The following is a 56,626-nucleotide window of genomic DNA, read 5'->3' on the forward strand; positions in this document are numbered from 1 at the left end:
CACCAAACGGTGTTCATCAGTAATACGACGGGACCAGTAGCCGCGCAAATCCCCTTTTAACGCTTCGGGCTTGCCCTTGCCGGTGCGCGGGGTGCGCAAGCACTCCTGTAATAAGTCGTTTAGCTTGCGGAGCACTGCCTTATCGGTTTCCTGCCAATACAAGTAATGCTCCCACGCTTTCGGGGTCCAACTCAGAATCATTCTGCCGAAAGCAAGTCGTGGTTGACGACTTCCCCACGCCGGGCTTGCGCAATGGATTCCATCAACTCGCGGGCATTGGCCGGGTTGCTGAGCAAGTATTCGGTGGTATCCTGCTTAGCAGCCTTGCCGCGAATCGGCGTGAGCTTTACAGACGTTACACGCCGGAGGAATTCCAGCACGAATTCCGCTTCCTGGTCTGGTATTTCGAGGGTGTATTTCATACTATCCAAAACTACAAAGATTCCGCATAGTTCCTGACGCCTGCCTGAAGCTACACAAGAAGCTCTAGTTTCTTCAGCGGCGGGGGCAGTGGGCGGGGGTGGTGGGGGCCGTTGGAGAGAAGCTGTGGTATCGTTCCAGCGGCGGGGGCAGCGGGCGGGAGTGGTGGGGCCGGGCTACTTTATATTAACCGATTGGTCTTCGGCCTGCTGCTCAATAGTCCAATCCTCTAAGGCAAGGCCTAACATATCGGCAAAATGCCGCGTGTTGCGCGTGACCAACGTTAGCCCATGTGCCAGCGCCGTGCTTCCGATGAGCATGTCAAACTCGCCTTGCAGTCGGCCGATGCGCTTCAATTGCGCCTTTTGCGTAGCGTAAGTTTCCAAAGCGGCTGAAAGCGCCAGCCGACGGGGCTTGGGAAACAGCAGCAGGAACTTGTTCAGGTTCTGCCGGTTGCTGGCCTGCCGGTCAGGGGCACTGTTGGCGATGCCGTAGAGTAATTCGGCAATCGTCAACTCGCTGATGAAGCAATTACGCAGCCCCACTTGCTCCACCTTGTTGTCAAGGTCAAAGTCGCCCTTCATCAAGTAGATGCAGATGTTGGTATCCAGTAGGTAGCGGCTCATAAGTCCACTTCGCGCGGCTGGTCCTGGCGGTCGGCGTAGATGCGGCGCACCATTTCTTCGCCGCTTTCCTCCGATTTCCACGCGCCGAATAGCTCATGTAGCAATCGGTTTTGCTCTGCTTCGGTCAATTCTTCGCCTGCTTCGTTTCTCTCCGGCAGTGCTGTTTCGCCCGGCAGGTTTCGCTTGCCCCGGAACTTGGCAACCAAACCATCGGGGATGCTTTGCAGCCAGTGAAGCGCGGCAGCGGCCAGCTCGTCAGGAACCTCTAATTCTAGTGCAAATTTCATGTTACTAAGCTACGAAGAAGCTTTTGTTTCTCTCAGCGGCGGGGGCGGCGGGCGGGGTGTCGCGCGGAATGGCAGCTACTTCAAAAGCTTCGGTTTCTGCCGCAACGGGCGCGTGGGGCGGAGCAGGTGAGCGACACAGAAGCCTCCGTTTCTTCAGCAACGGGACCCCGCTCCACCTAGCTAATGCGACGGGAAGTTTTGACTCAGGCAGCAACCCCAAACGCGCTGATGAACGCTAGCATTTGATGGTTTCGATGCCCGCAAGTTCAAAGGTGAGGTTCACCGAACGGCCTCCCAGCGGGCGGGTGCGATGCCGGGTATTTGCGGGAATGGCAAATAATTGACCCGCTGCTACTTCTACCGTTTCTTCATCCAAGTCGATGCACAAAGTGCCTTCCACTACCAGAAACACCTCGTCGCTATTGGGGTGGTAATGCCAATAAAACGGCTCAGTCATCACACTGAGCCTTACCACGTGGTCATTCACCAGTGCAAGCGGGCTGTTCCTGTAGCTTTCTACTCCCTGCGCTTCCTGCTGCAGATTGATTACGGTGAGAGGCGGTGTCGTCATATTGAAAGCGTGGTACGCTACTGACGCGATTTCTGAGCCGGTGGTTTCGTTTAATGTGGCATTGTGGTGCAGGGCAGACTACTTCCTGAAAGGCAGAGACGCCTGCACAAAAAAGCCCCGGCAGTTAGTTACCGGGGCTTTTTTGTGCAGGTGCCAGGCAGTTAGCTCGCCCGCGGTTGGGCAGGGCTATTTCAATTTGATGCCTTGTGCTTCCATCTGCTTTTCAGCGGCGTTTTGGTTGGCCAGGTATTCGGCGTGCTGCTCGGGCGTGCGCTGGGTGCCCAGGCTGGCCAGGTGCTCGCGCAGCTTGTCGGCGGGCATGTCGGTGCCGTAGGACGGGGTGCCCGGCTGCTGGCGCCACGACTCGTGCAAGCTGCCGTCGTCCACGGCGTCGAAGCCCAGCTCTTCGACCAACGCCATCACCGTCTGCTTGGCGGCGGCATCGTCGCCGGCCACGGGCAATGAGATGCGGCCGGGCGTGCCGGCGGGCAGGCCCTTGTTCTGAAGGTGGTCGGCGTAGATGTTGTTGAACACCTTCACCACCGGGCGGCCCAGGTGCTGCTGCACCCATTCGCTCTCGGTGAGGTCGCCGGTTTCCAACTCCGGAATTTGGCCGTCGCGCAACAGGGGGTAGTAGTTACTGGTGTCGATGACGGGAACATCGGCGAGCACACCCTCGAACAAGTCCTGGGGCAGGTCGGGGATGTTTTTCAGCGGGATGGTGACCACAATGATTTCACCGTGGCGGGCCGCCTCCTTGGCCGTGACGGGGGTGGCGCCGGTTTTTTGGGCCACGTCGCCCAGCGTTTCGGGGCCGCGGGAGTTGGCAATTTTAACCGAGTGGCCGAGGCTGACGAGCCGCACGGCCAGGGCGCTGCCGATGTGGCCGGCGCCAATAATTCCAATGTTCATGAGCAGTAGGGTTAGCGGATGTTTCGTGAGCCGCTGCGCTACGAAGCGGCCCGGGCTAAGACCACCCGCCCGTACGGATTGTTTTGCGGCCTGCCCGATGAAGGCCGGCGACGGCTGAGCGAAAGGGCCCGAACCGGCCGGTTAGTTGCCCGGCCCCTGGCCGTTGCCGCCGTCGCCGGCCTTCTGGTCGTCGTTGCGGATGCTGCGCTTGGGGCGGCTGGGCTTATTTTCCAGCTTGCCGAAGCGGTAGCCGAAGGCCACGCGCACGCCGCGGTTGTACACGTATGTGGTGTTGGTGGAGGCAGACTGGCCGGTGTCGAAGTCGTTGGTCAGCTTCACGTAGGAGCTAAAGGGGTTGTCGGCGTTCAGGGTCAGGTCGCCCTTGCCTTTCCACAGGTCTTTGCGCAGGCCCAGGGCGTAGGCCTGCCACGGCGAGCTGCTGCCCTGCAGCTGAATGCGCGGCGAGTTAAGCATGGCAAACGCCTGGAAGCTAAAGCCCTTGCCCAGCTTGTAGCCCGTGTTCACGTTGGCCGAGTACACCACGCCGCGGTTGCTGGTGTGCAGCGTTTTGCTATCCAGATACACGTAGAACGCGCTGATGTTGCCGCTGAGGTCCCACTTGGGCAGGGGCTTGGCCGAGCCGAACAGGTTGAGGCCGTAGGTTTGGTTGCGGGCCACGTTGCCGTAGGTGGCCAGCACCCGGCCGCTGGGGTCGGTGGCGTACACCCGCTCGATGGCGTTGTTGGTCTGGCGCGAAAAAACCGACACGTTGATGCTGGTGCCCTTGGCAAAGGTGTTCCAGTTCAGCTCGTAGTTGTCCGTGAATTCGGCGTCGAGCTCGGGGTTGCCTTCGGTGATGTTGCGCGGGTCCGACTCGTTGCGGTAGGGGTTGAGGTAGAAGATGCTGGGCCGCTGGATGCGGCGCGAGTAGGTGGCCCGCAGCGAAGAGCCCGGCTGCTTGAGGTTGCGCGTGAGGGCCACGTTGGGCAGCACGTTGGTGTAGGTGAGGCGGAATTCGTCGTCCTGGTTCTGGAAGTTGCCGCGCAGGTCGGTGCGCTCCACGCGGGCGCCCAGGCGGGCGGTGTAGTTCTTGCCCAGGCTGAGGCCATAGGTGGCGTAGCCGGCCAGCACGTCTTGGTCGTAGTCGAATTTGTTGGTCAGGCCGGGCTCGATGCCGAACACGCCCGTGCTCAGGTTGGTCCGCAGCACCTCGTAGTCGCTGTACACCGTGCGCTGAATCATCTTGGCGCCCACTTCCACCGTCTGCTTCTCGCCAAAGGGGTGCACGTAGTCGGTTTGCAGGGTGGTTTCGAGGTTGCGGGCCAGGTTGGGGCTCTGCTCGCGGTACTGCGGGTTGTTGAAATCGGGGTTCAGCAGCGGGTACTGCGTCAGGTCGTAGTCGGCTTGTCGGCGGTTGCGGCTGTGCTGGGCCAGCACCGTCCACTCGCGGCGGCTCTTGGCCCCGAAGCTGCGCGTGTAGGAGCCCAGCAGGTCGTAGCTGCGCACGGCGTTGTCCATCGTCTGCTGGCGGGTGTAGTTGCCAAACAGCGGGCCGATGCTGGTGGGCTGGCCCTCGTCGAGGGTGTAGCGGTTGTTGATGTCGAGGTCGAAGCTGTTCGAGAAAATGGCCGAATTGAGGCTCAGGCTCAGCGCGTGGTTGGGCGCCGGCTCATATTCCAGCCCGATGCGGCCCTGGCCGCCCCCGCCCTGCCCCGTGCCGTCGTTGCGCTGCATCAGGCGGCCCGTGGTCAGCACCGACTGGCCGTTCACCACGCTGCGCACACCCCTATCGATGCGGTCCACTTCCTGGTCGCCGGGCGCGTAGAAGGCAAAGGCGTTCAGGCCCGCCGTCAGGCCGAGCTTGCCTTTGCGGGCGTTCAGGGTGAAGTTGCCGTTGGAGTTGCGCGTGCCCAGAGCCAGGCCCGCGCTGCCGTTCACCCCCTGTAGGTTGTTTTCCTTCAACACGATGTTGATGATGCCGGCCGAGCCTTCGCCGTCGTACTTGGCCGAGGGCGAGGTGATGACTTCCACCGACTTAATCTGGTCGCCGGGCAGCTGCTTGAGGGCCGTGGCGATGTCGCCCGATATCACCGCCGAGGGCTTGCCGTTGATGAGGATGCGCACGTTGCCGGAGCCGCGCAGCTGCAGGTTGCCGTCGGGGTCCACGCTCACCATGGGGGCTTTGCGCAGCACGTCGGCGGCGGTGCCGCCCTTGTTGGTGTTGTCGGTGGCGGCGTTGTACACCAGGCGGTCGGGCTTGCTTTCCACCACGGGCCGCTCGCCGGTCACGGTCACGTCGCTCAGCTGCTGGGCGCTGGCTTTCAGCTCAATAGCGCCCAGGTCGAGGCTCATTTTGCCTTCGGCCAGGGTCACGGGCTGCGTGCTGGCCCCGTAGCCGATGAAGCTGAGCTGCAGCCGGTACTCGCCGGCGGCCAGGCCGCGCAACGTGAAACGGCCTTTGTCGTCGGCCACGGTGCCGTCCACGGGCTTGTCGCCGGTGGCAGGCAGCAGGGCCACGGTGGCAAATTCAACCGGCTTTTTAGTGGCGCCGTCCAGCACCACGCCGCTGAGGCGGCCGGTGCCACGCGCGGCCGGCAGCGCCACCAGCTGAGTGGCTGGCTTGGGCGCGCCGGGCGCGCCCGTGGGAATACCGCTTGGGCCGCCCGCGGGCTTCGGAGCCGCGGCGGCGGCCGGGGCCTGGGCGGCCGCTTCCTGGGCAAGCACACCGGCCAGGGCCAGCATTGGCAGTAAGGGAGTTTTCATCGAATTGCAGAAAAAGGTGAGTGAAAAGCTGCTGAAATTCAGCAAAGAGTGACAGAGCGAAGGGGCCGCACGGAGCAACCAGCAAGGAGTTGCCGGCGGTTTCCAATAGTTGTATCGCGGCCCCTCACCGTTGCATTACGCAGAAAGTATTTTTTCCTATGCAATGAGGTTCTGACTGTCTGGGGTGCGGCCAGGCGGTGGCGCGTCGTTCCGGCGGCGTCGTTCAAAGACGAGACGCAAGTATGCGTCTCTACCCGTTCTGCGCAGCTCAAACAGCCTCTACGCCAGCTGTTGGCCCGAATGAGCATTGGCAGCATCGGCTCGGCGAAACAACCAGCCGGCGGCGGCCCATATCCCGGCAAAAACCGCATTGGCGCCCAGCACATTCACGAGGCCCACCTGGGGTTCGGCGGCCGCGCCGGCGGGCGTCCAGACGAACAGCGCCACCACGGTCACGGCCACGTACGTCAGCGCCGCGCCAAACATGGCGTTGGACATGCCCAGCGGCCGGAAGCGCGCCACAAACGCCCCGATAAGCGCCACCGCCAGCACCCCGAGGTACAGCACGTTGGCAGGGTTGTCCTCGCTCCCCACGAGCCCCACCGCCAGGTTGGCCCACACCAGCAGCAGCCCGGCCGCCACTCCCACTGCCACCCCCAGGCGGTACGCGGCGCTATTGGCCTGCCGCGCCACCAGCACAAACGTGAGGCCCGCGCCAAACAGCAGCCCCCCCGCCACCACAAAATCGAACCCGGTCCAATTCACCTCCGTGCTGAACCGCATGGCTGTGAAAGGCACGAGCAACAGAAGCGCTGTAGCAACGGCTACGCAAAGAATGTTTTTGGTAAGTGACATGACAATAATAGTTTAAGGTTAGTTAGAAATACAAATGCCTTTGAAATCATCTTGGTGGAGCACGCGCTGGCACCGGCACGCGCCTCGGGGAGGCTCCCTCCTGCCGGGCTCTTCGCGCCTGGCCTGGAGTTGCGCATTGATTGCACCACAAAGTAAATAAAAGAACTTTGCACTTCAAAGCAATACGGAAAAAGTTTATTCCGGTTTGCGGCTGGAGCCTGTTTATGGCAGCCCCAGTAGCGGGAAGGCTACGCCAATTGAATAGTCCGCTTCACGCCTAGCTGCTCCAGAAAATGCGCATCGTGCGACACCACCAGCAGGGTGCCCTGGTAGTCCTGCAGGGCGGCCGTCAGCATTTCCAGGTTCTGCAGGTCGAGGTTGTTGGTGGGCTCGTCAAGCACGATGAGGTCGGGCGCGTGGCTGCCTATCATCAGGCAGCACAACAGCAGCCGCATTTTTTCGCCACCGCTTAGCGTGCGGCACGGCTTGTCCCAGGCGTCCTTCCCAAACAGAAAGCGCGCCAGCCGCACCTTGACTTCGTGCTCCTGCAGACCTGTGGCGTTGAACTGCTGAGCCTGCTCGTACACCGTCAGCGCGTTGTCAATGAGCGAGTAGTCCTGGTCGATGAACACGGCCCGGCTGCCGGCCCGGTGCACGGTGCCGCGCGTGGGCTCCAGCGTGCCCAACAGCAGCCGGAGCAGCGTGGTTTTGCCCGAGCCGTTCGGGCCTTGCAGCGCCAGCCGCTCGCCGCTCACAATCTGGAAGTCGAGGGGCGCGGGCCACAGCAGGCGCGGGCCCGCGCCGTAGTTGAGGCCGTGCGCGGCAAAAAGCACCTTGCCCTTGGGCAGGGCCGACTGGTCGAAGCCGAGCTTCATCTGGTCAACGTCGGGCAGCTCCTTGCGCAACTCGCTCAATTCCTGCGCCAGCGCGCTCACTTTCCCGGCGTGCACGCCTTTCAGGCGGGAGGCGCTTTGCTCGGCGCCGTTGCGCATCATGCCCAGCACAATGGCGGGCAGGCCGGCTTTGTCCTGGCTTTTCCGGCCGCGGGCGTCCTGCTTCTGCTTTCTGTCCAGGGCCTCGCGCTCGGTTTCGCGGGCTTTGCGCAGGGCAGCGGTGCGGCTGTCGACTTCGTGCTGGCGGGCGGCGCTTTCCTGCTGCTTCTGCGCGGCGTAGAAGTCGTAGTTGCCGCCGTAGGTCGTGATTCCGCGCCGGCTCAGCTCGCACACGGTGCCGAGCAGGTTCAGCAGCTGCCGGTCGTGGCTCACCACTACCAGGGTGGCCGGGCTGGCCTGAATGAAGTCGTAGAGCAGGCGCCGGCCGGTGGCGTCCAAGTGGTTGCTGGGCTCGTCGAGCAGCACAATCCCGGGCCGGTGAATGGCCGTGCCGGTCAGGAAAACCCGGGTTTTCTGCCCGCCGCTGAGGCTGGCCATGGGCTGGTCCAGGCTCACGTCGGCCAGGCCCCAGTGCAGCAGGGCGGCTTGGCTGCGCTCCTCAATGCCCCAGTCGTCGTCCAGCACGGCGAGGTGGGCTTCGGTGGCCCGGCCGTCCAGAATTTCGCGCAGCGCGCTGGTTTTGGCGTCTACCTGCAGCGCCTGCGCCACGGTCAGGCCATCGAACTGCCCGAAATGCTGCGGCACGTAATACGGCGGCGTATCTGCCTGCACCACCCCGGCGGAGGGCCGCAAAAGCCCCGCCAGGAGCTGTAGCAGCGTGGATTTGCCGGTGCCGTTGTTGCCAATCAGCGCCACTTTCTGGCCGCGGCTTACTGCCAGGCTCAGGTTCTCAAACAGCACGTCTTTGTTGGGGTGTGCGTACCCCAGGTTTTGTAGCAATAGCATGAGTTCTGCCTCAAAAAAGCGAAGGAATACAGCGGCCCACTGAGTGGGCCGGCTACTCGATTTTTGGAAGAAATCAGCTATTACATAAAGCAGTGTTTGCGGACTAGTGGAGCAAATCTACGCTTTTAAGCGCAAAAGCCCGGCCCGCGACGAGGCACGAACCGGGCTTTTGAAAAAACAGGCGGGTTGATTAATCCACCTTTTTCTCCAGGCTGTTGGCCATGTCGTAGTGCGAGCGCAGCATGGGCAACGTGTTGGTGGCGAAGGACTGCACGTTGGGCGTTTCGGCGGCTTTGCTCTTCACCTCAAACATGGCAATGTCCATCTTGTGGGCCGTTTCCATCATGTCCATGTAGGTTTCGTCGAAGTCTTTGCCTGACTTGTTCTGGAGCCGGTCGGCCATGGCCTGGTGCACGGGCATCATGGCGGTGGGCATCTGCACGCCTAGCGGAGCAGCCACGGCTTTCAGCTGCTGGGTGGCCTGGGTGTGGTGGCTCACCATCATCTGGGCATACTTGCGCACGTCGGCGTTGCTGGCCTTCTGCGCCGCCATCTGGCCGGTTCTCACTTCCAGCATGTTGCTGCTGGCCGCGTTCATCAAGAACACGGGGTCCTGCATGGTGGCAAAGGTGGCCATGAAGGCCGTGGGGTCGGCAGCCGCGTCGGCACCGGTGGCGACGGCCGGCGATGGCGCACCCGCTCCCGTGCCGTTCACGCCGGTGCCGGTGGCTTCGGTGACGCCCACGTTGTTGGTCGTCGATTCGTTGGAGCGGGCGGCCGCGGTGCCCTCGGTGGCGGGGCTGCCCGCGGTGCCGGTTTCGGGGCTGGTGCTGCTGCAGGCGCTGCCCAGGGCCAGGGCACCCACCAGCAGGAAGTGGGAAATTGCTTTCATCGTTTTCATGTCAAATTAGTATTAAAAGCGTGTCGAAAAACTGACGCCGTGTATACGGCAGCGAAGCAGGCAAGTCGACGTTTCGGCCATATTTCGCCGGGCATTTTTTCCCACAATCGACTACGGTTGAGTCAATTGATGATTGAAGCTGCCAGCCGAGCGAGTTGGTACCCATGGGGTTTCGCCGCCCTGGCAAAGTGACTTGTCCGGCTCCGGCCCCGCCTCGTTTTCCTGGCCCAGGCAGCCGGCATGGCGCCTATTCGCCGGTTGGTGCAATATCTTCGGTGCGCCCGGCTTCCGGCTGGCCGCCACCCCGGGCGCGGCCGGGGCCTCACTTTTTTATTGCCATGCTCGACCTTGTCATTGATGCCCGCCCGGCCGCCCTCGCGCCGGGGTTCGACGTGAAGCGCATCCTCCCCTACCGGCTGCGGCGCATGCTGGGCCCGTTCATTTTCATGGACCACGCCGGCCCGGTGGACGTAGCGCCCCAGCAACTTTCGAACCTCGACGTGCTGCCCCACCCGCACATCGGCCTGAGCACGGTGAGCTACCTGTTTGGCGGGCAGGTCACGCACCGCGACAGCCTGGGCGTGCAGCAAATCATCCGGCCGGGCGAGGTAAACTGGATGACGGCCGGCTCCGGCATCGCGCATTCCGAGCGGTTTGAAGACCCGGCCGCGCTGGCCGGCGGCGCCCTCGAAATGATACAAACCTGGGTGGCCCTGCCCGAAGCGGCTGAAGAGCAAGCCCCCACTTTCGCCAACTACCAGCCGCAGGAGCTGCCCGTCTTCACCGACGCCGGCGTGTGGATGCGCCTGATTGCGGGCGATGCTTTCGGACTAAAAAACGACGTCAGGACACATTCGCCGCTGTTTTACTTGCACGTGGTGCTGCAGGCCGGCGCCCATTTTGGCCTGCCGCGCGGCTACCCTGAGCGCGGCGCCTACGTGGCCAAGGGCCGCGTGGAAGTGGGCGGCCGCGCGTACCTGCCGGGCCAGCTCCTGGTCTTCACGCCCGGCCAAGACCCCGTGCTGCGGGCCCTGGAGCCCAGCACGCTGATGCTGCTGGGCGGCGAGCCGCTGGGCGAGCGGTTCATCTGGTGGAATTTCGTGTCGTCGCGCCGCGAGCGCATTGAGCAGGCCAAAGCTGACTGGCAAGCCGGCCGCATTGCCCTGCCGCCCAACGACAACGCCGAGTTTGTGCCTCTGCCGCAGGACAAGAGCCGGCCGGCGGGGTCGTCGCCCGCGCCGCAGGCGCTGTCTTAACCGTTGGGTGGCGCGGGCTGTTTGGGGGCGTACACCAGCACGTAGGCGGGTGGCAGGTTCAGGAGCACGTGCTGCTGGTCGAGCGGGTGGAAGAAGCGCTCGAAGAGCTTGAGGTTTTCGCGGGAATATTGAAAGAGAATGAGCTTGCCCTTGGCCGGCTGAAGCAGTTCCTGCGTGTGGTGCAGAATCCGCCAGCCCAGCCGCAGATTCAACGACGAAAACGGCAGGCCGCACACCACAAAGTCGGGCGGCGGGGCGCCGACGGCGGCCAGGTAGTCGCCGGTTTTATCGGCCGAGCCGAGGACGACGTGCACGTGGGGCTGGCCGGCGTACCGCTCCTTCAGCAACGCGCAGAATTCTTCGTTTACTTCCACCAGCAGCACCACGGTATCGGCGCGGCGCCAGGCGATGATGATGTCGGTGAAAACGCCCGTGCCCGGCCCGTACTCCACAATGCAGCGGGCCGCGGCGAAGTCGATGGGTGCCATCACGGCGTGCGTGAGTTCCGGGGAGCTGGGAATCAGCGAGCCCACCGTGGCGGGGTTGCGGAAGAACTGTTCGACAAACGGGGACAGCATGGCGAGCAAACAAAAAACACCTGAGTGGCTCTTCTACGGCAGTTTTTGGCCGGGGTAGGCACAAGCGGGCACTTTCCCTGCGAAGCAAAAGCCCACTTCATATTCACCAAAAAAGCCTGCCACCCCGTCGGGCAGCAGGCTTTTGGCTGGTTCAGAGCCAAGTACTTGACCTAGTTGTTCTGGTAGGGCGTGAGGCCCATGTTCTGGAACATGAAGGACCATTTGTCGGCGGCCTCGCCGATGACCTGGGCCGTGGAGCGGCCCGCGCCGTGGCCGGCCTTGGTTTCGATGCGGATGAGCACGGGGTTGCTGCCTTGCTGGGTTTCCTGCAGGCGCGAGGCGAACTTAAAGGAGTGCGCGGGCACTACCCGGTCGTCGTGGTCGGCGGTGGTCACCAGGGTGGCGGGGTAGCTGGCGGGCTTCAGCGCGTGGTAGGGCGAATATTTATAGAGGTACTCAAACATCTCCTTGGAGTCCTGGGCGGTGCCGTAGTCGTAGGCCCAGCCGGCGCCGGCCGTGAACTGGTTATAGCGCAGCATGTCGAGCACGCCCACGGCCGGGAAAGCCACTTTGGCCAGGTCGGGGCGCTGGGCCATGGTGGCGCCAATGAGCAGGCCGCCGTTGGAGCCGCCCGAGAGGGCTAAGTGGTCGGTGTCGGTGTACTTGTTGGCCTTGAGGTACTCGGCGGCGGCGATGAAGTCATCGAACACGTTCTGTTTCTGCAGCTTGGTGCCGGCCAGGTGCCATTTTTCGCCGTACTCGCCGCCGCCGCGCAGGTTGGGCACGGCGTAGATGCCGCCGTTTTCGAGCAGTACAATGTTGGCCGTGCTGAAGGCGGGCGTCAGGCTGACGTTGAAGCCGCCGTAGGCGTAGAGCAGCGTGGGGTTCTTGCCGTTCAGCACCAGGCCTTTTTTATAGGTGAGTATCATCGGGACGCGGGTACCGTCCTTGGAAGTATAAAACACCTGCTTCGACTCGTACTTGGTGGGGTCGAACTGCACGCCTGCCTTCTTGAACACCGTGGATTTGCCGGTGGCGATGTCGTACTTGAAAATGGTGGGCGGGTAGACGTAGGACGTGAAGGTGTAGTACGTTTCCGCCTCGTCCTTCTTGCCGCCGAAGCCGCCCGCCGAGCCCACCGAGGGCAGCGCGATGGTGCGCTCCTTGCGGCCGGCAATGTCGTACTGCTCAATCAGTGAAGTGGCATCTTTCAGGTAGTTAGCGAATATTTTGCCGCCCACAGTGCTCACGCTCAGCACGTTTTTGGTTTCCGGAATGAGGTCTTTCCAGTTGGCGGGCCTGGGGTTGGCGGCGTCCACGGTCACCACGCGGCCGTTGGGCGCGTTGAGGTTGGTGAAGAGGTAGAGCTTGCTGCCCACGTTGTCGACGACGTCGACATTGTTCTTCTCGTTGTCCACCACCTGCACGATGGGGCTGTTCGGCTTGCTTAAATCCTGGAGGTACAACTCGTTGCCGGTGGTGGTGTTGGCCGCCGAGATGACGAGGAAGCGCTGGTCCTCCGTCACGGAGCCGCCGATGTAGCGGCGGGGCGTTTTCTCGCCGCCGAACACCATCTTGTCGGTGCTTTGGGGCGTGCCCAGCTGGTGGTAGTACAGCTTGTGAATCTGGGTTTTGCCGGCCAGTTGGCTACCGGCTTTGGGCTTGTCGTAGGAGCTGTAGTAGAAGCCCGCGTTGCCCTTCCAGGCCAAGCCCGAGAACTTCACGTCCTTGAGCGTGTCGCCGAGAATGCTTTTGTCCGCAGTGCGCAGCACGATGACCTTGCGCCAGTCGGAGCCGCCCTCCGAAATCTGGTAGGCGGCCAGGCTGCCGTCTTTGGTGAAGTTGAGGCCGGCCAGCGAAGTGGTGCCGTCTTTGGAGAAAGTGTTGGGGTCGAGAAACACCTCCGGCGTGCCCGTGGCGCCTACCTGCCGGTACACCACCGACTGGCTTTGCAGGCCGGTGTTCCTGGTGAAATAGGTGTACTTGCCCTCCTTGAAAGGCGCGCCATATTTATCGTAGTTCCACAGCGTTTCGAGGCGCTTGCGGATGGTTTCGCGGAAGGGAATCTGAGCCAGGTAGTTCTGGGTCACCTTGTTTTCGTCCTGCACCCAGCTTTTGGTATCGGGCGCCTGGTCGTTTTCCAGCCAGCGGAAGGGGTCAGCCACCTTGGTGCCGAAGTACGTGGTGACGGTGTCCACCTTCCTGGTCTGCGGGTAGGGCAGGGTTTTGATGGGCGCCTGGGCGGCAGCGGCAGTGCTTACCAGCAAAGCGGCCAGGGCCGCGGAAGTGCTTTTCATGGAGGGGAACTTGGTGAATGGGGCGGGTAATTTACCACCGCTCCGGAGGTTTTTGCCGCGGCCGGGCATTCCGCCGCGGCCGCCGTTACTTTGCGGCTCCTCACCCCCGAATTTGTCCGATGCGCCGCTGTTTCGTTGTCGCCGGGTTGCTGCTGCTGCTGAGCGGCTGCGACCAAAAGACTGCTCAACGGCAGGAAACGGTGGCCCAGGCGCCCGTATATCCTGCCGTGGCCGACGTGCCCGCGGCCCCGCTGGCAGCCCCCGATACGGCCCTCCCCTACCGCCCCCTGCCCGGCAGCTTCGATTCGGTGCAGGCGCCGCTGCAGGTACGCATCAACAATGCGGACTACCGGGTGCAGGTATCGGCCCGCGCCGACAGCGCCCAGCCGTTGCGGTACGTGGCCCCACCCAACGAATTTCTGGACGGCTCCAGCGAAGACTCTACCCAACGCCAAGCCCTAACGGGGGTTGAGGTGGTGTACACTTTCCGCCTGCTGCGAGCCAACGGCCAGCCCCAGTTTGTGCGGCAGCTGAAGAAATCGGATTTCAAGGCTGCCGTCGGCGAAGAGCTGGCAGTGGAAGCCGATGTGTCCGTGCCGGTCTTTTCGGGGTATTTGCCGGCCTTCCAAGCACTGGCTTTCGAAATCAGCTTCTACCCGCCCGAAAGCGACGCGGGCGGCCAGGTTTTGGTATTGCTCGATGCCACCACAGGCAAGGTGCTACACCGGGAGCTTGCCCGCTGGACCGACGGCTGCAATTCCGCCACGGTGCTTTCCGCCGATGGCCGCACCTTGCTCACCAGCTGCGAGATTCTGCAAGCCAACGGCCACGTCGTAAACCTGGAAAAGGCCAACCGCACCGCCCACCGCACCATTGCCGGCACCTTGCTGGTGAATGACCAGACCGTGCTGGTCGTATACGGGCCCGGCTACGACAACCACGGCCGGGAAGTGCCCCTCAAAGGTCCCAACGCCACGCTAATGGACACCAACGGCCGCGTGCTAAAGTCTTTCAGCCTCGAGAGCATCGACGGCGGCCTGGGCTCGCAGATGCTGGCGCGCTACCTCGGCTCCACCCAAACGCACTACCTCTACGACGAGGCCCACGGCCGGCTGGGCGTGGTGCCGCGCAGCCACCCCACCGGGCTGCGGGTGCTTAAACTGCGGCAACTGCCCGTGTTCCGGGCGCCCCAACGGCCCAGCGAAATCGAGCTTTCCTTCAGTACCGAAACGGGCAGCGAAGCCACTTTTTACATCGACACAACAAGCCAGCAGGTGCGCTATTCTCTGCACAAACCGGCGTATTAGGGGCAGAGGCGCAATATTCTGCGCCTCGTCATTCGTACCGTGCAACCGTCATCGCTCAACAACGAAACGCAAGTGTGCGCCTCTACCGCGCGGCGCTCACCCGCCAGATTCGGTCCGCCGCGTCGTCGGCCACCAGCAGCGAGCCGTCGGGCAGGGTGGCCACGCCCACGGGGCGGCCGTAGGCCTCTTTGGAGTCGCCACCGGCCAGGAAACCGGTCAGGAAATCTTCGGGCGGGCCGCTGGGCTTGCCGTTGGCGAAGGGCACGAACACCACTTTGTAGCCCGAGTACTGCGAGCGGTTCCAGGAGCCGTGCTCGCCGATGAAGGCGCCGTTGCGGTACTTGGCCGGGAAGGCGTCTTTGTCATAAAACGCCAGGCCGAGGGCGGCCACGTGGGCCCCGAGCGGCACGTCGGGCACCACGGCTTTCTTCACGAGGTCGGGGCGCTCGTTTTTGCGGCGGGGCTCTTCGTTTTGGCCGTAGTACGAGTAGGGCCAGCCGTAGAAACCGCCCTCCTTCACGCTGGTGAAGTAGTCGGGCACCAGCTCATCGCCCAGCTCGTCGCGCTCGTTCACCACGGCCCACAGCTTCTGGGTGCCGGGCTGCCAGTGCAGGCCGATGGGGTTGCGCAGGCCGCTGGCGTAGATTTTCTCGCCGGTGCCGTCGGGGTTGATTTGGAGGATGTTGGCGCGGCGCACCTCGTTTTCGGGGCCGTGCTCCTGCACGTTCGAGCCCGAGCCCACCGTGACGTAGATTTTGGCGCCGTCGGCGCTGGCCAGCAGGTTGCGGGTCCAGTGGTTGTTGTAGCCGCCCTTGGGCAATTCGAGGATGCGCTGGCCCGGGCCCGTGATTTTGGTGGCGCCCGCTTGGTAGGGGAAGCGCAACACGCCATCGGTGTTGGCCACGTAGAAATTATTGCCCAGAATCAGCATGCCGAAGGGCTGGCTGAGGCCGGCGAGGAAGGTGGTGCGCACGTCGGGGCGGCCGTCGTGGTCGGTGTCGCGCAACAGCGTGATGCGGTTGGCGCTGTGGTCGCGCAGCGAGCGGGACTTGTCCAGCTTGAGCTCGGCGGCCACTTTTTTGGTCATGGTCATTGGAATGGTGCTGGCTTCGGCCACCAGCACGTCGCCGTTGGGGGCCACGTACATCCAGCGCGGGCTGTCGAACCGGCCGGCGTACTCGGCCACCGTGAAGCCGGCGGGCGCCACCGGGGTTTTGCCGGCGGGCCAGGGGACGATATCGACGCGGTGGGTGACGGATTTGCTGGCGTAGGGCGCGGGCAGCTTGACCGAGTCGGCCACGGGCGTTTCCACGGTTTGAGCCGGGGTGTTGGCCTGGGCTTCTTGTTTTTCCTGTTTGCTGGGGCCGCCGCAGGCAGCGAGCAGGGCGAGGCCGGTCAGGAGCAGAGGGAAGTTAGTCGACATGCACGAAAGAAGGAAAGGAGAAGGCGCCGGCGCACTGAGCCGGCGCCTTGGTTTTACCTTCAAATTCAGCAATTTGTTGCTCGCTCGGCGGCAATATTTTGCTGCTTCAGGCAGCCCGGGTAGCCGGGATGCCTCGGGGGGCCTCTCCGCTACTGAGCTACAGGCGCGGCGCCACGGGCGCTTTTGGGTGTGGCCGGCGGGCCCAGCACCCGCCGCAGCCACTGGTTGAGCGGTTCTTCTGCCCCCCAAAACAGCAGAATGGAAAGGCCGTACAGCGCCAGCACCGTCAGGAGCCCGCTGCCCAGCCAGCAGTGCAGCTGCTCCTGCACCACGCCCAGGTGGATGAGGTAGAATACGTAGGAGCTTTTGCCCAGCAGCACCATTGGCGGACTGCCCAGCCCGCGGCTGAACCAGGTGTCTTCGCGCACCAGGCCCCACAGCAGGGGCCCGATGCCGAGCACGGGCAGCACCGCGTTGTTGATGCACATGCCCGCTAGTTTCAACACGCCCAGCGCGCCCACCTCGGGGCCGTGCAGTAAGAATAACGGCATCGGTGGCGTGGTCTCCTTCAATGCCCTCGCCATGCAGGAGCTATTCCCGGCGCAAGCGCCGAAAGCTTCGGCGGAGGGCTAACTCAGGGCTAATCCTTTGCAGAACCGCGGACGCCGGTGCTACCAATTCCGCTACGGAAGACGCGCCTCGAAATTAAGTGGCATGTTTGCGGGCAGGCCACTGGCTTGCGCGGCCTTGTCGGCCGTTTTATCCCCTGCCCGTTTGCCCCGATGAAGCCTTTGCTAATGAAAATTATTGCGCGTTATCGTGCTGGAACGACGCATCTGGGCGGGGCGGCCATCTGGCTCGCCATTCTGCCTTTTTTTTGGCTGTGCCGGTATGCACATCCTTCGGCCGATGATTTTCTGCAAGCCACGGGGGTTGAAAACCATGGCCATTTTGGTTATTTTCAGTACATGTACTGGTCTTGGTCGGGGCGTTATACGGCCTTGGTGGCGTGCAGTCTCTTAAACCCGATTTCGTTTGGGCAACTGGGCACGGCCTATAAGCTCGCGTGCTTGCTGCAACTGGTGCTCCTTTTCGGGGCCTTGGTGGCGCTGCTCCGCGCCTTGCTGCGAGGAGCGGCGGGCACCTTTCGGCAACTGCTGCAAGCCGGGGCGGGCGCCTTTCTATTGCTGGTCTATCATTTGCCCAGCACCGCCGAATGCTTCTACTGGCTCACCGCCGGCTACACCTATGTGCTGGCAGTTGTGCTGCTGCTGCTGGCCTTGGCGGTCTTGGCGGCGTCTTTTGGGGCGCAACGGGCGGGTCGGCGGCTCGGCATCGGGGCGGTGGCGGGGCTCTTGTTTCTGGCCGTGGGCTGCAACGAAACCGTGGCCGTGCCGGTCTTGCTTTTGGCGTGGGCAGCCGTGGCCGTGTTGCGGGGCCAGGCAAGGCGGAATGGCCTAGCCCTTGCGCTGGTGGTCAGCCTGGGGTGCGCGCTGGCTTTTGCCGCGCCCGGAAACGTTGCCCGCATGCACGGGGAGCCCTTCGGCAAACCAGGCATTTGGTTCTGCCTGACCCACACGGCTTTGTTCGTAGCTTATTGCTTGGTTACCTGGCTAGGCAACGGGGTGTTGGTGGCCGTCACGATGCTGCTGGTTCCGGCCTTGGCGCGGCTGGCACGGTTCCCCGACTTGCCGCTGCACCGGTTTGCCCAGCGCCCCGTGCTCCTTACCCTGCTGGTGCCGGCTTTTCTGGCCGCCGGGCTGTTTCCCAGCTTTTGGGTGCGAAGCGCCGCCCCGCCGCTCAGGGCCCTGAGCCTGCTGCACATCTGTTTCGTCCTCACGTGGCTGCTGGCCGCTCATGCCTGGGTTCTCTACGCGGCACGGCGCCGGGAGCAACCGCTCTTGCTTGCGTTGCCGGGATTCGTTCGCGGGGGGTTGCTGGTGTGGTTGCTTTGCACTTTTTTCACCGACTACAACCACCACCTCCGCGACGCCGGCCACCGCTTCAGCACCAACAATTCTTTTTTGGCTTACCGCGACTTGCTGCACGGCACGGCCGCGCGCTACGACGCGCAGCTAACTGCCCGGTACGCGTACCTACGCGGCCGCGCCCCACTTCATGCCCAGGTGCCCGCGCTGGAAGCCACGCCCATTATCCTGCTGTACGGCGATATCGGCCCGGATTCCGCCAATTGGGGCAACCAAGCCTATGCGGGTTTTTTCCACAAGAAAACCATCGTTGCCCGGCCCGCCGCAGCCGAACACTAACGCCGCGGAACCACCCCTTCGGGCGCAATTTGCCTTCTTCTTGGCCCGCCTGCCGAGTTCCCGCGACCGTGACCGGCCCCCCGGCGCTCCCCAACCGCGTGCCCAACCTGCTAGGTCCCTTAGCCGTTTGCGAAGAGCATGGCAACGTTTCACATCGGCTGCTCGGGCTACCACTACCGGCACTGGCGCGGGCGCTTCTACCCCGAAAAGATGCCCATGCGGCTGTGGTTCGACTATTACAGCCAGCACTTCCGCACGCTGGAGCTGAACGTGACCTTTTACCGCTTTCCGCAGCTTTCCTTCCTCGAAAACTGGTACAACCAGAGCCCCGACGACTTCCGGTTTGCGGTGAAAGCACCCAAGCTCATCACGCACTACAAGCAGTTCAACAACGTGCAGCAGCTGCTGGGCGACTTCTACGACACCACGGCCCGCGGCCTGCGCGAGAAGCTCGGCCCCGTTCTCTTTCAGCTGCCGCCTCGCCTGGCCTACGAGCCCGCGCGCCTCGCCCGCATCCTCGACAGCCTGGACCCGGCCTTCGTCAACGTGCTCGAATTCCGGCACCCCAGTTGGTGGCGGCCCGAAGTGTATGAGGAGCTGGCGCGCCGCCGCGTGGTGTTCTGCGGCCAGAGCCACCCGCTGCTGCCCGATGCCGTGGTGGCCACCGCGCCCACGCTCTACTACCGCTTCCACGGCGTGCCCGACCTCTACCGCTCGCCGTATTCGAAGGAATTCCTACGGCGCATCACCGACGAAATCCGGGCTCAGGCCGAGGTGGAGCAGGCGTATGTGTATTTCAACAACGACATCGACGCCTCCGCCATCGGCAACGCCCGGCAGATGCTGGCGATGGTGTGAGGAGACGGCAGAGTTGGTAAACACCAAAAAAGAACGTCATGTCGAGCTTGTCGAGACATCTCGCGTGCAGTAGTAATTATTTACTCTGGCACGCGAGATGTCTCGACAAGCTCGGCATGACGTTCTAATTTCATCAATCCGGCCCCTACGCCTACTCCTTCAGCGAAGCCATGTCGATGACGTAGCGGAAGCGCACTTCCTCGTCCATCATCTTGTCGAAGGCCTTGTTGATGTCCTGCATGGGTATCATTTCTACTTCGGGCAGGATGTTGTGCTCGGCGCAGAAGTCCAGCACTTCCTGCGTCTCGGCGATGCTGCCGATGATGGAGCCCGCCACCGAGCGCCGGTGCATGGCCACTTCCTGGTTGTTGAGCGGCGCTTTATAGGGCCCGAGCAGGCCCACGGTGGTGATGACGCCGTTGCGCTTGGCCAGCTTCACGTAGTCGTTCACCTCGAAGGCGTCGGGGATGGTGATGAGGATGAAATCGAACTTCAGCTCGTGCGCTTCCATGGCGGCGGTGTCGCTCGAAATCAGCACTTCGTGGGCGCCCAGCTTTTCGGCGTCGGCCTGCTTTTCCTTGTCGCGCGTGATGGCCGTGACGGTAGCGCCCAACGCCCGCGCCAGCTGCACGCCCATGTGGCCCAGCCCGCCAATGCCCACCACAGCCACGCTGCTGCCGGGGCCCACGTTCCAGTATTTCAGGGGCGAGTAGGTGGTGACGCCGGCGCATAAAATGGGCGCGGCGGCCTTCACGTCCAGCCCGTCGGGGATGCGCAGCACGAAATCTTCCTTCACCGTGATGTTGGTGGAATAGCCACCGAAGGTGTTGAAATCCTTGTTTTGCGGCTTCATATAGCCGTTGTAGGTGGCCGTCCAGCTCACGGGGCCTTCGCAGTAGTTTTCTTCTTTTTCGCGGCAGGCCGGGCAGGTGCCGCAGGAGTCTATCATGCAGCCCACGCCCACGATGTCGCCGACCCGGAACTTGGTGACGCCGCTGCCCGCTTCCACCACGCGGCCCACTATTTCGTGGCCCGGCACGCAGGGGTAGATGGTGTTGTGCCAGTCGTTTTTGACTTGGTGCAGGTCCGAGTGGCACACGCCGCAGTAGAGAATGTCGATGTGGACTTCGTCGGCTTTGGGCGCCTGGCGCTCAATTTCCATCTCGGACAAGCCATTGAAAATGGAGTTGCTGGCGCCGTAGGCTTTGGTTTTGAAAACTTCCATGAGACTGAGAGTAGGGAAAGGATAGTGGAAAGGAAAAATGGTGGTTTCGGAAATGAAATCTCCTTTTTACCAACGGCCGCCGCGGCTCACGGTTGGCATCAACAGCCTACATAATTCTGGCAATTAGTGCCTCCTCTGGCCGCAAAAGCCGCCGCCAGAGCAACCGAACCCGATACGCCCGCGGCTTCCCCTGATATCTTTGCCGGTAGCGCGCCACTCCCGCGCCAGCCTTTTTCGATGCCCCTCGCTCCTGCCCGCGTCCCTTTATTTCGCTTTAGCCCGGCTTGGCTGCTCGCGCTGCTCAGTGCCGCCCCCGCCCTACCCGCCGCGGCCCAGACCACGCCGGCGGGCATTGTGGTGAGCGGCCCCGGCCTGGCCCAACCCGCCCACCTGAGCCCGGCGCAGCTCTCAAAACTGCCGCACCTGCAGGTGACTCGCCCCGACCACGACGGCAAGAAGCGGACTTATTCGGGCGTGTCTCTTCAGGCCGTGCTGGCGGCGGCCGGCGCCGAGCTGGGCGAAAAACTGCCCCGCAAAGGCGTGGCCCACTACCTCACCGCACGCGCCGCCGATGGTTACCTGGCCGTTTTTGCCCTAGCCGAGCTGGACCCCGCCTTCGCCCCGCGCACCGTGCTGCTGGCCGACCGTTGCGACGGCCAGCCCCTCGCGGCCAAAGACGGCCCCTACGAAATCATCGTGCCCGAGGAGAAAAAGATGGGCCGCTGCGTGCGGCAAGTACAAAGCCTGCGCATCGAAGCCGCCAAGCCCTGAACTATTCCATCATCGCCGGGCAAAAACAGTTGTTTCCGGGCGGGTCCGATTTGCCTTTGCCCAGAAACGGCCGTTTTCGCCCAAATCGGAGTCGGACTTGCCCGGAAACGGTTGTTTCTGGGCAAGGTGGAGTGCCAGGAAACCAAAAACGGCCGTTTCTGTCCACGCTGGAATCCGATTCGCCCAGAAACGGCCGTTCCTGCCCCAATCCTCCTACCGCTCCGCTGCTCCACTGGGAATGCAAAAAAGGCCCGCTCTCATCGAGCGGGCCTTTTTCATTCACTTTGCCGGGCGCTTTACTTGCGTTTGGCCGGGGCCTTTTTGGCCGGGGCTTTCTTAGCCGGGGCCTTTTTCACCGGAGCCTTCTTCACCGGGGCGGCTTTCACCGGCTCGGGGGCAATGGTCGGGGCCGGACCGTACTTCACTTCGGCGGCGTTGGGGTCGCCGGTGAGGTAGAGGTCGAACTCGACGCGGCGGTTCAGGGCCTGGCCTACTTTGGTGGCGTTGTCGGCAATCGGCTTGGTTTCGCCGAAGCCGTGCGACACAATGCGGTCGGCAGGCACGGCCTGGCTCAGCATGTAGGTGCGGGCCGAAGCAGCGCGGTCGTCCGAGAGGCGCAGGTTGTAGTTGTCGGCGCCCACGTTATCGGTGTGGCCGGCAATGCTCAGCGTGTAGTCCGGGTACTCGGCCATGATGGCGGCCAAATCCTTCAGCGTGGGGTACGAGCTGGGCAGCAGCACGGCCTTGTTGAACTCGAAGTTGATGAACTTCGTGGCTTCCTGCAGGCGCTTCTTGGTTTCGGCTTTTACTTCGGGGCAGCCGCGGTTCGAGGCCGGACCGGGGCGGTTGGGGCAACGGTCCTGGTAGTCGGGCACGCCGTCGCCGTCGCGGTCGAGCGGGCAGCCGTTGGCGTCTACCTGCACGCCGGCGGGGGTGCCGGGGCACTTGTCGTTCTGGTCAATCACGCCGTCGTTGTCGGCGTCGGGGCAGCCACCAAGCTCCGCTTTGCCGGCCACGTCCGGGCACTTGTCATCAGCGTCGGTGATGCCGTCACCGTCGCGGTCGGGGCAGCCCTGCAGGGCCACGAGGCCTTTCACGTCGGGGCACTTGTCCTGGTAGTCGGGCACGCCGTCGCCGTCTTTGTCAAGCGGGCAGCCGTTGGGGTCCACGGCCACGCCGGCGGGGGTGCCGGGGCACTTGTCCTTTTTGTCCGATACGCCGTCTTTGTCTTCGTCCTTGGCCTGGCCCAGGGCCACGGTGATGCCCGCTTGGTGCAGCAGGAACCGGTCGTAAAGCTTGTCGTCGGGGCTGCCGTAGAGGTTGTCCACGCGCTCGGTGAAGGGGTAGTGCTGGCTGGTGGTCAGGTCCAGCGACACCACGTCGCTCAGCCGCACCCGGATGCCGGCTAGGCCAAACACCTCGGGCCGCCGAATCTGGTTGTCGAAGTCGGAGCCGTTGGCGCGGCCCTTGCTATTCGAGAGGAAAAAGCCGCCGCCGCCCATCAGATAGGGCTGAATGCGGGCTTCCTCTTTCAGGATTTTGCCGTTGTTGAGTTTGAGCTTGAAGCCCAGGTCCACCATGCCCACGCGGGCTTCGAAGTTGTCGCCGACGCGCACTTCGCTGCTGAACTTATAGGTTTCGTAGTAGCCCAGCACCGACACGTCCCACGACAGCGAAAGGTAGCGGGTGATGGCGCCGCCGCCGCCCACTTCGAGGTCGGGCTCGGAACGGTCCCAGAAGTCGGTGCCCATGTTGCCGCGGTATTGGAGCAGGCCAACGTTGGCGCTGAGGGCTGTTTTTCGGTCCGGCGTCTGGGCTTGTGCCTGGGGCGAAGCCATGCCAAGCATGACGGCGCCCACGGCCAAGCCTCGCAAGAGCTTAGTAGTTGAAAGCATAATCGTAGGTGTGGGAATAGATGAGAACCTCCACAACGGGCCGAATGGCCCGCCATTGGATGTGCTGCTATACCCCTCTCACCTAAAAAAGTTGTTGTCCTGCCCCAGCAGCCGCCGAAACCCACAACGTCTACTGACTGCTTTTCACAGCCTTACTGGCTATAAAGCATCAGCATTGCGCCCACCGTCCCCAATGCGGCGCACCTGGCAACCTACTTGTACTTTACCCGCGAAAACCTGGCTTCGCGGCTGCCACCCGTTATCAGTAGCTGGTCGGTTTCGGGCAGGTACTTCACGGGCACTTTCTTCACCTCGTTTTGTATCATGACGCACTGAGTAGCCGCGTCGTAGGTACCCTCAATGTCCTGCTTGCCTTCGTGAATGAAGAAGGTATCGCCCGAGCGTTTGATGAAGGTGTGGGTTTGGGAGTTGGTGTCCGCGCTTTTCCACTCCCCCACAAACCGGTCGCGCGCATCCACTTCTTGCTCCTTGGGTGGCTCAGACCCACAGGCCGTAGCCGCCCAAACCAACGAAACCACCAACCCGCGCAGCGCCAAAGCTTTCATACCGAATTGTTTTTGAACGTATTAAAATCTAAAACCGGCCAAAATTCAACCCCAGAATCAGCACGATGCCGATAACCATCAGGATGAGGTAGGTTTCCACGGCGCCGGTCTGCACGTAGCGCAGCAACTGCCCGCCCCCGTTCACCGTGCGGCCAAAAAAGCCCACCACGGGGTTGATGATGCCGTTTTCCACGAATTTATATAAGCCCGTGGATAGCCACATCACCGGCCGCGTAAACAAGGCGTTGTACAGCTCGTCGATGTAGTATTTGTGGTACACCAGGCTTTCGGGGGCCGAGCGCTGGGCTTCGTCCTCGGCCGGGCGCGTGGCGCGGGCCACATACATCACGTACGCCAGGATGATGCCCAGCAGGCCGGCGGCCACCGAGGCAATCATGAGCATCAGCTCGGTGTGCTCGTCGGGCTTGGCCGTAAAAACTTCCGGCAGCAGGCGCTGCGAGTAGGTGAAAATTGGCGCCAGGTATTCGGCCAAATAATGGTGGCCGCCCGTGAACATGGGCGCGCCCATGAAGCCGCCCACCGCCGCCAGCACTGCCAGAATGATGAGCGGGAAGGTCATCGAAGCCGGCGATTCGTGCAGGTGATGCTTCTGCTCCTCGGTGCCGCGGAACTCGCCAAAGAAGGCCAGGAACAGCAGGCGGAACATATAAAACGCCGTCAGGAAAGCCGTGAGCAGGCCCATGGCCCACAGCACTTTGTTGTGCTCGAAGGCGTGCGCCAGGATTTCATCCTTGGAGAAGAAGCCCGAGAACGGCGGGATGCCCGAAATGGCCAGGCAGCCGATGAGGAACGTGAGGAAGGTGATGGGCAGCGCCTTGCGCAGGCCGCCCATGCGGCGCAGGTCCTGCTCGTTGCTCATGGCGTGAATCACGGAACCAGCGCCGAGGAACATCAGGGCCTTGAAGAAAGCGTGGGTGAGCACGTGGAACAGGGCCGTGGAATACCCCATTACACCCAGCGCTAGGAACATGTAGCCCAGCTGCGATACCGTGGAATAAGCCAGCACCTTCTTGATGTCGTTTTGCGCCAGGCCAATGGTGGCCGCAAACAGCGCCGTGGCCGCGCCCACAATGGCCACCACTTGCAGCGTATCGGGCGAGAGCGTGAACAACACGTTGGCCCGCAGCACCATGTAGATGCCCGCCGTTACCATGGTAGCGGCGTGGATGAGGGCCGAAACTGGCGTGGGGCCGGCCATGGCGTCGGGCAGCCAGGTGTAGAGCGGCAGCTGCGCCGACTTGCCCATGGCGCCCACAAACAGCAGCAGGGTGATGACCGTGCAGATGTCCTTGGTATAGGGACCGAACTGGCTGAGGCTGGCCTTCTGGAACACCTCGGCGTACTGCACCGAATTGAAGGTGAGGTAAATCAGAAAGATACCGAGCAGGAAACCCAGGTCACCAATGCGGTTGATGATGAAGGCTTTCTTGGCGGCGTTGTTGTAGTTGGTGTTCTTGTTCCAGAAGCCGATGAGCAGGTAGGAGCACAAGCCCACGCCTTCCCAGCCGATGAAGAGGATGACGAAGTTGGCGCCCATCACCAGCAGCAGCATGCTGAAGATGAACAGGTTCAGAAAGCTAAAGAACTTGCCCACGTTCTCGTCGTGGTGCATGTAGCCGATGCTGTAGACGTGAATCAGAAAGCCCACGCCCGTTACCAGTAGCAGCATTATCAGGCTGAGCTGGTCAATCTGGTACTGAAAGGGAATCTGAAGCGAGCCGACCGAAATCCAGTCGAACGGCTGCACGGTGTATTGGTACTGGAAATTCAGGAACAGCATCACCGAAATCAGGAACGAGCCCAGCACGGTGACGCTGCCAATGAGCCCGGCCACCGTGCCGGACAGCTTCCGGTTCAGCAGCCCATTAATAAGGAAGCCCAGGAAGGGCAGCAGCGGAATCAGAACGTAGAGAATCGTAGGATACGGGGCGTTGGCGCCGGGGAGAACGGTTTCTTGCATGGGACTAATCGTTGTCATGCTGACGAAGGAAGCATCCTATCACGCCAGCTTTCAGCAGTATTTCCCCGAGCGGCGCAGGTGTGCGAAGGTCCTTCGCTGCGCTCAGGATGACAGACTTTTATTGCAGCACTACCACTTCAACCTACTCAGCAGGTTGACGTCGGTGGTCTGGAAGTTGCGGTAAATCATGACGATGATGCCCAGGCCCACCGAGACTTCGGCAGCGGCCACGGCCATGATGAAGAACACAAAAATCTGTCCGTTGGGGTCGGAGCGGTAAGCTGAGAAGGCCGTCAGCAGGATGTTCACGGCGTTGAGCATCAGCTCGACGCACATGAAAATAATGATGGCGTTGCGCCGCACCAGCACGCCCGTGACGCCGATGGCAAACAAGGCCGAGGCGAAAAAAACGTAGTACTGCAGCGGAACGGTGCGAATGACTTCGGGGATGGTCTGGGAGACGGTGGGGTCCATGCGAGGCAACAACGAATAAGGCGGGCAAGGAGGCCCCGCCGCGTTCAAGTAGGCAAAGGTATCCTGAAAAACCATAATTCGGGCCATAGACTGGGAGTTGCGGTTGACCGACAATCTCAGCTTAGCTCGCAAAATAAAAAGACTTTAATTCTTTGAAATATGCAAAACGTACGAAAAGGCAAAAATATTAATTTAACGTGCTAACAATTTTAGTTAATATAAGTTTTTTTATACCTTTGCGCCCAAAACGCCTACTCAGGCGTCAGTCTTACATGTCAACTGTTACTAAACAATGTGTTTTGTCACATAAATTATTGTACTTTTACCAACCTTTTTCACTGCATGAAAAAAACTATTCTACTTTTCATTCTAACGCTGGCTTATTTTTCCGCTAAGGCTCAGGTTAGTCTATACACGTTCAACGGTGGCGGAACCAGCGGCAACTGGAACAACCCCAGCACCTGGACCACCGACCCCACCGGCTCGACCAGCCTGAACGGACGGGTGCCCACCGCCGGAGACATTGCGGTGGTAACCAACAGCTTTTCCCTTAATTTGACCGCCGATGTAACCACGCCCAACCTGACGGTAATTATTCAGCGGGGCGGCTCGCTGGACCTGGGTGCTACGGCCGGCTTCACCAACCCGCTGACGCGGCTGGCGGGCCAGGGCACGCTGCGGGTGGGCCGGGCCTACTTCCCGGCCGTCGGCACCAACGACTTCGACGACGCCAACACGGGCACCGTCGAACTCTACAACTGGGCCAGCACGCCGGGCACGCTGCCGCAGCCCGCTTCGGGCCAATACAACAACCTGCGCCTACTGAACACCAGCAGCACGGCGTTTGCCGCGCAGCTCGATGCCAACCTCGCCCTCACCGGCAGCCTGACGCTGGCCCGTAGCACCGGCAGCGCCGCCGTGGCCCTGAACCTGGGCCAGACGGCCGGCGCCGCGCGCACCCTCACCGTGCTGGGCGACGTGGCCGTGGGCGCCGGCACCAGCCTCGGCGTGACGGCCGTGAACGGCGCGCACACCCTGGCGCTGAATGGCAGCCTGACCAACAACGGCACCGTGCAGCTGCGCAACAGCGACGCCCAGCGCTGCCTGCTGCTCTTCAGCGGCGCGGCCGATGCCACCCTGGCCTGCAACGGCCCCACCGACCTCAGCCAACTGCAGGTGAACAAGGGCACCGGCAGCACCGCCACGCTGAGCGTAACCTCGACGCCGACCACGCCCGCCGGCGGCAACCTGCGCCTGAACTACACTGGCGCGGCCGACCTGCTGCTGCTCACGAACGGCACCGCCAAGCTGGGCGCCAACATTGAGCTGCCGCGCCTGAGCAACTCAGGCGGCGGCAATAACTACGACCTGGGCTCTTCCTCCAACAGCCCCGCGCTGTGGATAGCGGGCGCCACCGTGCGCAACAACGCCAGCAACGCGCTGGTGGTGTACGGCTCGTTTCGCATCAGCGCGGGCCGCTTCGAGTGCCTTGGGGGCGAAGGCGCCGTGATTCGGGAAGACGGGCAGTTTCTGATTGAAGGCGGCACGATGGTGGTGGAGAAATTCCGGCCCTCGAACACCTCGGCCAACCACCGCGGTTCGTTCACCATCACGGGCGGGCTGTTTGAGTGCAGCGGCACCGGCTCCGATGGCAACTTTGCCCGCTTCTCGCACCCGTACAAAACGCAGTCGTTCCGGATGACGGGCGGCACCATTCGGGTGCAGAACCCGCAGAACAGCAGCGGCTTGTTTCACATCGGCGTAAACCTCGACAACGCGAACGTAACCGGCGGCACCGTGGAAGTGCTGCTGCCTAACACCGCCACCAACGGTAAAATCCTAAGCACGGCCCCGTTCTGGAACCTGAGCGTGAGCAAGCCCGTGGCTGGCGGCGGCAGCAAGGCCGTGCTGGACGCCATTGGCGTGACGCCGGCTTACACGGGAGGCGCCACCACCACGGCGCAGCCCCTCACGGTGCTCAACAATTTCACCATCGCGGGGGCCAACCCCGCCACCCTCGACGCCAACTCGCAGGACGTGAACGTGCAGGGCACCCTCACCATTGGGGCGGGCTGCACCTACCTGCCCACCACCAACACCACCCGTTTCAGCGGCGGCCAGGACCAGCTGCTGACCAACAACGGCAGCATCGGCTCGACGCTGAACACGTTTTACAACCTGACGGTGAATAAGTCGGCGGGCACGCTCTCGCTCGACGGCACGGCTACCACGTTCACCATCACCAACACGCTGAGCCTGCTCAACGGCGTGCTCAACGACGGCAGCAAAACCGTGAACGTGCTGGGCAATATCGTGAACTCGGCCTCGCACACCAGCGGCGGCGGCACCGGCGCCATCGTGCTGGCCGGCGCGGGCGGGCAAGTGGTGAGCGGCAACGGCAGCGGCGTGTTCGGCAACCTCATTATTAATAGCACGGCCCCGGCCGGCGCGGTGGCCGCCACCCTCACGGCCAACCAAAGCGTGGCCAGCGTGCTGACGCTGCAAAGCAACCACGTCCTCAATATTGGCTCCAACCGCTTGTCGCTGACCAGCATCAGCCCCACGGCGCTGATGGCGGGTGCGGGCGGCTTTTCGAGCCAGCGCATGATTCGGACCGCCGGCAATCAGAGCGACCTGGGCCTGCGCAAAACCTACGGCGGCGCCGACTCCTTCACCTTCCCGGTGGGCACGGGCTCTAAATACACCCCGGCCACCATTGCCCTGGGAGCCACCATGCAGCTCTACGGCAAAGTGAGCGTGAGCCCCACCAACGCCCGCAACCCCTTCGTAACCAGCACCACCAACTCGCTGGCTTACTATTGGAAAGTGCGCAGCATCGACTTTGGCCCCATTCCGGCCGGCAGCATCACGGCCTCGTTCACCATGCTCAACGCCGACGCTGCGGGCACCTTGACCAGCTACGTGCCGGGCCGCTACCTGCCCGTGGCCTGGACTTCTTCCAACAATGTGAACCAAGTGGTGGAAGGCGCCACGAGTTCGGTCATTCAATTCCCGGGCTTGAGCCAGACCGATGGCGAGTTCACGGCCGGCGAAACGGTGGCTTTTGGGCCTGTCACGAGCTATTACTCCATCCGCAACGGCAACTGGGAGGACGCCAATCCGGCCACCACGCCCTGGAGCACGGCCGGCTTTGCGGGCGCGGCGGCTTCGTCGGTGCCGGGCCCGGGCAACCCGGTGTTCATCGGCTCGGCTAGCGGCGGCTTGTTCCACACCGTGACGGTGACGGCCAACGGCGCCCGCTCGGGCTCGCTCGTCATCGACCGCGGCGCCGTGCTGGACGTGCAGGCCTTCACGGGCCACAATTTTGGGGCCCTGCCCGATGCCACGGCCAGCGGCGCGGGCCGGCTGCGCATCAGCTCGGCCACGGCCACGGCCGAGTTTCCGGGCGGCGACTTTGGCTCGTTTCTGCAGCCCGGCGGCGGCACGGTGGAGTACTACACCACCGGCGTCCAAAGCTTTACGCTGCCCACCGCCTCGTTTACCAGCCTGCCCCTCGCCACCTACAAGAACCTGTGGCTCAACGCCGGAGCGGGCCAAACCGTGACCTTGCCCAACCAGGACCTGCGGGTGTTCGCGGAGCTGAAAACCGGCACGGCCGCTTCCTACAGCGGCCAGGTGCTGCTGAATGACGGCGCGGCCGGCAACCTGACGGCTGACTCCTTGCTGGCGGTGCAAAACGGCATCCTGCGCTACGTGAACGGCAGCGGCGCCACCCGCACCGTCGCCGTGGGCAATAATGTAACCGTGGCCGCGGGCGCCACCTTCGACGTCAACGGTGCGGGCGCGGCTACTACCACGCCGCATGCGCTGCTGGTGGGCGGCTCGCTCACGAACGACGGCACCCTGGACTTCGGCACCGCCGGCACGAGCCGGGCCACGCTGACCTTCACCGGCAGCCAGAACACCCGCTTGACCGGCACCACGGCCGGCGCCAGCACCAAGCTCTTCGCCCTGACGGTGGACAAAGGTGCCAGCCAGGCTCCCACCCTGACCCTGGACGTGGCCGGCACCCTAACCACGCCCACCAGCGGCTGGCTCACGCTGGCCAACGGCACGCTGCGCTACGCCCGGCCAGGCGCCAGCACCCTCACGGTGCACGACGCGGCCAGCCCCTACGTCATCAATGAAAAAGCCGGCCTGAACGTGGACGCCGCCGCCGGCACCGTGACGGTGGCCACCGCCAACGACGCCGCAGCCGACCTGCAGCTCGCGGGCCAACTGCGGGTGCTGCAAGGCACGCTGCAAGTGGGCACCGCCACCAACACCGCCGGCAACGACCTGGAGTACGCCAGCGCCGGCGCCCCCACCGTGCGCGTGAGCGGCACCGGCAGCCTGTACGTAAACGGCCAGTTGCGCCGCCCCACCACCAACACCAGCGGCGCGCTGCGCTTCGACCAAAGCGGCGGCTCGGTGGAGTTGGGCGGCGTGGGCGCCAGCGCGGCGGGCAACCGCGAGCGCGGCGTGTTTGAAGTGCAGGGCGCCGGCAGCCGGTTCCGCCTCACGGGCGGTACCCTGACGCTGCGCCGCTCCAACCAAAACGCCGGCCTCATCGCCGACTTGTTCCTGCGGCCCGACTCGACGGACGTGACCGCCGGCACCGTGGTGCTGGGCAATGCGGTGGCCGGCGCGGGCAACGTGGCCGTGACCGTGGATTCCTCGGTGCCGCTCTACGACCTGCGCGTGGAGGCCGGCGCCAACGGCACCAGCCAGAACACGGGCCAGCTCACCGGCGCCAACGCCCTCACCCTGAAAGGCTCGCTGACCATTGGCAACGCCAACGCCTTTTTCAACGCCAATGGCCTGGGGCTGAACATCGGCCAGAAGCTGATTAACAACAACCCCTCCACCAACACCGGCCTGAGCAACGGCGGCTTCCGCCCCGGCACCGCCACTCAGACGACTACCTTCACCGGCGGCATCGCGGCCCAGGAGCTCACCACGACGGGCACGGTGGCCGCCAACATTACCGTGTTCGGCAGCCTAGTGCTCAACAACGCCCAGCCCAGCGGCGCCCTGACTCTGCAAACCGGCCGCAACGCCCGCGTGCTCGGCAGCCTCACGCTCAGCAAAGGCACGTTGGCCGACAATGGCCAGACCATCAGCGTGCTGGGCGATGTACTGAACTCGGCCACGCACACCAGCGCCCCCGGCGGCAGCCTGACCCTGACCGGCAACGCCAATCAAAACGTGGGCGGCAACGGCACCGGCCGCTTCGGCAACGTGGTGCTGAACAACGCCGCCGGCGCCACCACCCTCGTCGACCAGGAAATCACGGGCGTGCTGACCCTCACCAGCGGCGCGCTCACCATCGGCTCGAACCTGCTGTGGCTGAGCAACCCCGCCGGCGGGGCCGTGGCGGGCACCTTCAACGCCGCCACTTGCATTCGCACCAACGGCATCGTGGCCGATTTGGGCCTGCGGAAGTCGTACCCCACCGGCGCCAGCAGCTTTACGTTCCCGCTGGGCGTGGCCGGCAAGTACACGCCCGTGGCCCTGAACACCATCACCAACGGCACGGCCGGCACCCTCACGGTGCGGCCCATCAACGCGCCCCACCCCAGCACCACCGACCCTGCCGATAAGGAGCTGGCCTACTACTGGAAGCTGACCCGCACCGGTTTCGATGCGGCCACCACGCTCACGCACAGCTACACGTACTGGGACCAGGCCGCCGGCAACACCGACGTGCGCGGCACCGAGGGCAGCTACCGCCTGGCCCGCTTCGTGAACGGCGCCTGGAACCCGCTCAACGGCTTCGTCGGCAGCGCGGCGAACCCGACGACTAACACGCTCACCCTGACCGGGGCGCAGCACTTCGACGGCGACTACACCGGCGGCGAAAGCAGCGAGTTCGGCACGGTGCCCACCTTCTACAGCCGCACGGCCACGGCTGGGCTGCCCGGGGGCGCCGCCTGGGACGCGGCTTCGTCGTGGACCTTCAACCCCGACGGCAGCGACGGCCCCCTGGCCCTGCCCACTGCCTTCCCCACGCAGGCCAACCCCGTGGTAATTCTCGGCGGCCACCGCATCAACGCCAACGGCCCCGGCCGGGGCGCGGCCAACCTGGCCCTGCAAGGCACCCTGGACCTGGGCGCCAACGGCGCCAACAACTTCAACACCGTGGCTGGGCCCGGCACGCTGATTATTGGCTCCTCGCTGTTCCCGGCCGGCAACTACACCGAATTTATGGCCGGCGGCAGCGGCGGCACCGTGAACTACATCGGCGCCGTGCAGCTGCCCGCCCGCGACACGTACAACAACCTGCAATTCACGGGCGGCAACGCCAAACAGCTCAGCAACCTCGACCTGACCATCAACGGTGCCCTGCTGGTGGCCAGCGGCACCACGGTGCTCAACCCCACCAGCCAGAACCTGACGCTGACTTCCACCACCAGCGGCGCCACCCTGGGTGGCACCCTTGACTTGAGCGAAGGCAGCCTGAGCGCCAAAGCTTTCCTGCTCAACTCCGGGCTGCTGACCATCGGCAGCGGCACGGTGAGTACGGGCACCTCCTTCACCAACAGCGGCACCGTCAACAACGGCAGCGGCGCGGTGAGCGTAGGCACGGCCTTCGACAACAGCGGCACCTACAACGCCAACATGGGGCCGGGCCCGCTCACGGTGGGCACTTCGCTCACCAACAGCGGCCTGTTCCGGGCCGGCGACGGCGGCCTGACCGTGGGCGACGCCCTGACCAACACGGCCAGCGGCACCTTCCAACTGGCCGCCGGCGACCTGACCGTGGCCAGCAACCTGAGCAATGCGGGCACCTTTGTGGTCAATAACGCCAACACGCTGCGCATTGGCGGTGATTTGGTGAACACCGCGGGCGCGGGCGGCTCGTTTGCGGCCGGGCCCAGCACCGTGCTGCTCCAAGGCAATTTCACGAACTCCGGCGTCAGCTTCGTGCCCGGCACCAGCACCGTGCGCTTCCTGGCCAACGCCGGCCGCGCCATCACCGGCGCCACCACCTTCTACAACCTGCAGAAGCCGGGCAGCGGCGTGCTCACCCTGGCGGGCACCACCGACGCCACCGTCAGCAACGTGCTTACGCTCAGCAATGGACTGATTGCCACCGGCAGCAATACGCTACGCCTCACCAACACGGCTGCGCAGCCCATCGTGGGCACCGGCACCACGGCCTACGTGAGCGGCCGTCTGGCCATCAGCATTCCCAACGCCGCGGCGGCCAGCCGCGAGTTTCCGGTGGGCGCGGGCGGGCGCTACCGGCCCGTCACCATTCAGCCCCAGGGCGCTTCGGCCAATCCAGTGGTGCTGGTGGAAATCCTGAACGGGGCGCCGGCCGGCACTGTGGACAACACCTTGTCCAACCTCTCGGCCAACCGTTACTACCGCATTTTCCTGCTGTCGGGCAGCATCAACCAGCCCACGGTGCAGCTCAGCTTCAACACGGAAGGCATTGTGGACGAGGAAGTGAACGTGCCCGGCAACCTGCGGGTGGCCCGCTCCACCGGCAACGCCGGCCCCTGGAGCAACGCGGGCGGCGCCGGGGTGTACTCGCCGGCCTTCCCGCGCGGCTACACCATCTCGGCCCCCGTGCTCATCAACAGCAATTCGTACTTCGCCCTGGCCTCGACCAATGCCGTCGACAACCCGCTGTCCGGCATTGCGCCGCTGCCCGTGGAGCTGACGAAGTTTACGGCCACGCCTGTGGGCAGCGCCGTGCACGTAGCCTGGGGCACCGCCAGCGAGAAAAACAGCGACTACTTCGACGTGCAGCGCTCGGCCAACGGCCTGCGCTTTGAAACCCTGACCAAAGTAGCCGCCCAAGGCAGCAGCACTGCCCGCCACGACTACGCGCACCGCGACGAGCGCCCCTTGCCGGGCCTGAGCTACTACCGCCTGCGGCAGGTAGACCGCGACGGCACGTTCCGCTACAGCCCGGTGGTGGCCGTGCGCTTCGGCGCCGCCAGTGGCCCGGTATCCGTCACGCTCTACCCCAACCCGAGCACGGGCACCAGCTTCCGCCTCGCGGCCCAGAACGTGCCCGCCGGCCCGGCCACGGTGCGCGTGTTCGACCTGCAGGGTCGCCTCGTGAGCCAGCACGCCGTCGATTTTGCGCAGCCGGATTTGGCTGTGCTACCCGACCGGCCGTTGGCTGCGGGCATGTACGTGGTGACCGTGCAAACCAGCGTCGGCCAGTTTACGCAGCGGCTGGAAGTTCGGGAATAGTTGTTCCCAGTGCTTGATAATGGAAAAGGCGGCTTCCTCGGAAGCCGCCTTTTTTATGAAAGTACCGCCTGGGGCGCGTTACATTGGCCGTTTTCTCCGAACTTCACCTGGGCAAATCGGGTTGAGCGCACAATTCTTAAAATATTGTAGCGGGGCGAGCGTCTGCTTGTTCAGAATGAAAACCATGGCACTTTCGCTCCCCTCCTCCCTTGTTCCCCCGATGACGGCTGCCCAGCAGGACCGCCAGATTGCCGACGCCGTGCGCCAGCAGCGCCCGCGGCTGCTGCAGTTCATCCGGCGCCGCATCCCCGACGAAGCCGAGGCCGAAGACCTCCTGCAGGACGTCTTCGCCGAGCTCGTGGAAAGCTACCGGCTGCTGAAGCCCGTGGAGCAGGCGGCGGCCTGGCTCTTCCGGGTGGCCCGCAACCGCATCACCGACCTCTACCGCCGCAAGCGGCCGGTGAGCCTCGAAGAAGCCTTTGGCGCGGCCGAGGCCAACGAGGACGGCGAAGGCCTGCTGCTGGCCGACCTGCTGCCCGCCGCCGACGACTCGCCCGAAAACCGCCTGCTGCGCGAAACCCTCATGGACGCGCTGTCGGAAGCATTGGCCGAATTACCGGCTGCCCAGCGCGAGGTGTTCGTGTGGCACGAGCTGGAAGACAAAACCTTCCGCGAAATGGAGGAAGAAACCGGTGTGCCGCTCAAAACCCTTATTTCGCGCAAGCACTACGCCGTGCTGCACCTGCGCAAGCGCCTGCAAACCCTGTACACCGAACTGTTCACCGATTAATTTGCTGGTTTTAATGAGGCGCTGACGTGCTGGCTCACAGCACGTCACCTAGCCCATTCCGCCGCCCATCTCAGTAGCCCATCAGCACATCGACCAATCAACCCATCAATATCATGGACCGTAAATTCTGGCTGCTGCGCGGCCTCCGTTTCTTTCTTTTTGCGGCGCTGTTTATCGTCGTCATTGGCTTCGGCACCCAAGCCCTCTGGAACTGGCTGATGCCTCAGCTATTTCATCTTCCGGCCATCAGCCTGCCCCAAACCTATGGCCTGCTGCTGCTGAGCCGCATCTTGTTTGGCTTTAAACCCGGCGGGCGGCCCGGGGGCTGGGCCGCCAAGAAACGGGCCTGGCAGCAGCGCATGGCCGGCCGCATGGAGCACCTCAGCCCCGACGCCCGCGAGAAGTTCCGCCAGGAAATGCGCGCCCGCTGCGGCATGGGCTGGATGCACAAGCCCGAAGCGGCAGCCGACATGGCCGCCCGGCAACCCGCCTAGGCATTACTCGCCCGCTTTTCTGCAAAAACTTTGGTGCGGCCTCCCCAGCGGAGGCCGCATTTTTTATGCTGGCCCGGTTCTTCTGCCGCGAGTACCGGCGGTGCTGGCTTGCAACCTTGTTTGGTGGGCGGGCCGGGCAAAAGGCAGCCCGATGCCCCGGCGGCGGACAGTTGGCACAGCATTTTTTGCTTGAAAGTGCTTCAGTCAGACGTTATGGCCAGAACAACAAACGGAAGGAAAGTCACCTCGAAAGGCAATTGATTTATATTCAATACGCTACTGCACCTGGCCCTTGTAAAAGAGTCATTCGACGTCGCTTTATAATGAAACTTCGATACCTAATTCATTGAGTTTATTCGAGAATGGAATTAACTATAAGGAGGAACAAGCTTGCATAATTGGCATAAGTAGTTGTACGTTTGTATTGTTAAATTAAAAATTATAAAAATGCAAACCACTACCCAATCCCGCATTATCGCCGCACTGGCATTTCTCAGCTTGCTGCTGGCGGCTTCTCCGAGCTGGGCCCAACTGGCTTACACTGACGTACTTCAGCCGAAAGCAACGGCTGCCGATGCCGACCCCGAAGTGGGCAAGCCCGCGGCCAAAACCACGACCAAAACCATTCATGGCGTAATTCAGAACGATAAGGGGGCTTTGCCGGGCGCCACCGTTTGGCTGCAAGGCAGCCGCACCATCGTGGTGACTAACTCTGAAGGCGAGTTTGAGCTACAGGTGCCGGCCGATGCCACCACCGTGAAGCTGGTGTGCGGCTACGGCGGCCTGCAGGAAGAAGTACTGACCCTGACGCCAGCGAAGGCCATGGGCTCCATCTACCTGCTGCAAACCAAAAGCGCGGCCAAATAAGCAGCGGCTCGGTAGTCGTTTTTCCACAGCTCCACGGCTTGCCCGGCGTTTGCTTTCCGCTCCTTCGTCCTCCCAATAAAAAACCCCGGCCTCGCGAAGCCGGGGTTTTTTATTGGGAATCCAGTGGTAGGAATTGGGACGAGGGCGGGGCGGGTGGGGCTACTGCCCGCCCTGCTTGCTGCCGCCACCTTTCACGTCGTCGTTGGAGATGGACTTGCGCTGCTTGCCTTGCTGCTCGGTGCCGAAGCGGTAGGCGAAGCTGAGGCGGAAGGAGCGCTGGAAGGACTTGTTCTCGTTCACTTCGTTGAAGTCGGGCGTGTCGGTGGTGCTGCGGTACACCCAATAGTTGTTGAAGGGCGAGCCAAAGTTCAGGACAAGGTCGGCCTTGTCGTTGAGGAAGGTTTTCTTGGCGCCCAGCTGGTAGTAGAGGTTGGCCGAGTTGCGGCCCTGGAGGCTGGGCGAAGGCAGGGAGCTGTACATGAATCCTTGCAGGGTGTACTTTTTGGGCAGCTTATAGGAGGTGTTGAGGTTGAGGCTGGCGGTGAAGCCCGTGCGCTCGATGCCCAGGGCCGGGCTGCGGCGCACGATGTACTGCACGTCGGGCCCGCCGCTGATGTCCCAGCCCTCCACGGGCTTGGCCGAGCCATAGAAGTTGAGCTGGTAGAAGGTGTTGGCGGCCACGTTGCGGAAGGTTTGCTCGGTGACGTCGGGGCGGTTGGGGGTGAGGCGCACGGACTCGATGGCGTTGCCGGTGCGGCGCACCGAGCCGGCGATGTTGAGCGAACCGGCCTTGCCGTTGGTGTTGTAGCTCAGCTCATACGAGTCCGTGATTTCGGGGTCGAGGCCGGGGTTCCCGAACACGATGTTGTTCGGGTCGGAGCGGTCGACGTAGGGGTTGAGGTAGTCGATGTAGGGCCGGGTGATGCGCTTGCTGTAAGCCAGGCGCAGGCTGTTGTTGTCGCTGAGGGCGTACTGGGCGCTGCCGTTGGGCAGCCAGGTGAGGTAGCTGCGCGGGGGAATCTCCGAATTGGTGGTGCGGAACACGGCCGACAGCTCGGTGCGCTCCAGGCGGGTGCCGCCGCTGAGGGTGAGCTTCTTGCTGGTCTTGCCCGTGTAAGTGAGGTAAGCGGCCTGCACGTTCTGGTCGTAGCTAAAATCGGTGTTGCGGCCCGGCAGGGGCTGGTAGTCGGGGGTGAGGCCGCGGGTGAGGCCGGCCACATCCGCCACCGAGCCGGTGCGGCGCCAGATGCTTTTCAGGCCGGTTTCCAGGGTTTGCTTGTCGCCGAAGGGCTGCACGAAGTCGGTTTGCACCGTGACCTCGGTGCCGGGGTTGCGGCCGCGGCTGCGCTCCCGGTAGTCGGCCAGGCCGTGGCCGGTGTCCTGGTAGGCGTTGCGGAACTCGTCGAAATCGTAGTCGAAGGTGCCGCTGTTGTCGGCGTACTGGCCCAGCACGCTCCACTCTCTGCGGGGCAGGGCGAAGGTCTTAGTGTAGGTGCCCGTGATTTCCCCGTTGAAGCCGCTGAACTGGCTGTCGGTGGAGCGGGTGAACAGCTTATTGTCCGCCGCCACGGGCGTTAGCAAGTTGTAGAGCAGGCTGTTGAAGTTGTGGCCCGCGTAGCGGTTCAGCGAGCTGGTGAGCGACAGGCTTTGCTTGTCGCTCAGGTCGTAGTCGAGCCCCACCGTGGCGTACACCCATTGGCCGCCGTAGTCGCCGTCGCCGGTTTGGGTGAGGGAGGTGCCGTCGTTCTTGCCCACGCGCACGCGGCTGAACTCGTTGGGCCCGTACCAGCCGCCGGTGCCCCCGGCCGAGGTGAAGCCGAACTTGCCTTTGCGGAAGTTGAGCGAGGCATTGCCGTTGGAGTTGCGGTTGCCGCCCGCGGCGCTCACCCGGCCGTTCAGGCCCTGGTCCACGCCCTTTTTCAGCACGATGTTGATGATGCCGGCGGTGCCTTCGCCATCGTATTTGGCCGGCGGGGTGGTGATGACTTCCACGCTCTGAATCTGCTCGGCGGGGATGCCTTTCAGGGCCTCGGCCAGGTTGCTGGCCAGGGTGGGCGAGGGCTTGTTGTTGATGAGCACCTTGAAGTTGCTGCTGCCGCGCATGGTCACGTTGCCGTCGCCGTCCACGGCCAGCAGGGGGGCTTTGCGCAGCACGTCGGCGGCGGTGCCACCGGCGTTGGTCACGTCCTGGTCGGCGTTGTACACCAAGCGGTCGGGGCGTACTTCCACCACCGGCTTGGTCCCGATGACCACGGCCTCGGCCAGGGCCGTGCCCGCCGTGGGCAGCCGGAACGTGCCCACGTCGGTGGCGCCGGCCGTGATGGTCACGGCTTTGGTTTGGGTGCCGTAGCCCACGTAGCTCACCCGCAGGCGGGCCGGGCCGGGGGCCAGCTTGCCGAGGGCGAAGCGGCCGTTGTCGTCGGCGGCCACGCCCGTAATGGGCTTGTCGTTGGGGGCGGGCGGCAGCAGCACCACGGTGGCGTAGGGCACGGGCTCCTTTTTCAGGGAGTCGAGCACGGTGCCGGTGAGCGAGCCGGTGCCGGTGGCCACGGCGGGGGCCGGCGGGGCTTGCTGGGCCCGGGCCGCCGGGGGCGCGAGGGCGGCCAGCAAGAAGCCGACCAGCAGCAGGTGGTAGCGAAACGTCATAGCAGATGCAGAAAAAAAGGTATCGGGGGCAAGGAGACGAAACAGCGGCCGCACGTTGCAGCCGGCGCGGTTACGCAAGGATTATCTTTTGTAAGAGGCGGCCGGAGCGGGGCGGGCGGTTGCGGGCTAGGGAAAGGAGAAGGGGGTATGGCGCGACTGGCCGGGCGGGGGCAAGCCCCGCCCCTACATCGTTGGGGAAGCACTGATTATTGCCAGCGCAACCGGGGGATTTTTATGGGGGTACCGGGAATTGTTCGATTCGTTACAGGCGGCAGGAATTTTTTGGCAGGCATTGCCGCCGGCTGGCTGAACCACAGGACAAAGATGAGGCGCTGCCGGGCCGCCCACGTCTCAGATGATGAATTGAGACGTCTTGATTTAGGGGTTGGGGCTTGCGGGGGGTGAGGTGAACCGCCAGAACGACCCCCTCCTCCACCAAAAAGCCCTTCCGGCCGAACCGAAAGGGCTTCTTTTCACTGGCAATGCCTGCCCCGCTTATTGCACCAGCCGGGTTTTGATGGCCGAATACTGCGGCGCCGTGGTGGAGCCGGTGAGGGCGGCCACCTTCACCCACACGCGGGTGCCGGAAGGGAAGGGACCGATTTCGCGCTCGCGCCCGCCCCCCACGGCCACCTCCCACTGCGATTCGGGCAGCGTGTTGTCGGTGGTGAAGCGGATGAGGTTTTGCACGGTGCCGGGGGGGCGGCTGAAGCGCAGCAGCAGGCAGCCGGGGGTGCCGCCATCCAACAGCTCGAACTCCATGAGGGCCGTGGCCGGCGCCAGCGACTGCGAGGCCCCCGTGCCCGTGGTGGCCGCCAGCGTGAGCCCCGCCGACAGCAGCGCCGGCTCGTTGGCGGGGTAGTCCAGGTTCAGGCGCTTGGCCAGGCGGTTGAGCTGCGCCGTCACGGCTTGCCGCAGTTGGTCGCGCTGGGCCGTTTGGGCCGGGCTGGGGTAGTCCACGGCCGCCACGGCGGTGTCGTAGGCCTCCAGGGCCAGGTCCAGGTCTTTGCTTAGCTTGTCGCCGTCGGCGATGAAGGCGCTGGCCGCCGTTTGGCGCACCACGCTGTGGCCGAAGGGCGATACGGCGTCGACCAGTAAGCTGCTGTAGTCTTCAATGAGTTTGGGTTTGCGCATGTTGAATGAGAAAATGGGAGTAGATGAATAGCCGAATGTAGTGGCGCCAAACGCGCTGGCAACCACTCCTTTTCCGGCCGTGGTGGCGCACTCCGCCGGCTCCGGCCGCCACCGTCCCAGGCTGGGACAGCGGTGGCGAAGCCACGGCCGCCGCTTAGGGCACTTTCTATCTTCCGCGGCCACTATCTGCACAGCAGCGGGGCGCGGCAGGCCGGCATCCTCCCATTTTGGTACAAGCAACGGGCTGGTTTACCTTGGTTGGAAAAGCCATAATCTTGTACATAAGCTGCTCGTTTTCATTACCGACCCGGCTGAAAATGAATCGGCCCATGCGGAATAGCTTCCCGCATGGGCCGATTCATTTCCGGCAAGTCCGGTTTTGCATTCGGCAACGGCCGGAAAGCAAAAAGCCGTGGCCGGATGCGTGGCCGCGCCTGCCGGATGGTTTTCCGGACATGCCGAATGGCTTTCCGCAAGTGCGGGAAATCATCCGGCATGTCCGGAAAACCATCCGGCAGGCGCGGCGGGAAACGGATTCTTCTTGCCGGGACGCGGTGCCGCCCATGCCTGTTGTGGGGAACCACCTGTGAAGAACGGCGCATGGAGTAGCGCGGACTCTGTAGTCCGCGTCCCGGAACGGCATTCAACCGGCGTTAACGGCGCAGGGACGCGGACTACAGAGTCCGCGCTACTCATGAACGGCGCACGGAGTAGCGCGGACTCTGTAGTCCGCGTCCCCGCGCCATTTGTTCCGTTCAACTATCCGCCGGGGACGCGGACTACAGAGTCCGCGCTACATCCGGCCGGCGCGGCGACGCGGACTACAGAGTCCGCGCTACGCTACCCGGCTTTGCGCGCCCGCCTGGCTTTGGCTGGCGCTGTCCGGCGGTTGGGGGCCGGCAGCAGGGGCTCGGCCAACTGCCGGTAGAGGCCAAACAGGTATTCAAGGCGGCTGAGCTCGGTGGGGAAAGCGGCCGGGCGGTAGCACAAGTCCACGGCCCTATCGAGGGCGGCGTGGGCCTGGGCCAGCGCGGGCGGCATGGTGAGCGGGTCGTAGAGCAGGGCCAGCGTGGCGTCCGGAAACTCGGCCCGGGCGGCCAGCACGCGGGCGGCGGCGGCTTCCACGGCGGCGGTTTGTTTCGGGCTGGGGCTGGGGGGAAAGGGGTAGTTGTTGTAGACTATATCTTTTGAATATTGATAGTCACTCTTTAGCCTTCCAGTTACATGCCGCATCCATGCCATATGCATTGTAGAAGTGAGGACGCCGAATAAATAGGGTGTGGCATCAGCAATAAGCCGTAGCTTATCACCGCACATGAACTCAGGTGTTAGAAAAGCAATAGGGATAAAGCGTCGCCGCTCTGATGATACTTGCGGCAGGGCCAGAAAAGGTTTTGTAGGGACAAACGACGTGTGAAATCGGGTCGGTGTTAATGCAAGTTTTTTGGTTGGAAGACTGTCACTGCTGTCCCGAAAGACTCTCACCGCTTCAATCAGCTTCTTAGCCTCTGGCAGTTTTGACAATTCAGTTGGCGAAGCATCGCCTAGCCATAGGCACCAACGCTCGGTGCCATTGATAAACTCTTCCCCGCCAAGCCATCTTTTAAAGTAGGGAGCCGCTTGAGGCTCTTTGCGTAAGAATTCTTCTTTTCGCTCAGGGGTAAATAAGTAATTGCCACCGTCGATAGGCTTATTGCCGGACACCATTGCCGGAACTGGACTCAGCGGACGGCTTCGGCTACCGACTAATACGTTTTCGCCATCCACCAAATAAGGATTGATGTTGGCCACCTTCAATTCCAAAGGCTCGCTACGCGGAGTGGCGTAGTCGAATAGTCGGGCGGGACGCTTTTCCGTTCCAAAGCCGACGATGACACAGAAAACCGCCGCCGTGCCCCGCGCTTCATTGTTCCATTTGAAGGTGCGGTGAGCGAACTGAATGTGCATGTGGTAGCGGTTCAGCATTTCGCCCCACAGGATGCTCACTTGCTCACCCTGAGTAATGGAATTGGTGCTCACAAACGCCGCCCGGATGGCCGTGCTCTCAATAAAGCGGGCGGCTTTGAGGTACCAGCCGGCCACGTAGTCGAGCACGCCGGCGCCGGGCAGCTTGGCACCGGCCACGCCCAGCAAATCCTGGCGCTGCTGAGCCGTCATAAGCTTGGACCCTACAAATGGTGGATTGCCGAGGACATAGTACTCCGTCGCGTGTCGCGTGTCGCGTGTCGCGTGTCGCGTGTCGCGTTTTTATTATCAGGCGTCGCGCTGTTGGTATCCTCTCCTATTACTGTATAACCGGGCAAGTTCAATACCTCAGCCCAATCTTGCAAGAGGGCATTACCAATAACAATGCGGGCGGTGCGGACCAGGGGCAGGCGTACGTAGCGGTTGCCGAAGGTGGCAGAAAGCTGGAGGTTGAGCTGGTGGTCGATGAGCCACATGGCCACTTCGGCAATGCGGGCGGCGAATTCTTCGAGCTCGATGCCGTGGGCCTGGTCTACCTGCACCAGGGCGTAGAGGCTAAGGTTCACGGTTTGGCCATTGGCGAGCTGGGGCGCCAGCAGGCGGGCCAGCACCTCGTGTTCGAGCAGGCGCAGTTCCCGGTAGGTCACCACCAGGAAGTTGCCGCAGCCGCAGCTCGGGTCCAGGAAATGGATGGTTTCGAGGCGGCGGTGCAGGGCGTCGAGCTTGGGACGGCTGCTGCCGGCCTGGGCCAGCTCCTGGCGCAACTCGTCGAGGAACAAGGGCTGAATGACCTTCAGAATGTTTTGCTCGGAGGTGTAGTGGGCGCCCAGGGTGCGGCGGCGGGCCGGGTCGGCAATGCTCTGGAACAAAGAGCCGAACACGGCCGGTGAAATCCGGCTCCAATCGAAGTACGTGGACCGGATGAGCTGCGCCCGAGTATCCTCGGTGAAGGCCGGGAACCGGAAATCTTCCCGAAAGAGGGCCCCGTTCACGTAGGGGAGGCTGGCCAGGTAGGCCGGCAAGGCCCGGGGGCGCTCGGCTTCGGGCTGGTCGAGGGTGTGGAAGAACTGGGCCAGCCGGGGGCCAAGGTCGGAGCCGTCGGGGGCGGTGTGGTTTTCGAGAAAGGCCCGGAACTCATCGGGCTCGAAGATGGCCGTGTCTTCGGCGAACAGGCAGAACAGCAGGCGCACGAGCAGGACTTCGAGGGCGTGGCCGTGGTAGCCGCCCGCGAGCAGGGCGTCGTGCAGGGCGGCCATGAGCTCGGCGGCTTCGGCGTTGGCGGGGTCGTCGGGGGCGGTGGCGTGGGTCTGGTAGCCGCTCAGGAAGCCGAAGAGGTGGAGGTGCTCGGGCAGCTCGGGCAGGCCGAACTGGGTTTCCTGGCCGGTGTCGAGGTCGTGGAGGCGGAAGCGGGCGAAGTCGGAAACCAGAACGTAGCGGGGCAGCTTGTAGTCGGGCAGGCCGGGGAAGTAGTCGCGGGCCTGCTGGGTGGCTTTGGCCAGGTCGCGCCCCAGGGTTTTCTGCTCCACAATTAGCTTGCCGGGGATGAACATGTCGATGAAGCCCTGGCCGCCGTCGGCCTTCTTCACGGGCACCTCAAACTGGGCCACCCGCCGCCGGTTCTGCCCAAACACGTCCAGAAAATCGCGCCAGAAGCTCTGCGACTCGGCCCGCTCGGAGGCAGTATCGGCATACTCAAGGGCAAACGCGGTGGCGCGGTGGCGCAGCTCAGCCAGGGACAGGGGCATAAAAACGAAGAGGTAGATGAAAAGCGGAAGGTAAGCGGCGGAACCGGCACTCCCCTCCTTTTCTAAGGAGGGGATGTTTGCGCGCCGCGCAAACCGGGGTGGTTGCCCTCGTTGAACGACACCCGAACCAAGCCCCCCTCCGTCCCGCTGAACATATCACCCGCCATCCTGAGCGCAACACCTGTCCCGCTGAACATATCGCCTGTCATCCTGAGCGCAGCGAAGGACCTTATCACGCTGGCGCTCCTTACTTTATGATTACTACAAGTTGTTCTTCGGCGATAAGGTCCTTCGCTGCGCTCAGGATGACAGGCGATATGTTCAGCGGGACAGGTGTTGCGCGTTAGCTGGCAGCTGTTGCGCGCCGCCCAACAACCAGTACAGCATCCATACAGGAGCGGGCAGAACCCTTCATCCCTCCCTATCTTTTCCCAAAATAGTACCACACCGGGCAGTCCGGCCGTAGCTTTACCGATGCCAAGCCAGCGCGTTGCCGGGCGAATAACGCACTGACTTGATGAAACACTTCTTCTCTACCACCGCAGGCAAGGCCGCGGCCGGGCTCTTATTGGCTGTACTGGTTCTGCTGGCCCCGCTGGGGGCCGGAGCGCAGGCCCTACGCGGCACCTTCGCGGGCGGCCGGTCCCACTCGCTGGCCATCCACGCCGACGGCAGCCTGTGGGCCACCGGCGACAACACCTATGGCCAGCTCGGCACGGGCACCACCACCAGCAGCACCGCCTGGGTGCAAGTGGGCACCGCCACCGACTGGGTGCAGGTAGCGGCGGGCACCAGCTTCAGTTTGGGGCTGCGAGCCGACGGCACGGCCTGGGCCTGGGGCTTCAATGGCTACGGCCAGCTCGGCGACAACTCCACCACCGACCGCCTGGTGCCCACGGCCGTGAGCGGGGGCGGCACCTACGCCCAGCTGGCGGCCGGCTACATCTTCAGCGTGGGCCTGCGCACCGACGGCACGGTGTACGCCTGGGGCCTAAACACCAACGGCCAGCTCGGCGACGGCACCACCACCGACCGGGCCGTGCCCACCCGCGAAGCCACCAACGGCACCACCTGGACCGCGCTGGCCCCCGGCCTCGCGTCCTCCTTCACGGCGGTGCGCACGGTGTCGGGCTACAACTTTGCCAGCACTGGCTACAACAGCAGCGGCCAGCTCGGCGACGGTACTACCGATGACGCCAACCGCTTCGACCGGGTGAGCCCGCTAAACTCCCTCCAGCCCCTGCCCGTGGAGCTGGTGGCCTTCGCGGCCGTCCGCACCGGCCCGGCGGCGGTGGCCCTGGCCTGGCACACGGCCTCGGAGCAGCACAACGCCGGCTTCACGGTGGAGAAATCGGCCGACGGCGTGGCCTTTGCCGCCCTGGGCTTCGTGGCCGGGGCCGGCAGCAGCGCCACGGCCCACGCCTACGCCTACCCGGACGCCAACGCCCGCGCCGCCGCCTACTACCGCCTGGCCCAGCGCGACCTGGACGGCACGGTGGCCTACTCGCCCGTGCAGTTCGTGCCCGCCGCCGATGGAGAGGGGGCCGCAGGCCTAGTGCTGGTGCTGGTGCCCAACCCCGCCCACGGCGGCGTGGTGCAAGTGCCGGGCCTGGCCGCCGGCACGCCCCTGGCCGTGTACGACGGACTGGGCCGCCTCGTGCGGCCGGCCGCCGCCACCCTCGACGTGGCCGGCCTGCCCGCCGGGGTGTACGTGGTGCGCGCCGGCACCCGCGCCGCCCACCTGGTGGTGGAGTAGGCCGCAGGGGGCCGGCTGCCCTTGCAGGCAGCGCCGCCTATGGCGTAGCTTTGGGATAGGCCAGCGACCGGGCGTTCGCGTCCCCGCCGGCCTTCACCGCCCTTTCCCCCTCCCGCCATGCAGCACCTCCACCGCACCCCGCTCGACCAGCTCTTTGTCATCGACATCGAAACCGTGCCCTGCGTGGACTGCCACGACAACCTCGACCAGATGCTGCGCCAGCTCTGGGAGCACAAGAGCGAGAGCCTGCGCCGCCAGCAGGGCTACACCGGCCGCCCCCAGGCCCCCGAGCCCCTGCCCGACCACCTCACCGCCGCCAGCCTGTTTGAGCAGGCCGGCATTTACGCGGAGTTTGGGAAGGTGGTGTGCATTTCGGTGGGCTATTTCGTGCACGACAAGCAGGAGGAAATTACCCGCTTCCGCGTGAAGAGCTTTGCCGGCCACGACGAGAAGCAGCTGCTGCGCGACTTCGGCAAGCTGCTGGGCCACAAGCCGCACTTTGCCCTCTGCGCCCACAACGGCAAGGAGTTCGACTTTCCCTACCTCGGCCGCCGCCTCCTCGTCAACGGCCTGCCCCTGCCCGCCCAACTCGACCTAGCCGGCAAAAAGCCCTGGGAAATCAACCACCACGACACCCTGGAACTCTGGAAGTTCGGCGACCACAAGTCCTACACCTCGCTCCACCTGCTGGCCACCATCTTCGGCATTCCCACGCCCAAAGACGACATCACGGGCGCCGACGTGGCGCGGGTGTACTGGGAGGAAAACGACCTGCCCCGCATTGCGGCCTATTGCCAGAAGGACATCATTACCACCGCCCGCCTCCTCCAGAAATTCCGGGGCGAAGAGCCTTTCCGCGACGAGCACGTGGTGTACGCCGACGCAACCCCAGCGCCCATGCTACGGGTCATGTGAGGAAACAACCCTTTTCAAGCACTTCACCACGTCCCTTTCATGCGCTTCTCTTTTCCTCTTCGCCGCGCCGCTGCCGCCCTGGCCGCGTCCCTGGCCCTGGCTGCCTGCCAGGATGTTCAGTGTCCGCTCAGCATGACCCCGCCGCCCGAGTTCTCGCTCGCTTTCAGCACCGACACCTTGCCCGACCCTGCGGCGGGTTTCCGGCGGGCCGAATGGCGCTCGGCTTACCTCGTGCGCTACGCCACCACCGATTTCCAGTCGCCCACCGACACCTTGCGCCAGCCCTGGGCCACTGTGGGCCAGCGCCCCGTGCTGGCCGTGTACGCCAGCGGCCAGCACCCGCCCCAGTTTGCGGTGCCCCAGAGCGGCCCCGCCGCGCAGCCCGGCAGCTACCGGCTGGTGGTGCCGGCCGCTGGTCGCCAGTACGACATCAACAACATCGTTCTGACGCAGGAATCCGGCAAAAGCCGGTGCGACGGCTACCGCATCACCCGCCGCGAGGCCACCGTCAACGGCCAGCTTCGCGACGGCCTGACCAGCCCGCCGCTGCTCACCAAATAGCGCACAAAAAAGGCTTCTGCACCACGCAGAAGCCTTTTTATTTAGCCGAAGCATCGCCCCCTAGCTTTCCAGCGTGGCCAGGTCAATGACAAAGCGGTACTTCACATCGCCTTTCAGCATGCGCTCGTAGGCGTTGTTGATGTCCTTGATGTTGATGAGCTCGATGTCGGACATGATGTTGTGCTCGGCGCAGAAGTCCAGCATTTCCTGCGTTTCGGCAATGCCGCCGATGAGCGAGCCCGCAATGCGCCGGCGCTTGCCGATGAGGTTGAAGGCGTGCACCTGGGGCGCTTCGGGCGGCACGCCCAGCAGTATCATGGTGCCGTCGCGGCGCAGCAGGTTCAGGTAGGCCGCCAGGTCGAGCGGGGCCGACACGGTGTTGATGATGAAGTCGAAGTAGTTGCTTGCCGACTTCAGCTGGGCTTTGTCTTTGGTCACCACGAACTTGTGGGCGCCCAGCTCTTTGGCGTCGGCTTCCTTGCTGGGCGAGGTGCTGAGGACGGTGACTTCGGCGCCCATGGCGGCGGCCAGCTTCACGGCCATGTGGCCCAGGCCGCCCAGGCCCATTACGCCCACGCGGTGGCCGGGCTGCACGTTCCACTGGCGCAGGGGCGAGTAGGTGGTGATGCCGGCGCAGAGCAGCGGCGCCACGCGGGCCAGGTCCAGCTTTTCGGACACCTTGAGGGTGTACTTTTCATCGACCACAATCTGCGAGGAGTAGCCGCCGTAGGTGGGCGCGCCGGTGCCGATTTCGCGGCCGTTGTAGGTGCCCACCATGCCGGTGGTTTCGCAGTACTGCTCCAGGCCTTCCTGGCAGCTGGGGCAGGTGCGGCAGGAATCGACCATACAGCCCACGCCGGCCAGGTCGCCCACTTTGAAGTTCCTGACTTGGTCGCCCACCTGCGTGATGCGGCCCACGATTTCGTGGCCCGGCACCATGGGAAAAATCGAGCCGCCCCACTCGTCACGCACCTGGTGCAGGTCGGAGTGGCACACGCCACAGAACTGAATGTCGATGAGAACGTCGTGCGGGCCGACGTCGCGGCGCTCGAAGTTGAAAGGTTCTAACGGGATGTTGGCGGCGGGGGCCGCGTAAGCTTTGGTGGGGAGCATAAAGTGGAATCTGAGTAAAAGAACAGGGCCCGGGGGCCAGGGGCTAAACTCCTTGTGCGGGCGAAGGTTGGGGCGACGGGCTAAAATCCGGGTTACGTCCAGCCGTACCGTCGAGCCGGGGCCCCGTCCGCCGGCTAGCCCTTCAGCTCCGTGGGGCTCACGCCGAACTTCTTTTTGAACGCCGTGCTGAAGTGCTGCACCGACGAATAGCCCAACTCAAACGCCAGCTCGCTGGCTGTTTTTTGGCGGTCCTGCAGCTGGGCCCGGGCGTCGGCCAGCCGGTAGTCGCTGAGGTAGCCGAACACGGTTTGGCCGAACAGCTCTTTGAAGCCCTTTTTCAGCTTAAACTCGTTGAGGCCGGCCACGCGGGCCAGCTCGGGCAGGCTGGGCGGCAGGGCCAGGTGCTGCACGAGGTAGTCGCGGGCAAAGAGCAGGCGCTCCTGGTCGTAGTCGGTGCGGGCGTAGCGGCGCGGGGCCTGCGCCTGCTCGAAGGCATCGGCCTGCAACACGAGTATTTCCAGGGCTTTGGAGTAGAGAAACAGTTTTTTCAGCGGCCCCGCAAAGCGGCAGTCCAGCACTTCCCGGATGGCCGTGTGCAAGGCCAGGTTCAGGTGCAGGCCCTGCTCGCTCAGCACCAGCTGCTGGCCCGCCAGCACGGCGGCGCAGAAGCGCCGCAGCGGCTCGTTGGCCTGCTGGGCCAGGGCCAGGAAGGCGGGCTTGGTGAACTGCAGGATGAAGGTTTCGGCTTCCAGCTCCTCGTTGCGGATGGTGCCCTCGAAGCCGTGGGCGTAGGACAAGTTGTGCTGGTAGCTGGCCAGGTGGAGCACGGTGCCGGCCCGGCGGTTTTCGATGATGGTGCGGCCGCGCAGGTTGAAATGCAGGTGCACCACGTCGAGGTCGGTTTGCCAATCGGCCGTGAAGGCTTCCCGGTAGTGCCAGCGGGCATAGGCCAGCCGAATGCCGTCGAAATACCAGTGCGCCTGGTAACCTTTGCCAATTGGCAGCTCGATTTCGCGGGCGTGCTCCACCAGCTCCGTGGCATCAAAGTCGCTGGCCACGTAGTCGTTGCGATGAATGAGCAGGTGGCTGCTGCCGTGGCGTACTTCGAGGGGCATGGCCGGAGAGTAAGGTGACGCAAGTTATTTCATCAGGCGCAGCAGCAGCTTGGTGAACGGGCCGGGCGGCGCAATGCGGGTATTCTGAAAGGCGGCAAACTGCCAGCGCCCGTTGCCGAGTACGGCCACCATGGTCTGGACGGACTCGCGGCCAACGGGCGCCTGCTTCTGCCAGCGCATCTGCACGGCTCCGGTGCTGTGCAGCAGCGCCACGGCGGGAGCCAATAGCCGGAAATCGGTGACGCGGCCCCGCACCAGCCGGGAGCCGCGCAGCACGCCCTGAAACAGCTCCTGGTGGGCTTGCGCAATGGCTCCCCGGCCGGTCAGATGAGTCCCATCGAACACGACATAGTCAGCGTCGTCAGTAAAGTTGGCGGCGAATTCTTCGCCGTTGCCGGCTTGCCAGGCGGCCGCCATTTGGTCGAGTAGGGACTGGATTTGCTCGCGGGCAACGGACACGGGCTCAGGCATGGCGGAGAAGCTTAGGTGACGGAGCAAAGGTCTGCGGGGCAGCCCCGGTGGTCGTTACAGAAAACGGCCTTTCGCTTACACCTGCCGGAGTTTTTGCGGCTCCGAGGCAGCCAGCTCCTGATTCTGCACCTCTGGCTCCGGCAGGTGTAACGCGCTGGCTAGGTCAGGCTCGGAAGTTTGCAACGGCATCGGCCCCCTTAATGGCCGCGCCGCGCTCATGCCCGAAGTTGAAGTTTTCCGCACCGACGTTACCTGCCCCCGCGCGGCGGCTGCGCTGCTGCGCGGCCTGCGGGCGTGCTTCCCCACCTGGCGCATCACCTTCGACCTGGACGACTGCGACCGAATTCTGCGCGTGGAAAGCCCCAAAGGCGCACCCGATGCCCGCGCCGTGGCGGCTGTCTTGCATTCCCGCGGCTACGCCTGCGCGCCCCTCCCCGACTGACCTCATTTTCTCCATGTTTTCCTTCAAACAACTCCGCCAGCTCATGCAAGTCCAAGGCAACGGCACCCTTGCGGTGCGCACCCAACCCGTCAGCTCCTTCACCCGCCTGCACCTGAGCGTGCACGGCACCGTCGAACTGCGCCAAAGCACCGAGGAAAAAGTCGTCATCGAAACCGACGACAACCTGCTGGAGCACGTCGGCGTCGTCAACGCCGGCCGCACCCTCTACGTCACCACTGAGGACAAGCTGCGGCGCCCGGCGTACTCGCAGCTGCACGTGGTGGTGCACGTGCGTCAGCTGCAGCATCTCGACATTGCCAGCGAAGGCCACGTCATCTGCCCGGAGCCGCTGCTGGCCGTCGAGCCGCTGGAAATCAAAATTCAGTCCCTCGGCAACACCCAGCTCCGGCTGCGGGCCGATGCGCTCAGCCTGCACTGCGCCTGCCAGGGCCACGTGCAGCTAGCGGGCACGGCCGGCACGGTCAAAATCACGAATATGTCGGAAGGCGACCTGGACTGCGGCGAACTAGTGGCTCAGCACCTCAAGCTTCGCAACCTGGGGGCCGGCAACATTCAGCTGCGCGCCGAGCAAACCATTGCCATTCAGCACTTCGGCGCGGGCTCGGTGCACTACGCGGGCGCTGGCCGCTTGCTCGACGTGCGGCACTACGGGGACGGCGAAATCAAGCACATGGGCTAAAGCCCAGGCCCCGTTTATTTCTGTTCGGCTGCGGCGGCCGGCGCCGCAGCCGAAGCGCCCGTTGCCAGCGCCGCCGTCACCATTTCCTTCATCCTTCGCAACGACTCGCGGGCAAACTTGCGCTGGAGCCTGCGCCCGAACAGCTTGAAGCCCACCCAGTAGAACGGGTTGCGGATGCGCCCGGGCTGCGACACGGCGTGGATGCGAAACTGCACCGCCCCGGTAGCCAGGTTTTTGTGGATGGTGAAGTCAATCTGGCCGCGCTCGAAATGGCCTTCGAGGGTGCGGTAGCCGTAGCCCCACACCCGCTCGGGGCTCGTGGGCGTTTCGCGGGCGGCCTCGTCGGTCACGCCGCTCACCCGCACGCCGAAGTAGAATTTAAAGAACAAAAACTGGGCCCGCAGCAGCATGATGCGGTTCTCGAGCGGGCCGTCGGGCTTGAAAATGCCGGTGATGAGGTCGGGCGGCGGGAAGGCGTAGCGGCGCAGCACGTCCTGCGCCGCCGCAAAGGAACCGTGGGCTTCGGGCGGGCCGGGGGCTTCGGCGGGCAAGTCAGCCGCGTAGTCATCGAGGCGCCAGCCGGTTTCGGTGGTGTATTCGCTCTGGCGCGAAAAGTCGTAGTTGACTTTGGCGTCGGTGTAGGCTTCGAGGCGGGCGCGGTACTGCTCCCACGGCGCCGGGCCGCTGGCAGCCGGCTTAGGAATGGCGCTCGTGCTCATTGGGGCCGGAGTTCTCAGTGTGAGTTAGGGTTTCGACTACGACATCGCCCAGGGCCTGGCCACCGCTGGCGGCCGCCACGCGCCGGCAAAACTCTTTCCAGGTTTCTTCCTGCACGCGCTTGCCCACGCCGATGGTGTTGTAGGCGAAGGCCACGAGGCCGTCGCGGGAGCGGGCGCGGGAACGGATTTCAAACCGCAACACGTCCGGGCGCTCGTCGAGGTAATGCGTTTCGAAGCGGATGCGGCCGGCCTCGGGGTGGCCTTCGAGGGTGATGAACTCGAAGTGCGTGGCGCTGACTTCGGTCACGCGCACGCAACCGTTCCAGGGGCCCAGGATGCTGATTTCGAACTCCGTGCCTACCTGTAGTCCATCTGCAGCCCCGTCTTTCCTCTTGAAATCGGCCAGCGCTTCGGGCGCAAACCGCGGCACATCGGCCTGCACCTGGGCCATGAGCTGCGCCGGGGCCAGGCGTGGCCGGGCCACGTCGAGGTAGTAGCGCCGTTCGAGCCAGGGGCCCGAACCAGTGGCGGCCGGCTGTTCGGAGTGTTCCACTTGGGAATTATGAATTAGAAATTATGAATTCTGAATTGGGCACGGGCCGTGCCGCTTACGTATACGCCCCCTGTGCATTTCAGGGCATGACCGGGCTACGTTCCGAACTCAGAATTCATAATTTCTAATTCATAATTAATAGCGCATGGCCTACTACCGCCCCCCCGGCCCCCCACCCGACCCCGTCCTCGTGCAAAGCCTCACGCAGCAGCAACAGGAAATGCGCCAGCGCGTGCGCGCCGAGCCCCTGGCGCAGGAACTGCGCCTTATCGCGGGCTGCGATTCCTCTTTCCCCACCCCCGACACCATCCTGTCGGTGTTCGTGGTGCTGAAATTTCCGTCGTTGGAACTGGTGGAAAAAGTGTACAACTACGGCCCCGTCGACATGCCCTACGTGCCGGGCTTTCTGTCTTTCCGCGAGGCGCCAAACGTCATTCACGCCTTCGCCAAGCTCGAAAACAAGCCCGATGTCATCATGGTCGACGGCCACGGCATTGCGCACCCGCGCCGCATGGGCATTGCCGCGCACCTCGGCGTGCTGCTCGACATGCCCACCTTCGGCGTGGCCAAGCAGAAGCTGACCGGCACGTTCCAGGAACCTGGCATCGAGCGCGGCAACATCACGCCCCTCGTCGACCCCAAAACCGGCGAATTGATTGGCGAAGTCATCCGCAGCAAAGACAAGGTGCTGCCGCTGTTCGTGAGCCCCGGCCACCGCTGCGACCAGGCCACGGCCACGCGCCTCACGCTGGCCTGCCTGCGCGGCTACAAGCTGCCCGAGCCCACCCGCTTGGCCGACCACTGGGCCGAGCAGTTCAAGAAGGAGGTATAAAATTCTATTTGAGCCAGCCCAGCTAACGCTTCACTAGTAACTATTGTATAAAATAATTATTATTTTTTCTCGTTATGATACATATCATTTAAAAATCATTACATTTAGCGAATTAATTTTAATTTTTTTGCTAAATCCGCATGAAAAAACTTATTACGCTTATCACATTAGTTTTCGCAACTGATTCCAGTGGTTGGGCACAACAACTGTTTACCAGCGGGAGCATCACCACCACAGCTACGAGCAAAAACGGAGTAGCCGCTCCCGCTGGCACACAGTGGAGCGAAGCACAAAATGATACTGGCAACACGCTGGTTTCGAACGGTGCCTCTGGTTTTAATGCCAGCATCAACCAAAACACAGGTCTTGAGCAGGAACTGGCCGATGATTTTGTCGTACCGGCCGGTCAGAGATGGACCGTGAGCAGCTTCAGCTTTTTTGGCTACCAGACCGGGGCGACGGCCACGCCTTCGCCCTTCAGCAAATTGACCATCCGGGTGTGGAGTGGCCAGCCCGGTACCGCCGGGACCACGGTTGTCTTCGGCAATACAACCACCAACCGCTTGGGCACCTCGACTGACGCGCTGACTTACCGCATCTTCAACAGCCTCGTCCCAACGACCACCCCGCCCGGCACCACTCGCAAGGTATGGGAAGTACAGGCTACGGTGGCCCCCGGCCTGGTGCTACAGCCGGGAACTTATTGGGTGAGTTGGACTTCGGACGTGCCCAGCGGGGCTGCTCACTTCTTTGTACCGGTGACCACCGCAGGCGCCCGCACCCAGCCCAGCGCCAATGCGCTACAGGGCACCAACGACGGCATCACCACCACTTGGACTCCCCTCTCGGACCCCGGCGCTGGCACCGGAGCCACCCCCGTAGCTGTAGCTATGGCGTTCAGGGTATTTGGCACCAGTACCCTGCTGGCCACGCGCGTGGGCCAGCCCGGCCCCGATGGCTTGAGCATTCAGGCCAGCCCGGTACCAGCCACCGACGCCGTGCAAATCACCCTGGCCAACCAAAAAGGCCCGGCCCACCTGCTGCTCACCGACCTCAACGGCCGCTTGGTATGGACCAGCCAACTCCCGGCGGGCGTCCAAACGGCCACGGTGCCCTTCACCACCGTGGCGCCGGGTGTGTATCTGCTGGAAGCCCGCACGGCCACGGGTAGTGTGCGGACCCGCCTTGTAAAAGAATAACCCGTCTTACTTGCTTATAGAAACCCGGGGGAGTTGCTGAATGCCTGTTGCAGGGCGGTCAGCGACTCCCCTGCTTCTTTGGGGAGCGCCAGCAGTTGCGCCACTGCCCGAAACACCGCTCGCTGCCCTTGCGATTCGGCCAGCACCCCCGCCTCCAAAGGCAACTGTTGCGACTTGGACAGCTTCTGGCCCGCTTCGTTCGTCAGCAGTTGGTGGTGGTGAAATTGAATGCGCGCGGCGTTGAAAGTGGCGGTTTCGGAGAGTTGCCCGGCCAGCCAGAGCTGGGCCGCGGTGCTGGGCTGCAGGTCTAGGCCGCGCACAATGAGCGTGGTGCCCAGGCGCAAGTCGTCCACCACCGAAGCCACCTGATAGGCGGCCACGCCGTCTTTTTTGCGGATAATAAAGTCGGGCATCAAAGCAGCCAGTGGAATGGTCACTTTACCCGAGTCAAGGCCGGCGACATACACTTTGGGAGGCACCCGCACTCGCCAAGCGGCACCCGGCGCGTCCAACGGCACCAAATCAGGAATGCCTCCCGTGCGGCTGCGGCGAGTGCCGTAGACCAACCCCGGCCGCAGCGCCAGCCGGCGGAGCACGCGGTTGTAGGCGGGCAGGTGCAGGAGCTGCGAGTGGTGGCGCAGGAAATCGTCGGGGCCGCCGGGGCCGTGGTCGTAATCAATTCCCAGCCAGTTGATGACGCGAAAAATATTGTCCAGATACGCCGGGCGCAGGCGGGCGCGGTCCAGGTCGTCGATGCGCAGGTGCAGGGTGCCACCGGCCTGCCGCGTGAGCAGCCAGGTAAGCACGAAGTTCACGGCGTTGCCGAGGTGCAGGTAGCCGCTGGGCGTGGGCGCGAGGCGCGAGACGACGGGGGGCATCTTCGGGTGCATGAGGTTGTTGGGCGATGAAAGGCGAAAGTAGCTTTTCAGCGCGCTCAAGCCGCTCAGGTGTGCAGCTTCAAGCCGTCCAGCGCTTTGCTGACCTGCTTGGCATCGCCGTACACCACCAGGCCCACCAGCAGTTGGGTTTCGGTGGTGTATTGCGCAATCACGGCCAGGTTTTCAGCCTCGCCCTTGGTGGCGAACAGGGGCTCGGTGTAAATGCCTACCTGCAAGCCCCGCTCGCTGGCCCGCTGGTGGGCGCGCCGCAAATCCTTCTCCTCCGCCGCCTGATACACCAGCACCGGCTGTTTCAAAAAGGGCAGATACGTGACGCCAGAGCCGTTCACAAAGGGTTGCCCGTGCGTTTCGGGGAATTGAATGGCCACGGCGCTGGCCAGAAAAGCCGCCACGTTGAGCTTCTGCCAGGTCGGCAAATCGGCTTTCAGAACCAGCGCTATTTTAGTGTCGTACAACATCGATTACAACTTTTTCAACTCCATTAATTCAGCCGCAACTCCATCTGCACATTGGCCCGGGCATAAGGCGAAGCCAGCGGCTGCGCCAGGTCCTGAAAGCCGAGCTTGCGGTACAGCGCCAGGGCCGGCGCCAGCTTCGAGTTGCTTTCCAGGTACACCCGTCGGCTGCCCAGGTCGCGCGCCCGCTGGATGGCCGCCTGGCCCAGCAAGTAGCCAATCTGCTGGCCCTGCGCGGCCGGAGCCACGGCCATTTTGGCCAGTTCGTAGCCGCCGTCGGCCATCTTAATCAGGGCGCAGGTGCCCACCACTTGCCCGTTTACTTCGGCCAGCAGAATGCCGCCGCCCGGGGCCAGGATGTACTCTTCGGGGTGGTCGAGGGCCTTCAGGTCGGCGGCTTCCAGCGTGAAGTAGGTGGAAATCCATTCCTCGTTGAGTTGCCGGAAGATGGGCTGGTCGCCCGGCCGAAAATCGCGCAGCTGCACGGGCGACTGCTCGCGCAGCTCCCGCACCCGAGCCACCCGGCTGCGCAGGTTGCGCTGCTGCAACTGGCCTTCCAGCCGGTCGAGGGCCTGCCACAGGTTGGCGTCGGCCTCGGTGAGCAAGGCTTGCATGCTGCGGCGCACGTCGTCGGTTTGGGCGCGCAGCTGGGGCAGCACCGCTTGGCCCTGCTCCGTGAGCGTCATCAGCCGACGGCGTTGGTCCTGCGGGTCGGTGGTCATGGCGAGGAGGCCGTTGCGCACCAGCTCCTTCACAATCTGACTTACCGAAGCATGGGTGTGGCCAATCTGGTCGGCTATTTCGTTGCTGGAAATGCCGGGCCGGTGGGCCACTAGGTAGAACACCGGGTACCAGCGCGGCTGGAAATCCAGGCCGTAGTCGGCGTAAATACCCGCCGCTTCGCTGGTAAAATATTCGCTCATTCGCCGCAGGCGGCTGCCCAGGGCCACTGGCCCGAGCTGCTGTAGAA

General features: G+C 63.6%; 47 protein-coding genes and 1 pseudogene (2 of these 48 only partly in view). 16 read left to right on the top strand and 32 right to left on the bottom strand.

Annotation, left to right across the window (positions count from 1 at the left end):
* The 10 genes from I2H31_RS18710 to I2H31_RS25515 form a co-directional block, all read right to left on the bottom strand.
* Window positions 1-201, bottom strand: partial view of a Txe/YoeB family addiction module toxin gene (locus I2H31_RS18710; protein ID WP_196294586.1) — the 5' portion only. Its footprint begins 60 nt before the window's first position; 201 of the gene's 261 nt are visible here — the first part of the coding sequence; it begins with the start codon at window positions 199-201; its stop codon lies beyond the left edge, outside the window.
* Window positions 198-422 carry a type II toxin-antitoxin system Phd/YefM family antitoxin gene (locus tag I2H31_RS18715; protein ID WP_196294587.1) on the bottom strand — a complete coding sequence of 75 codons (225 nt, stop codon included), beginning with the start codon at window positions 420-422 and terminating at the stop codon, window positions 198-200. Before I2H31_RS18715 ends, I2H31_RS18710 begins: the two co-directional genes overlap by 4 nt.
* Before the next feature lie 174 nt (window positions 423-596).
* On the bottom strand, window positions 597-1,046 hold the full coding sequence (locus I2H31_RS18720) for a type II toxin-antitoxin system VapC family toxin (RefSeq protein ID WP_196294588.1): 450 nt from the start codon (window positions 1,044-1,046) through the stop codon (window positions 597-599).
* Window positions 1,043-1,333, bottom strand: coding sequence for a hypothetical protein (locus I2H31_RS18725; RefSeq protein WP_196294589.1), 291 nt, complete (start codon window positions 1,331-1,333; stop codon window positions 1,043-1,045). Before I2H31_RS18725 ends, I2H31_RS18720 begins: the two co-directional genes overlap by 4 nt.
* 235 nt (window positions 1,334-1,568) lie before the next feature.
* A complete protein-coding gene (locus I2H31_RS18730; protein WP_196294590.1) occupies window positions 1,569-1,904 on the bottom strand; it encodes a cupin domain-containing protein in 336 nt (111 codons plus the stop codon).
* Window positions 1,905-2,090: 186 nt separating this feature from the next.
* Window positions 2,091-2,915 (bottom strand): NADPH-dependent F420 reductase, encoded by an 825-nt coding sequence (locus tag I2H31_RS18735; RefSeq protein WP_394368969.1) that lies wholly within the window; start codon window positions 2,913-2,915, stop codon window positions 2,091-2,093.
* 42 nt (window positions 2,916-2,957) lie between these two features.
* Window positions 2,958-5,579 (bottom strand): outer membrane beta-barrel family protein, encoded by a 2,622-nt coding sequence (locus tag I2H31_RS18740; protein ID WP_196294592.1) that lies wholly within the window; start codon window positions 5,577-5,579, stop codon window positions 2,958-2,960.
* Window positions 5,580-5,858: 279 nt separating this feature from the next.
* Window positions 5,859-6,362 carry a hypothetical protein gene (locus I2H31_RS18745; RefSeq protein ID WP_196294593.1) on the bottom strand — a complete coding sequence of 168 codons (504 nt, stop codon included), beginning with the start codon at window positions 6,360-6,362 and terminating at the stop codon, window positions 5,859-5,861.
* 320 nt (window positions 6,363-6,682) lie between these two features.
* Entirely contained in the window at window positions 6,683-8,272 is a 1,590-nt protein-coding gene (locus I2H31_RS18750; RefSeq protein ID WP_196294594.1) for an ABC-F family ATP-binding cassette domain-containing protein, read from the bottom strand.
* Window positions 8,273-8,462: 190 nt separating this feature from the next.
* On the bottom strand, window positions 8,463-9,164 hold the full coding sequence (locus tag I2H31_RS25515) for a DUF4142 domain-containing protein (RefSeq protein ID WP_196294595.1): 702 nt from the start codon (window positions 9,162-9,164) through the stop codon (window positions 8,463-8,465).
* A gap of 347 nt (window positions 9,165-9,511) precedes the next feature.
* On the opposite strand from I2H31_RS25515, the gene I2H31_RS18760 reads away from it, so the two are divergent.
* Window positions 9,512-10,429: a pirin family protein gene (locus I2H31_RS18760; RefSeq protein WP_196294596.1), complete on the top strand. Its 918-nt coding sequence runs from the start codon at window positions 9,512-9,514 to the stop codon at window positions 10,427-10,429.
* Here I2H31_RS18760 and I2H31_RS18765 read toward each other — a convergent pair.
* Window positions 10,426-11,007, bottom strand: a complete 582-nt coding sequence (locus I2H31_RS18765) for a class I SAM-dependent methyltransferase (protein WP_196294597.1) — start codon at window positions 11,005-11,007, stop codon at window positions 10,426-10,428. The two genes, I2H31_RS18760 and I2H31_RS18765, sit on opposite strands and share 4 nt — an antisense overlap.
* A 170-nt stretch (window positions 11,008-11,177) precedes the next feature.
* The gene (locus I2H31_RS18770) at window positions 11,178-13,304 is read right to left on the bottom strand and encodes a prolyl oligopeptidase family serine peptidase (protein ID WP_196294598.1); all 2,127 of its coding nucleotides are present in this window, start codon (window positions 13,302-13,304) and stop codon (window positions 11,178-11,180) included.
* A gap of 119 nt (window positions 13,305-13,423) precedes the next feature.
* Here I2H31_RS18770 and I2H31_RS18775 point away from each other — a divergent pair, with 119 nt between their 5' ends.
* Window positions 13,424-14,611, top strand: a complete 1,188-nt coding sequence (locus I2H31_RS18775) for a hypothetical protein (RefSeq protein WP_196294599.1) — start codon at window positions 13,424-13,426, stop codon at window positions 14,609-14,611.
* An 82-nt stretch (window positions 14,612-14,693) separates the two neighbouring features.
* On the opposite strand, the gene I2H31_RS18780 is transcribed toward I2H31_RS18775, so the two are convergent.
* Window positions 14,694-16,034, bottom strand: a complete 1,341-nt coding sequence (locus tag I2H31_RS18780; RefSeq protein ID WP_196294600.1) for a PQQ-dependent sugar dehydrogenase — start codon at window positions 16,032-16,034, stop codon at window positions 14,694-14,696.
* A 149-nt stretch (window positions 16,035-16,183) separates the two neighbouring features.
* Window positions 16,184-16,585, bottom strand: a complete 402-nt coding sequence (locus I2H31_RS18785; protein WP_196294601.1) for a hypothetical protein — start codon at window positions 16,583-16,585, stop codon at window positions 16,184-16,186.
* 246 nt (window positions 16,586-16,831) lie between these two features.
* Between I2H31_RS18785 and I2H31_RS18790 the strand changes: the two genes are divergently transcribed.
* A complete protein-coding gene (locus tag I2H31_RS18790) occupies window positions 16,832-18,301 on the top strand; it encodes a DUF6056 family protein (RefSeq protein WP_394368970.1) in 1,470 nt (489 codons plus the stop codon).
* A gap of 138 nt (window positions 18,302-18,439) precedes the next feature.
* The gene (locus tag I2H31_RS18795) at window positions 18,440-19,159 is read left to right on the top strand and encodes a DUF72 domain-containing protein (RefSeq protein WP_196294603.1); all 720 of its coding nucleotides are present in this window, start codon (window positions 18,440-18,442) and stop codon (window positions 19,157-19,159) included.
* 151 nt (window positions 19,160-19,310) lie between these two features.
* Here I2H31_RS18795 and I2H31_RS18800 read toward each other — a convergent pair whose 3' ends face one another.
* Window positions 19,311-20,384, bottom strand: a complete 1,074-nt coding sequence (locus tag I2H31_RS18800) for an NAD(P)-dependent alcohol dehydrogenase (protein ID WP_196294604.1) — start codon at window positions 20,382-20,384, stop codon at window positions 19,311-19,313.
* A gap of 237 nt (window positions 20,385-20,621) precedes the next feature.
* Here I2H31_RS18800 and I2H31_RS18805 point away from each other — a divergent pair, with 237 nt between their 5' ends.
* Window positions 20,622-21,155 (top strand): molybdopterin-binding protein, encoded by a 534-nt coding sequence (locus I2H31_RS18805; protein ID WP_196294605.1) that lies wholly within the window; start codon window positions 20,622-20,624, stop codon window positions 21,153-21,155.
* 296 nt (window positions 21,156-21,451) lie between these two features.
* On the opposite strand, the gene I2H31_RS25685 is transcribed toward I2H31_RS18805, so the two are convergent.
* From I2H31_RS25685 to nuoK, 4 genes are all read right to left on the bottom strand, one after another.
* Window positions 21,452-23,050: an OmpA family protein gene (locus tag I2H31_RS25685; RefSeq protein ID WP_196294606.1), complete on the bottom strand. Its 1,599-nt coding sequence runs from the start codon at window positions 23,048-23,050 to the stop codon at window positions 21,452-21,454.
* A 212-nt stretch (window positions 23,051-23,262) separates the two neighbouring features.
* Entirely contained in the window at window positions 23,263-23,616 is a 354-nt protein-coding gene (locus tag I2H31_RS18815) for a hypothetical protein (RefSeq protein WP_196294607.1), read from the bottom strand.
* Between the two features lie 28 nt (window positions 23,617-23,644).
* Entirely contained in the window at window positions 23,645-25,597 is a 1,953-nt protein-coding gene (nuoL, locus tag I2H31_RS18820) for an NADH-quinone oxidoreductase subunit L (protein ID WP_196294608.1), read from the bottom strand.
* 129 nt (window positions 25,598-25,726) lie between these two features.
* Complete coding sequence (nuoK, locus tag I2H31_RS18825) at window positions 25,727-26,071, bottom strand: NADH-quinone oxidoreductase subunit NuoK (protein ID WP_168673615.1); 345 nt, start codon at window positions 26,069-26,071, stop codon at window positions 25,727-25,729.
* A 342-nt stretch (window positions 26,072-26,413) separates the two neighbouring features.
* Here nuoK and I2H31_RS18830 point away from each other — a divergent pair, with 342 nt between their 5' ends.
* The 4 genes from I2H31_RS18830 to I2H31_RS18845 all read left to right on the top strand — a co-directional run bounded on the left by I2H31_RS18830 (window position 26,414) and on the right by I2H31_RS18845 (window position 36,436).
* Window positions 26,414-34,285, top strand: a complete 7,872-nt coding sequence (locus I2H31_RS18830; protein WP_196294609.1) for a T9SS type A sorting domain-containing protein — start codon at window positions 26,414-26,416, stop codon at window positions 34,283-34,285.
* Between the two features lie 220 nt (window positions 34,286-34,505).
* Window positions 34,506-35,075 carry an RNA polymerase sigma factor gene (locus tag I2H31_RS18835; protein WP_230687925.1) on the top strand — a complete coding sequence of 190 codons (570 nt, stop codon included), beginning with the start codon at window positions 34,506-34,508 and terminating at the stop codon, window positions 35,073-35,075.
* Window positions 35,076-35,188: 113 nt separating this feature from the next.
* On the top strand, window positions 35,189-35,569 hold the full coding sequence (locus tag I2H31_RS18840; RefSeq protein ID WP_230687926.1) for a hypothetical protein: 381 nt from the start codon (window positions 35,189-35,191) through the stop codon (window positions 35,567-35,569).
* 447 nt (window positions 35,570-36,016) lie between these two features.
* Window positions 36,017-36,436, top strand: coding sequence for a carboxypeptidase-like regulatory domain-containing protein (locus I2H31_RS18845; protein ID WP_196294611.1), 420 nt, complete (start codon window positions 36,017-36,019; stop codon window positions 36,434-36,436).
* A 159-nt stretch (window positions 36,437-36,595) separates the two neighbouring features.
* Here I2H31_RS18845 and I2H31_RS18850 read toward each other — a convergent pair whose 3' ends face one another.
* From I2H31_RS18850 to I2H31_RS18865, 5 genes and pseudogenes are all read right to left on the bottom strand, one after another.
* Window positions 36,596-39,082 carry a TonB-dependent receptor domain-containing protein gene (locus I2H31_RS18850; protein ID WP_196294612.1) on the bottom strand — a complete coding sequence of 829 codons (2,487 nt, stop codon included), beginning with the start codon at window positions 39,080-39,082 and terminating at the stop codon, window positions 36,596-36,598.
* Between the two features lie 495 nt (window positions 39,083-39,577).
* Entirely contained in the window at window positions 39,578-40,216 is a 639-nt protein-coding gene (locus I2H31_RS18855) for a hypothetical protein (RefSeq protein WP_196294613.1), read from the bottom strand.
* An 840-nt stretch (window positions 40,217-41,056) separates the two neighbouring features.
* Window positions 41,057-42,007 (bottom strand): type IIL restriction-modification enzyme MmeI, encoded by a 951-nt coding sequence (locus I2H31_RS18860; protein WP_449555672.1) that lies wholly within the window; start codon window positions 42,005-42,007, stop codon window positions 41,057-41,059.
* Between the two features lie 96 nt (window positions 42,008-42,103).
* Window positions 42,104-42,376: pseudogene (locus tag I2H31_RS25835) on the bottom strand (DNA methyltransferase); the annotation flags it as partial.
* An 8-nt stretch (window positions 42,377-42,384) separates the two neighbouring features.
* Window positions 42,385-43,926, bottom strand: a complete 1,542-nt coding sequence (locus I2H31_RS18865) for a class I SAM-dependent DNA methyltransferase (protein WP_196294615.1) — start codon at window positions 43,924-43,926, stop codon at window positions 42,385-42,387.
* Between the two features lie 517 nt (window positions 43,927-44,443).
* Here I2H31_RS18865 and I2H31_RS18870 point away from each other — a divergent pair.
* The 3 genes from I2H31_RS18870 (at window position 44,444) to I2H31_RS18880 (ending at window position 47,158) form a co-directional block, all read left to right on the top strand.
* The gene (locus tag I2H31_RS18870; RefSeq protein ID WP_196294616.1) at window positions 44,444-45,682 is read left to right on the top strand and encodes a T9SS type A sorting domain-containing protein; all 1,239 of its coding nucleotides are present in this window, start codon (window positions 44,444-44,446) and stop codon (window positions 45,680-45,682) included.
* Window positions 45,683-45,799: 117 nt separating this feature from the next.
* The gene (locus I2H31_RS18875; protein WP_196294617.1) at window positions 45,800-46,597 is read left to right on the top strand and encodes a 3'-5' exonuclease; all 798 of its coding nucleotides are present in this window, start codon (window positions 45,800-45,802) and stop codon (window positions 46,595-46,597) included.
* A 39-nt stretch (window positions 46,598-46,636) separates the two neighbouring features.
* Window positions 46,637-47,158 carry a hypothetical protein gene (locus I2H31_RS18880; protein WP_196294618.1) on the top strand — a complete coding sequence of 174 codons (522 nt, stop codon included), beginning with the start codon at window positions 46,637-46,639 and terminating at the stop codon, window positions 47,156-47,158.
* A gap of 60 nt (window positions 47,159-47,218) precedes the next feature.
* On the opposite strand, the gene I2H31_RS18885 is transcribed toward I2H31_RS18880, so the two are convergent.
* The 3 genes from I2H31_RS18885 to I2H31_RS18895 all read right to left on the bottom strand — a co-directional run bounded on the left by I2H31_RS18885 (window position 47,219) and on the right by I2H31_RS18895 (window position 49,857).
* Window positions 47,219-48,271, bottom strand: coding sequence for an NAD(P)-dependent alcohol dehydrogenase (locus tag I2H31_RS18885; RefSeq protein WP_196294619.1), 1,053 nt, complete (start codon window positions 48,269-48,271; stop codon window positions 47,219-47,221).
* A gap of 134 nt (window positions 48,272-48,405) precedes the next feature.
* Window positions 48,406-49,386 (bottom strand): helix-turn-helix transcriptional regulator, encoded by a 981-nt coding sequence (locus tag I2H31_RS18890; RefSeq protein WP_196294620.1) that lies wholly within the window; start codon window positions 49,384-49,386, stop codon window positions 48,406-48,408.
* A gap of 24 nt (window positions 49,387-49,410) precedes the next feature.
* A complete protein-coding gene (locus I2H31_RS18895) occupies window positions 49,411-49,857 on the bottom strand; it encodes an SgcJ/EcaC family oxidoreductase (RefSeq protein WP_196294621.1) in 447 nt (148 codons plus the stop codon).
* Window positions 49,858-50,074: 217 nt separating this feature from the next.
* On the opposite strand from I2H31_RS18895, the gene I2H31_RS18900 reads away from it, so the two are divergent.
* The gene (locus I2H31_RS18900; RefSeq protein ID WP_196294622.1) at window positions 50,075-50,299 is read left to right on the top strand and encodes a hypothetical protein; all 225 of its coding nucleotides are present in this window, start codon (window positions 50,075-50,077) and stop codon (window positions 50,297-50,299) included.
* A 13-nt stretch (window positions 50,300-50,312) separates the two neighbouring features.
* Complete coding sequence (locus tag I2H31_RS18905; RefSeq protein WP_196294623.1) at window positions 50,313-50,999, top strand: head GIN domain-containing protein; 687 nt, start codon at window positions 50,313-50,315, stop codon at window positions 50,997-50,999.
* 14 nt (window positions 51,000-51,013) lie between these two features.
* Here the strand turns inward: I2H31_RS18905 and I2H31_RS18910 are convergent, their stop codons facing one another.
* Window positions 51,014-51,718 carry a DUF1990 domain-containing protein gene (locus I2H31_RS18910; protein WP_196294624.1) on the bottom strand — a complete coding sequence of 235 codons (705 nt, stop codon included), beginning with the start codon at window positions 51,716-51,718 and terminating at the stop codon, window positions 51,014-51,016.
* Window positions 51,696-52,271 (bottom strand): DUF1990 family protein, encoded by a 576-nt coding sequence (locus tag I2H31_RS18915; protein WP_317192241.1) that lies wholly within the window; start codon window positions 52,269-52,271, stop codon window positions 51,696-51,698. The genes I2H31_RS18910 and I2H31_RS18915 overlap by 23 nt, the downstream gene beginning before the upstream one ends.
* Window positions 52,272-52,416: 145 nt before the next feature.
* On the opposite strand from I2H31_RS18915, the gene nfi reads away from it, so the two are divergent.
* Together nfi and I2H31_RS18925 are read left to right on the top strand one after the other, a co-directional pair.
* Complete coding sequence (gene nfi, locus I2H31_RS18920; RefSeq protein WP_196294625.1) at window positions 52,417-53,103, top strand: deoxyribonuclease V; 687 nt, start codon at window positions 52,417-52,419, stop codon at window positions 53,101-53,103.
* A 140-nt stretch (window positions 53,104-53,243) separates the two neighbouring features.
* Complete coding sequence (locus tag I2H31_RS18925) at window positions 53,244-54,302, top strand: T9SS type A sorting domain-containing protein (RefSeq protein ID WP_196294626.1); 1,059 nt, start codon at window positions 53,244-53,246, stop codon at window positions 54,300-54,302.
* Window positions 54,303-54,316: 14 nt separating this feature from the next.
* Here the strand turns inward: I2H31_RS18925 and I2H31_RS18930 are convergent, their stop codons facing one another.
* The 3 genes from I2H31_RS18930 to I2H31_RS18940 form a co-directional block, all read right to left on the bottom strand.
* Window positions 54,317-55,180: a glutamate--tRNA ligase family protein gene (locus I2H31_RS18930; RefSeq protein ID WP_196294627.1), complete on the bottom strand. Its 864-nt coding sequence runs from the start codon at window positions 55,178-55,180 to the stop codon at window positions 54,317-54,319.
* A 65-nt stretch (window positions 55,181-55,245) separates the two neighbouring features.
* A complete protein-coding gene (locus tag I2H31_RS18935; RefSeq protein WP_196294628.1) occupies window positions 55,246-55,659 on the bottom strand; it encodes a DUF2000 family protein in 414 nt (137 codons plus the stop codon).
* A 23-nt stretch (window positions 55,660-55,682) separates the two neighbouring features.
* On the bottom strand, window positions 55,683-56,626 hold the 3' portion of the coding sequence (locus I2H31_RS18940) for a bifunctional helix-turn-helix transcriptional regulator/GNAT family N-acetyltransferase (protein WP_196294629.1). 7 nt of this gene lie beyond the right edge of the window; only the last 944 of its 951 coding nucleotides appear in the window; its start codon lies beyond the right edge, outside the window — the gene reads right to left on this strand; it ends in the stop codon at window positions 55,683-55,685.

It is taken from the genome of Hymenobacter ruricola (assembly GCF_015694525.1).
Lineage (GTDB): Bacteria > Bacteroidota > Bacteroidia > Cytophagales > Hymenobacteraceae > Hymenobacter > Hymenobacter ruricola.

What these genes read in the sequence shown, in the direction of transcription:
- I2H31_RS18715 (WP_196294587.1), bottom strand. Translation starts at nt 422, where the DNA reads ATGAAATACACCCTCGAAATACCAGACCAGGAAGCGGAATTCGTGCTG.
- I2H31_RS18720 (WP_196294588.1), bottom strand. Translation starts at nt 1,046, where the DNA reads ATGAGCCGCTACCTACTGGATACCAACATCTGCATCTACTTGATGAAG.
- I2H31_RS18725 (WP_196294589.1), bottom strand. Translation starts at nt 1,333, where the DNA reads ATGAAATTTGCACTAGAATTAGAGGTTCCTGACGAGCTGGCCGCTGCC.
- I2H31_RS18730 (WP_196294590.1), bottom strand. Translation starts at nt 1,904, where the DNA reads ATGACGACACCGCCTCTCACCGTAATCAATCTGCAGCAGGAAGCGCAG.
- I2H31_RS18740 (WP_196294592.1), bottom strand. Translation starts at nt 5,579, where the DNA reads ATGAAAACTCCCTTACTGCCAATGCTGGCCCTGGCCGGTGTGCTTGCC.
- I2H31_RS18745 (WP_196294593.1), bottom strand. Translation starts at nt 6,362, where the DNA reads ATGCGGTTCAGCACGGAGGTGAATTGGACCGGGTTCGATTTTGTGGTG.
- I2H31_RS18750 (WP_196294594.1), bottom strand. Translation starts at nt 8,272, where the DNA reads ATGCTATTGCTACAAAACCTGGGGTACGCACACCCCAACAAAGACGTG.
- I2H31_RS25515 (WP_196294595.1), bottom strand. Translation starts at nt 9,164, where the DNA reads ATGAAAGCAATTTCCCACTTCCTGCTGGTGGGTGCCCTGGCCCTGGGC.
- I2H31_RS18760 (WP_196294596.1), top strand. Translation starts at nt 9,512, where the DNA reads ATGCTCGACCTTGTCATTGATGCCCGCCCGGCCGCCCTCGCGCCGGGG.
- I2H31_RS18765 (WP_196294597.1), bottom strand. Translation starts at nt 11,007, where the DNA reads ATGCTGTCCCCGTTTGTCGAACAGTTCTTCCGCAACCCCGCCACGGTG.
- I2H31_RS18770 (WP_196294598.1), bottom strand. Translation starts at nt 13,304, where the DNA reads ATGAAAAGCACTTCCGCGGCCCTGGCCGCTTTGCTGGTAAGCACTGCC.
- I2H31_RS18775 (WP_196294599.1), top strand. Translation starts at nt 13,424, where the DNA reads ATGCGCCGCTGTTTCGTTGTCGCCGGGTTGCTGCTGCTGCTGAGCGGC.
- I2H31_RS18780 (WP_196294600.1), bottom strand. Translation starts at nt 16,034, where the DNA reads ATGTCGACTAACTTCCCTCTGCTCCTGACCGGCCTCGCCCTGCTCGCT.
- I2H31_RS18785 (WP_196294601.1), bottom strand. Translation starts at nt 16,585, where the DNA reads ATGCCGTTATTCTTACTGCACGGCCCCGAGGTGGGCGCGCTGGGCGTG.
- I2H31_RS18790 (WP_394368970.1), top strand. Translation starts at nt 16,832, where the DNA reads ATGAAAATTATTGCGCGTTATCGTGCTGGAACGACGCATCTGGGCGGG.
- I2H31_RS18795 (WP_196294603.1), top strand. Translation starts at nt 18,440, where the DNA reads ATGGCAACGTTTCACATCGGCTGCTCGGGCTACCACTACCGGCACTGG.
- I2H31_RS18800 (WP_196294604.1), bottom strand. Translation starts at nt 20,384, where the DNA reads ATGGAAGTTTTCAAAACCAAAGCCTACGGCGCCAGCAACTCCATTTTC.
- I2H31_RS18805 (WP_196294605.1), top strand. Translation starts at nt 20,622, where the DNA reads ATGCCCCTCGCTCCTGCCCGCGTCCCTTTATTTCGCTTTAGCCCGGCT.
- I2H31_RS25685 (WP_196294606.1), bottom strand. Translation starts at nt 23,050, where the DNA reads ATGCTTTCAACTACTAAGCTCTTGCGAGGCTTGGCCGTGGGCGCCGTC.
- I2H31_RS18815 (WP_196294607.1), bottom strand. Translation starts at nt 23,616, where the DNA reads ATGAAAGCTTTGGCGCTGCGCGGGTTGGTGGTTTCGTTGGTTTGGGCG.
- nuoL (WP_196294608.1), bottom strand. Translation starts at nt 25,597, where the DNA reads ATGCAAGAAACCGTTCTCCCCGGCGCCAACGCCCCGTATCCTACGATT.
- nuoK (WP_168673615.1), bottom strand. Translation starts at nt 26,071, where the DNA reads ATGGACCCCACCGTCTCCCAGACCATCCCCGAAGTCATTCGCACCGTT.
- I2H31_RS18830 (WP_196294609.1), top strand. Translation starts at nt 26,414, where the DNA reads ATGAAAAAAACTATTCTACTTTTCATTCTAACGCTGGCTTATTTTTCC.
- I2H31_RS18835 (WP_230687925.1), top strand. Translation starts at nt 34,506, where the DNA reads ATGACGGCTGCCCAGCAGGACCGCCAGATTGCCGACGCCGTGCGCCAG.
- I2H31_RS18840 (WP_230687926.1), top strand. Translation starts at nt 35,189, where the DNA reads ATGGACCGTAAATTCTGGCTGCTGCGCGGCCTCCGTTTCTTTCTTTTT.
- I2H31_RS18845 (WP_196294611.1), top strand. Translation starts at nt 36,017, where the DNA reads ATGCAAACCACTACCCAATCCCGCATTATCGCCGCACTGGCATTTCTC.
- I2H31_RS18850 (WP_196294612.1), bottom strand. Translation starts at nt 39,082, where the DNA reads ATGACGTTTCGCTACCACCTGCTGCTGGTCGGCTTCTTGCTGGCCGCC.
- I2H31_RS18855 (WP_196294613.1), bottom strand. Translation starts at nt 40,216, where the DNA reads ATGCGCAAACCCAAACTCATTGAAGACTACAGCAGCTTACTGGTCGAC.
- I2H31_RS18865 (WP_196294615.1), bottom strand. Translation starts at nt 43,926, where the DNA reads ATGCCCCTGTCCCTGGCTGAGCTGCGCCACCGCGCCACCGCGTTTGCC.
- I2H31_RS18870 (WP_196294616.1), top strand. Translation starts at nt 44,444, where the DNA reads ATGAAACACTTCTTCTCTACCACCGCAGGCAAGGCCGCGGCCGGGCTC.
- I2H31_RS18875 (WP_196294617.1), top strand. Translation starts at nt 45,800, where the DNA reads ATGCAGCACCTCCACCGCACCCCGCTCGACCAGCTCTTTGTCATCGAC.
- I2H31_RS18880 (WP_196294618.1), top strand. Translation starts at nt 46,637, where the DNA reads ATGCGCTTCTCTTTTCCTCTTCGCCGCGCCGCTGCCGCCCTGGCCGCG.
- I2H31_RS18885 (WP_196294619.1), bottom strand. Translation starts at nt 48,271, where the DNA reads ATGCTCCCCACCAAAGCTTACGCGGCCCCCGCCGCCAACATCCCGTTA.
- I2H31_RS18890 (WP_196294620.1), bottom strand. Translation starts at nt 49,386, where the DNA reads ATGCCCCTCGAAGTACGCCACGGCAGCAGCCACCTGCTCATTCATCGC.
- I2H31_RS18895 (WP_196294621.1), bottom strand. Translation starts at nt 49,857, where the DNA reads ATGCCTGAGCCCGTGTCCGTTGCCCGCGAGCAAATCCAGTCCCTACTC.
- I2H31_RS18900 (WP_196294622.1), top strand. Translation starts at nt 50,075, where the DNA reads ATGCCCGAAGTTGAAGTTTTCCGCACCGACGTTACCTGCCCCCGCGCG.
- I2H31_RS18905 (WP_196294623.1), top strand. Translation starts at nt 50,313, where the DNA reads ATGTTTTCCTTCAAACAACTCCGCCAGCTCATGCAAGTCCAAGGCAAC.
- I2H31_RS18910 (WP_196294624.1), bottom strand. Translation starts at nt 51,718, where the DNA reads ATGAGCACGAGCGCCATTCCTAAGCCGGCTGCCAGCGGCCCGGCGCCG.
- nfi (WP_196294625.1), top strand. Translation starts at nt 52,417, where the DNA reads ATGGCCTACTACCGCCCCCCCGGCCCCCCACCCGACCCCGTCCTCGTG.
- I2H31_RS18925 (WP_196294626.1), top strand. Translation starts at nt 53,244, where the DNA reads ATGAAAAAACTTATTACGCTTATCACATTAGTTTTCGCAACTGATTCC.
- I2H31_RS18930 (WP_196294627.1), bottom strand. Translation starts at nt 55,180, where the DNA reads ATGCCCCCCGTCGTCTCGCGCCTCGCGCCCACGCCCAGCGGCTACCTG.
- I2H31_RS18935 (WP_196294628.1), bottom strand. Translation starts at nt 55,659, where the DNA reads ATGTTGTACGACACTAAAATAGCGCTGGTTCTGAAAGCCGATTTGCCG.